The organism is Ruegeria sp. EL01, assembly GCF_900313035.1.
Classification (GTDB): Bacteria; Pseudomonadota; Alphaproteobacteria; order Rhodobacterales; family Rhodobacteraceae; genus Ruegeria.
In genome coordinates, this window is the sequence record NZ_OMPS01000048.1 from 1 (window position 1) to 56269 (window position 56269).

At 56.3% G+C, this 56269-nt stretch carries 59 protein-coding genes, 3 tRNA genes and 2 pseudogenes (1 of these 64 cut by a window edge); 31 read left to right on the forward strand and 33 right to left on the reverse strand.

The window, feature by feature from the left end; all coding sequences use genetic code 11:
• The 4 genes and pseudogenes from D9K61_RS27645 to D9K61_RS24155 all read left to right on the forward strand — a co-directional run.
• Nucleotides 1-94, forward strand: a pseudogene (locus D9K61_RS27645) (amino acid ABC transporter ATP-binding protein); the annotation flags it as partial.
• A gap of 32 nt (nt 95-126) precedes the next feature.
• On the forward strand, nt 127-876 hold the full coding sequence (locus D9K61_RS24145; RefSeq protein ID WP_120635777.1) for a transporter substrate-binding domain-containing protein: 750 nt from the start codon (nt 127-129) through the stop codon (nt 874-876).
• An 83-nt stretch (nt 877-959) separates the two neighbouring features.
• Nucleotides 960-1847 carry an ABC transporter permease gene (locus D9K61_RS24150; RefSeq protein WP_120635778.1) on the forward strand — a complete coding sequence of 296 codons (888 nt, stop codon included), beginning with the start codon at nt 960-962 and terminating at the stop codon, nt 1845-1847.
• 94 nt (nt 1848-1941) lie between these two features.
• Nucleotides 1942-2748 (forward strand): ABC transporter permease, encoded by an 807-nt coding sequence (locus tag D9K61_RS24155; RefSeq protein ID WP_120635779.1) that lies wholly within the window; start codon nt 1942-1944, stop codon nt 2746-2748.
• 75 nt (nt 2749-2823) lie between these two features.
• Here D9K61_RS24155 and D9K61_RS24160 read toward each other — a convergent pair.
• Together D9K61_RS24160 and D9K61_RS24165 are read right to left on the reverse strand one after the other, a co-directional pair.
• Nucleotides 2824-2900, reverse strand: a tRNA-His gene (locus tag D9K61_RS24160).
• Between the two features lie 47 nt (nt 2901-2947).
• A complete protein-coding gene (locus tag D9K61_RS24165) occupies nt 2948-3430 on the reverse strand; it encodes a GNAT family N-acetyltransferase (RefSeq protein ID WP_120635780.1) in 483 nt (160 codons plus the stop codon).
• A gap of 77 nt (nt 3431-3507) precedes the next feature.
• Here D9K61_RS24165 and D9K61_RS24170 point away from each other — a divergent pair, with 77 nt between their 5' ends.
• A complete protein-coding gene (locus tag D9K61_RS24170; RefSeq protein ID WP_120635781.1) occupies nt 3508-3696 on the forward strand; it encodes a DUF6324 family protein in 189 nt (62 codons plus the stop codon).
• Here D9K61_RS24170 and D9K61_RS24175 read toward each other — a convergent pair.
• Nucleotides 3686-4117 (reverse strand): MmcB family DNA repair protein, encoded by a 432-nt coding sequence (locus D9K61_RS24175; protein WP_120635782.1) that lies wholly within the window; start codon nt 4115-4117, stop codon nt 3686-3688. The two genes, D9K61_RS24170 and D9K61_RS24175, sit on opposite strands and share 11 nt — an antisense overlap.
• A gap of 113 nt (nt 4118-4230) precedes the next feature.
• Here D9K61_RS24175 and D9K61_RS24180 point away from each other — a divergent pair, with 113 nt between their 5' ends.
• Both D9K61_RS24180 and D9K61_RS24185 read left to right on the forward strand, forming a co-directional pair.
• Nucleotides 4231-4551 (forward strand): helix-turn-helix transcriptional regulator, encoded by a 321-nt coding sequence (locus D9K61_RS24180; RefSeq protein WP_120636168.1) that lies wholly within the window; start codon nt 4231-4233, stop codon nt 4549-4551.
• Nucleotides 4548-4973, forward strand: a complete 426-nt coding sequence (locus D9K61_RS24185) for an SRPBCC domain-containing protein (RefSeq protein ID WP_120635783.1) — start codon at nt 4548-4550, stop codon at nt 4971-4973. The genes D9K61_RS24180 and D9K61_RS24185 overlap by 4 nt, the downstream gene beginning before the upstream one ends.
• 215 nt (nt 4974-5188) lie before the next feature.
• On the opposite strand, the gene D9K61_RS24190 is transcribed toward D9K61_RS24185, so the two are convergent.
• The 5 genes from D9K61_RS24190 to D9K61_RS24210 form a co-directional block, all read right to left on the reverse strand.
• Nucleotides 5189-5494, reverse strand: coding sequence for a hypothetical protein (locus tag D9K61_RS24190; RefSeq protein ID WP_120635784.1), 306 nt, complete (start codon nt 5492-5494; stop codon nt 5189-5191).
• Between the two features lie 59 nt (nt 5495-5553).
• The gene (gene nusB, locus D9K61_RS24195) at nt 5554-6036 is read right to left on the reverse strand and encodes a transcription antitermination factor NusB (protein WP_120635785.1); all 483 of its coding nucleotides are present in this window, start codon (nt 6034-6036) and stop codon (nt 5554-5556) included.
• Nucleotides 6033-6584, reverse strand: coding sequence for a 6,7-dimethyl-8-ribityllumazine synthase (locus D9K61_RS24200; RefSeq protein WP_120636169.1), 552 nt, complete (start codon nt 6582-6584; stop codon nt 6033-6035). Before D9K61_RS24200 ends, nusB begins: the two co-directional genes overlap by 4 nt.
• A 2-nt stretch (nt 6585-6586) precedes the next feature.
• Nucleotides 6587-7708: a 3,4-dihydroxy-2-butanone-4-phosphate synthase gene (gene ribB / locus D9K61_RS24205; RefSeq protein ID WP_120635786.1), complete on the reverse strand. Its 1122-nt coding sequence runs from the start codon at nt 7706-7708 to the stop codon at nt 6587-6589.
• A gap of 116 nt (nt 7709-7824) precedes the next feature.
• Complete coding sequence (locus tag D9K61_RS24210) at nt 7825-8412, reverse strand: riboflavin synthase (RefSeq protein WP_120635787.1); 588 nt, start codon at nt 8410-8412, stop codon at nt 7825-7827.
• 141 nt (nt 8413-8553) lie between these two features.
• Here D9K61_RS24210 and D9K61_RS24215 point away from each other — a divergent pair, with 141 nt between their 5' ends.
• The 3 genes from D9K61_RS24215 (at nt 8554) to D9K61_RS24225 (ending at nt 13069) form a co-directional block, all read left to right on the forward strand.
• A complete protein-coding gene (locus D9K61_RS24215) occupies nt 8554-9852 on the forward strand; it encodes a capsule biosynthesis protein (RefSeq protein ID WP_120635788.1) in 1299 nt (432 codons plus the stop codon).
• Nucleotides 9853-9955: 103 nt separating this feature from the next.
• Complete coding sequence (locus D9K61_RS24220) at nt 9956-11065, forward strand: polysaccharide biosynthesis/export family protein (RefSeq protein ID WP_174235129.1); 1110 nt, start codon at nt 9956-9958, stop codon at nt 11063-11065.
• 3 nt (nt 11066-11068) lie between these two features.
• Nucleotides 11069-13069: a capsular polysaccharide biosynthesis protein gene (locus D9K61_RS24225; protein WP_120635790.1), complete on the forward strand. Its 2001-nt coding sequence runs from the start codon at nt 11069-11071 to the stop codon at nt 13067-13069.
• Nucleotides 13070-13076: 7 nt separating this feature from the next.
• Here the strand turns inward: D9K61_RS24225 and ribD are convergent, their stop codons facing one another.
• From ribD to D9K61_RS24275, 10 genes are all read right to left on the reverse strand, one after another.
• On the reverse strand, nt 13077-14177 hold the full coding sequence (gene ribD / locus D9K61_RS24230; protein ID WP_256386778.1) for a bifunctional diaminohydroxyphosphoribosylaminopyrimidine deaminase/5-amino-6-(5-phosphoribosylamino)uracil reductase RibD: 1101 nt from the start codon (nt 14175-14177) through the stop codon (nt 13077-13079).
• The gene (nrdR, locus tag D9K61_RS24235) at nt 14174-14644 is read right to left on the reverse strand and encodes a transcriptional regulator NrdR (RefSeq protein WP_120635792.1); all 471 of its coding nucleotides are present in this window, start codon (nt 14642-14644) and stop codon (nt 14174-14176) included. Before nrdR ends, ribD begins: the two co-directional genes overlap by 4 nt.
• 120 nt (nt 14645-14764) lie before the next feature.
• Nucleotides 14765-15178: a secondary thiamine-phosphate synthase enzyme YjbQ gene (locus D9K61_RS24240; RefSeq protein ID WP_120635793.1), complete on the reverse strand. Its 414-nt coding sequence runs from the start codon at nt 15176-15178 to the stop codon at nt 14765-14767.
• Nucleotides 15179-15199: 21 nt separating this feature from the next.
• Nucleotides 15200-15601, reverse strand: a complete 402-nt coding sequence (locus D9K61_RS24245) for a hypothetical protein (protein WP_120635794.1) — start codon at nt 15599-15601, stop codon at nt 15200-15202.
• An 85-nt stretch (nt 15602-15686) separates the two neighbouring features.
• A complete protein-coding gene (locus tag D9K61_RS24250; RefSeq protein ID WP_254055862.1) occupies nt 15687-16226 on the reverse strand; it encodes a DUF4166 domain-containing protein in 540 nt (179 codons plus the stop codon).
• Nucleotides 16219-16737, reverse strand: coding sequence for a thiol-disulfide oxidoreductase DCC family protein (locus tag D9K61_RS24255; protein WP_371688495.1), 519 nt, complete (start codon nt 16735-16737; stop codon nt 16219-16221). The genes D9K61_RS24250 and D9K61_RS24255 overlap by 8 nt, the downstream gene beginning before the upstream one ends.
• 500 nt (nt 16738-17237) lie before the next feature.
• Entirely contained in the window at nt 17238-19226 is a 1989-nt protein-coding gene (gene rpoD / locus D9K61_RS24260; protein ID WP_120635796.1) for an RNA polymerase sigma factor RpoD, read from the reverse strand.
• Nucleotides 19227-19340: 114 nt separating this feature from the next.
• The gene (dnaG, locus tag D9K61_RS24265) at nt 19341-21290 is read right to left on the reverse strand and encodes a DNA primase (protein ID WP_120635797.1); all 1950 of its coding nucleotides are present in this window, start codon (nt 21288-21290) and stop codon (nt 19341-19343) included.
• 80 nt (nt 21291-21370) lie between these two features.
• Complete coding sequence (locus D9K61_RS24270; protein ID WP_120635798.1) at nt 21371-21667, reverse strand: hypothetical protein; 297 nt, start codon at nt 21665-21667, stop codon at nt 21371-21373.
• 141 nt (nt 21668-21808) lie between these two features.
• Entirely contained in the window at nt 21809-23239 is a 1431-nt protein-coding gene (locus D9K61_RS24275) for a Glu/Leu/Phe/Val dehydrogenase (RefSeq protein ID WP_120635799.1), read from the reverse strand.
• Nucleotides 23240-23565: 326 nt separating this feature from the next.
• Between D9K61_RS24275 and D9K61_RS24280 the strand changes: the two genes are divergently transcribed.
• From D9K61_RS24280 to D9K61_RS24290, 3 genes are read left to right on the forward strand one after another with little or no spacing between them, the layout of a single operon-like run.
• A complete protein-coding gene (locus D9K61_RS24280; RefSeq protein WP_120635800.1) occupies nt 23566-25437 on the forward strand; it encodes a pilus assembly protein TadG-related protein in 1872 nt (623 codons plus the stop codon).
• A 20-nt stretch (nt 25438-25457) separates the two neighbouring features.
• The gene (locus tag D9K61_RS24285; protein WP_254055863.1) at nt 25458-26003 is read left to right on the forward strand and encodes a TadE/TadG family type IV pilus assembly protein; all 546 of its coding nucleotides are present in this window, start codon (nt 25458-25460) and stop codon (nt 26001-26003) included.
• On the forward strand, nt 25990-26574 hold the full coding sequence (locus D9K61_RS24290) for a TadE/TadG family type IV pilus assembly protein (RefSeq protein ID WP_254055878.1): 585 nt from the start codon (nt 25990-25992) through the stop codon (nt 26572-26574). Before D9K61_RS24285 ends, D9K61_RS24290 begins: the two co-directional genes overlap by 14 nt.
• Here the strand turns inward: D9K61_RS24290 and D9K61_RS24295 are convergent.
• Nucleotides 26571-27047 (reverse strand): hypothetical protein, encoded by a 477-nt coding sequence (locus D9K61_RS24295; protein WP_120635803.1) that lies wholly within the window; start codon nt 27045-27047, stop codon nt 26571-26573. The genes D9K61_RS24290 and D9K61_RS24295 overlap by 4 nt on opposite strands.
• Before the next feature lie 157 nt (nt 27048-27204).
• Between D9K61_RS24295 and D9K61_RS24300 the strand changes: the two genes are divergently transcribed.
• Nucleotides 27205-28116 carry a pirin family protein gene (locus D9K61_RS24300; RefSeq protein ID WP_120635804.1) on the forward strand — a complete coding sequence of 304 codons (912 nt, stop codon included), beginning with the start codon at nt 27205-27207 and terminating at the stop codon, nt 28114-28116.
• Nucleotides 28117-28143: 27 nt separating this feature from the next.
• Here the strand turns inward: D9K61_RS24300 and D9K61_RS24305 are convergent, their stop codons facing one another.
• Nucleotides 28144-28731, reverse strand: a complete 588-nt coding sequence (locus tag D9K61_RS24305) for a TetR/AcrR family transcriptional regulator (RefSeq protein WP_120635805.1) — start codon at nt 28729-28731, stop codon at nt 28144-28146.
• Between the two features lie 101 nt (nt 28732-28832).
• Here D9K61_RS24305 and D9K61_RS24310 point away from each other — a divergent pair, with 101 nt between their 5' ends.
• From D9K61_RS24310 to D9K61_RS24335, 6 genes are all read left to right on the forward strand, one after another.
• Nucleotides 28833-29081: a hypothetical protein gene (locus D9K61_RS24310; protein ID WP_120635806.1), complete on the forward strand. Its 249-nt coding sequence runs from the start codon at nt 28833-28835 to the stop codon at nt 29079-29081.
• Nucleotides 29082-29207: 126 nt separating this feature from the next.
• A complete protein-coding gene (locus D9K61_RS24315) occupies nt 29208-30494 on the forward strand; it encodes a homoserine dehydrogenase (protein ID WP_120635807.1) in 1287 nt (428 codons plus the stop codon).
• Nucleotides 30495-30565: 71 nt separating this feature from the next.
• Nucleotides 30566-31549 (forward strand): class II fructose-bisphosphatase, encoded by a 984-nt coding sequence (glpX, locus tag D9K61_RS24320; RefSeq protein ID WP_120636171.1) that lies wholly within the window; start codon nt 30566-30568, stop codon nt 31547-31549.
• 92 nt (nt 31550-31641) lie between these two features.
• On the forward strand, nt 31642-33384 hold the full coding sequence (gene recJ, locus D9K61_RS24325) for a single-stranded-DNA-specific exonuclease RecJ (protein WP_120636172.1): 1743 nt from the start codon (nt 31642-31644) through the stop codon (nt 33382-33384).
• Nucleotides 33385-33492: 108 nt separating this feature from the next.
• Nucleotides 33493-33567: transfer RNA gene (locus tag D9K61_RS24330), tRNA-Glu, on the forward strand.
• Between the two features lie 70 nt (nt 33568-33637).
• Nucleotides 33638-33712, forward strand: a tRNA-Glu gene (locus tag D9K61_RS24335).
• Nucleotides 33713-33799: 87 nt separating this feature from the next.
• On the opposite strand, the pseudogene D9K61_RS24340 reads toward D9K61_RS24335, so the two are convergent.
• Nucleotides 33800-34582 (reverse strand): annotated as a pseudogene (locus D9K61_RS24340) (DeoR/GlpR family DNA-binding transcription regulator).
• 647 nt (nt 34583-35229) lie between these two features.
• On the opposite strand from D9K61_RS24340, the gene D9K61_RS24345 reads away from it, so the two are divergent.
• From D9K61_RS24345 to D9K61_RS24380, 8 genes are all read left to right on the forward strand, one after another.
• Nucleotides 35230-36969, forward strand: coding sequence for an ABC transporter substrate-binding protein (locus D9K61_RS24345; protein ID WP_120635808.1), 1740 nt, complete (start codon nt 35230-35232; stop codon nt 36967-36969).
• An 86-nt stretch (nt 36970-37055) separates the two neighbouring features.
• Nucleotides 37056-38105, forward strand: coding sequence for an ABC transporter ATP-binding protein (locus D9K61_RS24350; protein WP_120636173.1), 1050 nt, complete (start codon nt 37056-37058; stop codon nt 38103-38105).
• Nucleotide 38106: 1 nt separating this feature from the next.
• Nucleotides 38107-39183, forward strand: a complete 1077-nt coding sequence (locus tag D9K61_RS24355) for an ABC transporter ATP-binding protein (RefSeq protein ID WP_120635809.1) — start codon at nt 38107-38109, stop codon at nt 39181-39183.
• Complete coding sequence (locus tag D9K61_RS24360) at nt 39180-40043, forward strand: carbohydrate ABC transporter permease (protein WP_085821869.1); 864 nt, start codon at nt 39180-39182, stop codon at nt 40041-40043. The genes D9K61_RS24355 and D9K61_RS24360 overlap by 4 nt, the downstream gene beginning before the upstream one ends.
• Complete coding sequence (locus tag D9K61_RS24365) at nt 40040-40837, forward strand: carbohydrate ABC transporter permease (RefSeq protein ID WP_120635810.1); 798 nt, start codon at nt 40040-40042, stop codon at nt 40835-40837. The genes D9K61_RS24360 and D9K61_RS24365 overlap by 4 nt, the downstream gene beginning before the upstream one ends.
• 8 nt (nt 40838-40845) lie before the next feature.
• The gene (locus D9K61_RS24370; RefSeq protein WP_120635811.1) at nt 40846-41253 is read left to right on the forward strand and encodes a DUF2160 domain-containing protein; all 408 of its coding nucleotides are present in this window, start codon (nt 40846-40848) and stop codon (nt 41251-41253) included.
• 68 nt (nt 41254-41321) lie between these two features.
• Nucleotides 41322-41717 (forward strand): BlaI/MecI/CopY family transcriptional regulator, encoded by a 396-nt coding sequence (locus D9K61_RS24375; protein WP_120636174.1) that lies wholly within the window; start codon nt 41322-41324, stop codon nt 41715-41717.
• Nucleotides 41704-42801, forward strand: a complete 1098-nt coding sequence (locus tag D9K61_RS24380; RefSeq protein WP_120635812.1) for a M56 family metallopeptidase — start codon at nt 41704-41706, stop codon at nt 42799-42801. The genes D9K61_RS24375 and D9K61_RS24380 overlap by 14 nt, the downstream gene beginning before the upstream one ends.
• Before the next feature lie 7 nt (nt 42802-42808).
• On the opposite strand, the gene D9K61_RS24385 is transcribed toward D9K61_RS24380, so the two are convergent.
• The 12 genes from D9K61_RS24385 to D9K61_RS24440 all read right to left on the reverse strand — a co-directional run bounded on the left by D9K61_RS24385 (nt 42809) and on the right by D9K61_RS24440 (nt 53421).
• On the reverse strand, nt 42809-44212 hold the full coding sequence (locus D9K61_RS24385) for an MATE family efflux transporter (protein ID WP_254055864.1): 1404 nt from the start codon (nt 44210-44212) through the stop codon (nt 42809-42811).
• 192 nt (nt 44213-44404) lie between these two features.
• A complete protein-coding gene (locus tag D9K61_RS24390; protein WP_120635813.1) occupies nt 44405-45499 on the reverse strand; it encodes an alpha-hydroxy acid oxidase in 1095 nt (364 codons plus the stop codon).
• Nucleotides 45499-46053, reverse strand: coding sequence for a sulfopyruvate decarboxylase subunit beta (comE, locus tag D9K61_RS24395; RefSeq protein ID WP_120635814.1), 555 nt, complete (start codon nt 46051-46053; stop codon nt 45499-45501). The genes D9K61_RS24390 and comE overlap by 1 nt, the downstream gene beginning before the upstream one ends.
• A complete protein-coding gene (comD, locus tag D9K61_RS24400; RefSeq protein WP_120635815.1) occupies nt 46050-46556 on the reverse strand; it encodes a sulfopyruvate decarboxylase subunit alpha in 507 nt (168 codons plus the stop codon). The genes comE and comD overlap by 4 nt, the downstream gene beginning before the upstream one ends.
• A 47-nt stretch (nt 46557-46603) precedes the next feature.
• Nucleotides 46604-47014, reverse strand: coding sequence for a universal stress protein (locus tag D9K61_RS24405; RefSeq protein ID WP_120635816.1), 411 nt, complete (start codon nt 47012-47014; stop codon nt 46604-46606).
• A gap of 23 nt (nt 47015-47037) precedes the next feature.
• Nucleotides 47038-48018, reverse strand: coding sequence for an alcohol dehydrogenase catalytic domain-containing protein (locus D9K61_RS24410; RefSeq protein ID WP_120635817.1), 981 nt, complete (start codon nt 48016-48018; stop codon nt 47038-47040).
• Nucleotides 48015-48776, reverse strand: a complete 762-nt coding sequence (locus D9K61_RS24415; protein WP_120635818.1) for an SDR family NAD(P)-dependent oxidoreductase — start codon at nt 48774-48776, stop codon at nt 48015-48017. The genes D9K61_RS24410 and D9K61_RS24415 overlap by 4 nt, the downstream gene beginning before the upstream one ends.
• Nucleotides 48769-50076: a histidinol dehydrogenase gene (hisD, locus tag D9K61_RS24420; RefSeq protein ID WP_120635819.1), complete on the reverse strand. Its 1308-nt coding sequence runs from the start codon at nt 50074-50076 to the stop codon at nt 48769-48771. Before hisD ends, D9K61_RS24415 begins: the two co-directional genes overlap by 8 nt.
• A gap of 12 nt (nt 50077-50088) precedes the next feature.
• The gene (locus tag D9K61_RS24425) at nt 50089-51417 is read right to left on the reverse strand and encodes a TRAP transporter large permease (protein WP_120635820.1); all 1329 of its coding nucleotides are present in this window, start codon (nt 51415-51417) and stop codon (nt 50089-50091) included.
• An 11-nt stretch (nt 51418-51428) separates the two neighbouring features.
• Entirely contained in the window at nt 51429-51941 is a 513-nt protein-coding gene (locus D9K61_RS24430; RefSeq protein WP_120635821.1) for a TRAP transporter small permease, read from the reverse strand.
• Nucleotides 51942-52054: 113 nt separating this feature from the next.
• Nucleotides 52055-53200, reverse strand: a complete 1146-nt coding sequence (locus tag D9K61_RS24435; RefSeq protein WP_120635822.1) for a TRAP transporter substrate-binding protein — start codon at nt 53198-53200, stop codon at nt 52055-52057.
• Nucleotides 53201-53223: 23 nt separating this feature from the next.
• Complete coding sequence (locus D9K61_RS24440; RefSeq protein WP_120635823.1) at nt 53224-53421, reverse strand: hypothetical protein; 198 nt, start codon at nt 53419-53421, stop codon at nt 53224-53226.
• A 135-nt stretch (nt 53422-53556) separates the two neighbouring features.
• Here D9K61_RS24440 and D9K61_RS24445 point away from each other — a divergent pair, with 135 nt between their 5' ends.
• The 3 genes from D9K61_RS24445 to D9K61_RS24455 form a co-directional block, all read left to right on the forward strand.
• Entirely contained in the window at nt 53557-54576 is a 1020-nt protein-coding gene (locus D9K61_RS24445; RefSeq protein WP_120635824.1) for a LacI family DNA-binding transcriptional regulator, read from the forward strand.
• Nucleotides 54577-54856: 280 nt separating this feature from the next.
• Nucleotides 54857-55642: a family 16 glycosylhydrolase gene (locus D9K61_RS24450; protein WP_120635825.1), complete on the forward strand. Its 786-nt coding sequence runs from the start codon at nt 54857-54859 to the stop codon at nt 55640-55642.
• A 352-nt stretch (nt 55643-55994) separates the two neighbouring features.
• Nucleotides 55995-56269: the 5' portion of an O-antigen ligase gene (locus D9K61_RS24455; protein ID WP_120635826.1), read on the forward strand. 1021 nt of this gene lie beyond the right edge of the window; the window shows 275 of its 1296 coding nt (coding positions 1-275); its start codon is at nt 55995-55997; its stop codon lies off the right edge, out of view.

Here is a 56269-nt window from a genome sequence, read left to right on the forward strand (position 1 = left end):
CCTGATCGAAGAAGAAGGCACTGCCGAAGATATCTTTACGTCCCCCGAATCCGAACGGCTTCGGGGCTTTCTCTCCGCCACTCAGGCGGCATAATTTTCAGGAAGAAACAAACTGGGGAGTAACCAATGAAAAACCTGATTCTGACCACTGCAGCCCTGGCGCTGACCGCTGGCATGGCCATGGCGGACACCGTCCGCATGGGGACCGAGGGTGCCTATCCTCCGTACAACTTCATCAATGACGCCGGTGAGATCGACGGGTTCGAGCGTGAACTGGGTGATGAGCTGTGCAAACGCGCCGAACTGGACTGCGAATGGGTCAAGAATGACTGGGATTCGATCATTCCGAACCTGGTCTCGGGCAACTACGACACCATCGCAGCCGGGATGTCGATCACCGACGAACGCGACGAGGTCATCGACTTCACTCAGGATTATTTTCCACCGACCGCATCTGCATATGTCGCCACGTCTGACGCGGCCGATGTGACTGGCGGTGTTGTTGCAGCCCAAACCTCGACTATTCAGGCGGGTCATGTGGCAGAATCCGGCGCAACTCTGGTCGAATTCGCAACTCCGGAGGAAACAATCGCAGCCGTGCGTAACGGCGAAGCGGATGCCGTTCTGGCCGACCGCGACTATCTGGCTCCGTTGGTCGAGGAATCGGGTGGCGAACTGCTCTTTATCGGCGATCCGGTTCCGTTGGGCGGTGGTATCGGCATGGGCCTGCGTGAAAGCGACGGCGAGTTGCGCGGCAAGTTTGATGCAGCCATCACCTCGATGAAGGCGGATGGTTCACTGAACGAGATGCTCAAGAAGTGGTTTGGCGAAGAAACCGCCACCTACGGCACAGACGGCACAGTTGTAACCAACTAAGCCTTATGTCTTACGGTTCGGCGCGCCGCTAGCGCCGACCCGACCCCGACCGCGTGTCGGGCACGACGTTCGAAAGACGCCATATGTTCTCCTACTGCGCTGATCCCGATACGCTGGGCACATTCCGCTGGTTCTCGTGCTACCTGACCAACGGCGTGCATTGGTCGTTCTATCTGTCGTTCATCAAGGTTTTGGCCCTGCTGGCCGTCACCGCCCCTGTTGCACTTGGTTTTGGGTTCGCAGGCGCAATGGCGGCCCGGTCGCACGTCCCGCCGCTGAGCTGGCTTGGCAAGGCCTATATCGCCATCGTGCGCGGCGTACCGGACATCGCATTTTTCCTGTTCTTCGTCATCGCTCTGGATCAGGGGTTTGAGTGGATCCGTCACAAGGTCCTGTGTCCCGAGTGGACCGACCCAATCCGCCAGGGCAACGACTTCCTCGTCTGCCAGGCCGCCAAGCTGCCTTTGGGAACGTCACCAGAATGGGTGCATGAAACTTATGGTTTCTTCCTTGCGGTAATCACCTTCTCTATTGTCTTCGGAGCCTTCGCCGCCAACGTCCTGTTCGGCGGTATGCGCGCTGTTCCGCATGCGCAGCTAGAAACCGCCGAGGCTTATGGCATGACCCGCCGCCAGACCTTCTGGCGCGTCCTGGTGCCGCAGATGTGGGTCTATGCCCTGCCCGGCCTGTCGAATCTGTGGATGGTGCTGATCAAGGCCACGCCCTTGCTGTTCCTGCTGGGGATTGAGGACATCGTCTACTGGGCCCGCGAACTGGGCGGCACCAAGACCTCGAAATTCACACAATACCCGCATGGCGACTGGCGCATGTGGTACTTCCTTTTCCTACTGATCTTCTATCTCGGCATGACTCGCGTCTCAGAGCTCGGGCTGGAACGCGTGATGCGCCGCCTCGCCCATGGTCAGGCCACATCCGCCGGAGAGCTTCTGCGCAAGGAGACTACCGCATGACGACCTTGCTTCATCAGAACCTCAACCCCGTCCTCCGCGTGATTGGCGTGCAATCACCGCCACGCGTGCGGCCTCCTTTGCACGGAGCCCGCACATGAGCTGCATTCAGACCATTCAGGATTATGGCCTCCGCTCGATCGGTTTGGGCGAGCGACTGCTGCCCAAGAGTGACTTTACCCTGTGCGAGCAATTCACCCTGATCGGCTCGGGCATGATCTGGAATGTCTATTTTGGTGCCATGGCGCTGGCAACGGGGTTCTTCCTGGCCACCGCATTGGCAGTAAGCAAAGCCTCACCGAACAAATGGCTGCGCAAACCGGCTGAGTGGTTCATCTTCCTGTTCCGGGGCTCGCCGCTGTTTATCCAGTTCTTCTTTGCCTATTTCTTCTTCCTGTCGCTGAAGAAGACCTACCCGATGTTCGACGGCCTCACCTCGGCCTGGCTGGGTGCGCTGATCGTGCTGTTCCTGAACACCGCTGCCTACACCGGCGAGATCTTCTATGGCGCCCTACGCTCAATCCCCAAAGGCGATATCGAGGCGGCGGATGCCTATGGCATGTCCGGCTGGTCCCGGTTCCGTCGGATTGTCTGGCCCACCATGCTACGGCTGGCTTGGCCCGCCTACACTAACGAGGCGATCTTTCTGTTCCACGCCACCACGCTGGTCTTCTTCTCGGCCTTCCCCGCGTGGCAGCAACGGGGTGATGCGTTGTATTATGCCAGCTATTTCGCCGACAAAACGTTCAACCCGTTCGTCCCTTACCCGATCCTGGCGTTCTATTTCATCCTGCTGACGCTGGTGCTTATCTGGGGCTTTGGGTTGGTGAACAAACACCTGAACCGGCACTTGCCAACCGCCAGACGCACTAAAATGAAGCTCCGCCTGAACCTGGCGCGCTGATCAAATGGCGCGCCCGACACCGTCACCACAGAATTCAAGCGTATAGCGCGATATTATCCTGATTTTTTAGAGAGATGGTACCGCCTGCTGGATTCGAACCGGCGACCTCTGGATCCACAATCCAGCGCTCTAACCAACTGAGCTAAGGCGGCACTCGTGAGGGGCGATTTACCGAACGCGCCTCGGGAATGCAAGAGGATTAAAGCTGAATTCTCCAGCTTTGTTCAACAAGGTCGACGCCAAAAGACCGCACAGGTTTGCTATCTAACAACTTCCAGCCGTTTGCCCGGTACAATGCACAAGCCGCCTTATGACTTTCGTGGGTCCAAAGAGCCATTTCGTGATATCCAACGTCGCGTGCGAACCCTGTGCAGGTGGCCAACAGACGTCTCCCCAGCCCCAATCCGCGCGCCTGAGGAACCAAAAGAAACAACCTCAGCTTTGCAGTCTCTTGGGTCAGTGAGACACAGAATATGCTACCTAACCTCTGCCCGCCTTGTTCAGCAATCCAGCCCCGTTCCCGCGATGGGTCATGCTCGGCACTGAAATCGTCCAAAATCTGCGCCACGAGCTGGCCAAAGCTATCGTCAAACCCTTCGGCCTGCGAATACAGCGTCCCGTGCTGTTCGACCAACCAGGGTGCGTCATCGGGGTGAAACGGTCTGAGAACAACGTCTTCCATACCCCACCTGATAGCAAAGGTGACTTGATTCTCAACCCTTCGCGCGCTAGCACGAACGCTCAGTCCCGGAGGCACACATGGGCATTAACACCGAACGCGACATTCAGGCGAACCTTCAGATCGGGCCGACAGATCACGGCATGGTGCGACTGTTCATCGAGGCGGATGGGGTCGAAGTTCCAATGGACTTCGAACCCGAGGAAGCCGAAGAAATCGCAGACGAACTCCGCGCTGCCGCGCAGGCCGCCCGGGCGGTCAAAGCCTAGGGTCACGCAGCATCTGCAAGCGGCGCGCTGCATCCGTAGCAAACTTCTGGATCATCTTCTTGCGTCGGGCCGGAGCAACCTTGTCTTCGGGGGCCATCCGTATGATCTCGGCATCATAGGCGTCTGCTATGATCAGCCCCGTTTCGTCGGGCAGTAGATCGGTTGGAAATTCAGTATCCACAGCCCAGAAAAACCGATCGCACCAGTCCAGATACCCATGCCATTTGGAATCTGACTGAAAATCCGCGCGGCTGGACTTGCACTCAATCACCCAGAGCTCGCCCTTGGGTCCCAACCCCATGACATCCACCCGCAACCCACGTTGCGGCACGAATTCCTCAACAGACACAAAGCCATGCGCGCTCAGGTGGCGCGATACGCCGCGTGCCAGTTTCTGTCCGGGTTGCAGATCCAAAGTCATGTCAGGAATGTGAACAATTAGCGAACAAAAGTAAAGCGGGCCACGGCCTTGACATAATACCATTTGGTATCTTATTTATGTGAAACCAAATGGTATCTCAATTGAGGTTACTGATGAACACCCAAGCCCAAAACGCGTTTCGCGCCCTCGCCGATCCTACCCGTCGGGACATCGTGCAAATCCTTGCCACCCAAGAGATGACGATCGGGCAACTCACTGACCGGTTCGATATGACCCGCGCCGCCGTCAAAAAGCACCTAACCGTGCTCTCGGACGGTGGATTGATTTCGGTCGAAGCGCGCGGAAGAGAACGTATCAACCGCCTTGAACCTCAGGGCATGGCCCCAGTGCTCGACTGGCTCAGCTATTTCGATCAGTTCTGGGATGATCGCCTCAACTCTCTCAAAGAAGCTATTGAAAGGAAAAGGAAATGACTGATGCTGTTCTGCAAAAGACAATCTTTCTACGCGCTGAGCCTGAAACTGTCTGGGCCTATCTGACTGAACCGGACAGGTTGGCAGAATGGTTCCACAAACCCGAACGTCCACTGGCCCAAGGGAAAAAGCTGGAGATGTTTGGAACCACCAGTGGCGATCTGCTGATCTGGGGAGAGGTGCGGGTTGCACAGCCGCCGAAGTATCTGGAATACACGTTCACTGTCAAACCCATGGGGGACGCTGTGAGCGTGGTCAAATGGACTCTGGACCCTGTCGCAGGTGGCACTCGTCTTGGCCTTCAGCACGAAGGCTTGCCGCAAGGCGCCGAAGCCTTTGGTCTGATCCTAGCCCTGGACAACGGATGGGACGAACATTTCGGCAAGATGCGTACTGCGTTGCACGAAACTGTTGACGCCTGACCCCTTGTGCAAGCCCGCCTCACACCCTACTTAGGCGCGTGGCGGGTTCTGCCCTTCTTGTGACAGGTAGCATTCTGGTGGCCTTAAGCAATTCCGAGGGGGCTGGCTCTGTTCAGGTCCTGGCCTGATTACCTGGCGCCCACCTGTACATACAGGTCCTCGGGAATCAAACCACACGGTTGACTGGTGGTCCCGCCACACTTCTTGCCCTGATATCAGCGCCCTGCTTGGGCTTCTTGCCTTGCAACTGCGGGTTCAAAGATGTGCGCCACAGGGGTACCGCGGCGTGGGCCTTGCGGTTTCTCAGCCATGCTCATGATCGCATAGGCAAACTGCACGCCAGCAAAGACAATCCCGTTCATGAACCAGATCATGACAAGGGCAATCAGGCCAATCTCAGAGCTTGTGATCAAGTGGCGCAGGTTGGCGACGTTCAGGGCCAAAAGGACCCCGACAAACACCGCCGAAATAGCAAATCCCCAAGCAACCTGAGTGATGTATAGGCGGATCAGTTTGGGCATGACGAACCTCCTTGCGCTATGACATTCAGTCTAGAGCATGTCGGGTTCGGGTAAACGTGTCAGAACGCCTCGGGCTTGGCCTCGTGGGCCATGTGATCCAGAACGGCGTTGACGAATTTGGGCTCTTTTCCTTCGGGGAAAAAGGCGCGGGCCACGTCGACAAATTCAGTGATCACCACCTTGGGCGGCGTATCGCTTTGTGTCAGTTCGGCCCCCGCTGCGCGAAACAGCGCACGCAATGTTGGATCAATCCGGGAAATCGGCCATTTCGCGACCAGAGCACGGTCCGTCATCTGGTCGATGGGCGCCTGATAGTTCACGGCATCTTCCACCAGCCCGCGAAAGACCGAGATGTCGCCATCTAACATTTCCTCACCCTCATAGACGGCACCAAACCGGTGATCCAGAAACTCAACGACGACCTGCTCGGTCGTCTGGCCTGACTGCTCCATCTGGAACAGCGCCTGCACGGCGTAAAGCCGGGCGGCGGATTTCATCAGGCGTTTCCGGTTGGCCGGTTTTGGCGCGTCTTTCTGGGTCATGCTGTCGTGGATCCGTTGCTGTCGCCCGCCACAAGGATGGACTCGGACGGCGGTTTGAAGCCAACGCCCTTTTTCGAAGCGCCCCACTTACGGCTGAGTGCGATCAGATGCAAGGCCGCAGCGGCTGCACCACCGCCTTTATTCATCTTTTCCGGGTTTGCACGCACTTCGGCCTGATCATCATTCTCGACCGTCAGGATTCCGTTGCCGATGCACAGACCTTGCAGGCCCATCAACTGGATCGCGCGGCTGGAATCGTTGCACACCGTTTCATAATGCGTGGTCTCGCCGCGGATCACGCAACCCAGCGCCACATAGCCATCGAAATTACACTGCCGGTCGGCCATGGCGATGGCGGTTGGGATTTCCAGTGCTCCGGGCACTTCGACGACGTCACATGCGCCACCAACCCCTTCGATCTCGGCCCTGGCACCGGCGACCAGATTGTCCGCGATGGCGCGGTAGAACGGTGCTACCACAATCAGCAGTTTGACCGGGCGGTCGAATGTTGGTGTCGCCAGCACGCCGTGTTTGTCTTGTTCAGCCATGATCATTCCTCCTTGAGAATGGAGCGGCTTCCAACGATGGACAGGCCAAAGGCGTCCAGACCCAGATACTTGGTTTCAGGCGAGTCGGTCAGCAGGATCAATTCCTGTACGCCCATCTTGGACAGGATCTGCGCCCCTAGACCGGTTTGCTTGATAGTCCGCGGCCCCTCGTCTTCGACCGCGTAAAGCGAATTGCGCGGCTGACGGAACAGGCAGACCACGCCGCGTCCTTCAGCGGCGATGATTTCCATCGCGCGGGGCAGTTCCTGTGGTGGTTTGGGACCCAGGCCCAGAATGTCGGGCGCTTCATGTAGTGCATGGGTTCGGGTCAAAACCGGTTCGGGCGTGGTGATGTCACCTTTGATCATGACGACATGTTCGATGCCATGGGTCTGATCGGTGAAAATCCGCATCTCCCAATCGCCGCCATATTCCGAGGTGACCGTTTCACGCGAGGTTTCGACCACCAGATTGTCGTTGCGCGATCGATACGTGATCAGGTCACTGATGGTGCCGATTTTCATGTCGTGTTCTTTGGCAAAAGCCACCAGATCCGGCAGTCTCGCCATTGTGCCATCGGCCTTCATGATCTCACAGATCACGCCGGACGGGTTCAATCCTGCCAGCCGCGAGATATCGACTGCGGCTTCGGTATGTCCTGCACGCACCAGCACACCACCCCGCTTGGCCCGCAGTGGAAAAACATGACCGGGTGTCGCGATATGCGCCATTGTGTTTTGTTCGTTGATTGCGGTCGCCACGGTCAGCGCACGATCCCCGGCTGAAATCCCGGTCGACACGCCCTCGCGCGCCTCGATCGAAACGGTAAATGCCGTTTCGTGGCGCGAGGAGTTGTTCACTGCCATCATTGGTAGACCAAGCAAGTCGATCCGCTCCGCCGTCATCGGCAGACAGATCAGGCCGCGCCCATGGGTGGCCATGAAGTTGACCGCCTCGGCATCCGCAAACTCTGCAGCGATCACCAGATCGCCTTCGTTTTCGCGATCTTCATGATCTACCAGAATGTACATCCGGCCTTTGCGCGCCTCGTCGATGATCTCTTCGATCGGGCTGATCGCGTCACGCAGCTGGGCCTCGACTGGTCCGGGTGTTTCAAAGCTCATGGGGCAGCCTTTCACAAGAGCATATCTGCAGGGCGGGATAGACCACCGCGCGCCCAAAGGCCAGACCGCAAACGGCGCTGGTCGGTCAGGACGCGACGTTGCACGCGCCCATCAGATCAGGTCATTTCGGCCAAACGGGCAACGTAGCGCGCCAGGGTGTCAATCTCTAGGTTGACACGGTCCCCTTTTGATACGTCGCCCCAGGTCGTCACTTCCTTGGTGTGCGGAATGAAATTAATCCCGAAATCGCAGCCATCAACATCGTTTACGGTCAGCGAAGTGCCGTTCAAGGCAACCGATCCTTTGGGCGCGATGAAGCGGGCCAGATCCTTTGGTGCCCGCAAGGTGACACGGGTGCTGTCGCCTTCGTCAGCCACTTCGACCACGTCTGCCACACCATCGACATGCCCCGAGACAATGTGCCCGCCCAGTTCGTCACCAACCTTCAGAGCACGCTCCAGATTGATCCGCTTTCCGACGACCCAGCTTTCCAGATTGGTCTTGGACACGGTCTCGGCACTGATTTGGACGTCATACCAATCGTCACCCAACGCAATCACAGTCAGGCAAACGCCATCGCTGGCGATGGACGCACCGATATCGATACCTGCGGTGTCATAACCAGTCTTGATCCGCGCACGCAGGTCGCCTTGCTGCTCTAACTCGGCGACAGTGCCAACATCTGTGACTATCCCTGTAAACATTCTGTTAACCCTCAGCTCATAACCTGTGCCTGACTATCACCGTCGAGTTACGCGCAGTAACCCGGGCGGGCAAGCCCTGGCGTCTTGGAATTGGGCGAAACGGGCTTAGTTTTGACAATAACTAAGGCTAAAGCAGAATACATGCACCACTCGTTTTCAGGTTCCAAAGGTCGCGTCTTCCTGTTTTTGCAGGGGCCACATGGGCCATTCTTTAATGCGCTGGGGCGCATGCTGCGTGCCTCGGGGGCACAAACCTGGCGGGTAGGTTTCAATGCCGGGGATCGTGCCTTCTGGTCTGAAAAAGCAAGCTACATTCCCTTCCGAGACACGCTGGAACAATGGCCGGATGCATTGGTTAACCTGATTGTTGGCAAAGGTGTGACGGACATCGTACTTTATGGCGATACCCGCCCAAACCACGCGCGTGCGGCAGAAATCGCCAAATCCCGCGGCGTAATGGTTCATGTGTTCGAGGAAGGGTACCTTCGGCCATGGTGGGTGACCTACGAACGCGGCGGCTCGAACGGCAATTCACGCCTGATGTCATTGGACGTCGATCAGATGCAACAAGCGTTGGAGGCATCCGCGTCAAAGACTCCGCCACCGCCGTCCCATTGGGGGGACATGCGGCAGCACATATTCTACGGGGCGCTGTATCACTGGTTTGTTCTGTTCCTGAACGGGGGTTACCGAAACTTCAAGCGCCACCGGGAATTGCCGGTCTCGCGCGAATTCATGCTGTATTTCAAACGGCTGGTCCTTATGCCATTTCACAGGGTGCAGCGTAGATGGGCAACTGCGCGGGTACGATCAGGCGGATTTCCGTATCACCTTGCGTTGCTGCAACTGGGTCATGACAGCTCGGTCCAGGCTCACTCCGACTTTTCCAGCATGAGCGAATTTCTGGAGAAAGTGATCGAAGGTTTCGCCGAAGGCGCGCCCAAGCATCACCGGCTGGTTATTAAAGAGCACCCGTTGGAAAATCACCGCGAGCCGTTGCGTCGCCGTGTCCGGCAATTGTCGAAGGAGTATGGGATTCAGGGCCGAGTTCACTATGTGCCTGGCGGTAAGCTCGCCAAGCTGTTGGATGAGGCAAACTCTGCTGTGACGATCAACTCGACGGCTGGTCAGCAGGTTTTGTGGCGCGATATCCCGCTGCGCATCTTTGGGAAGTCAGTTTACGACAAACCTGAATTCGTCTCACAACAATCCATAGCCGCTTTTTTTGCCGATCCCAGCGCCGCTGACGGCGATGCGTACCGCAGTTACCGCCAATTTCTTTTGGAAACCAGCCAGATACCGGGTGGATTCTACTCCCGTCGCGGTCGCCGACAGCTGTTGCGGCGCATGGTGGACATGATGCTTAAGGTTCATGATCCTTACCAATCGGTCCTGAAAAGCAACGAGGCGATAACGCCACAGTTGAGAATCGTTGAGTAGTTCCAGCGATCTGCGACTAGAAGTTGCGATTCTAAAGCGGTACCCTGCCGAAAACTAAGAAACTTGAGGATATTCGGCAGTGCAGAGCTTTCCAATCCGATGGATGCGAGGGATTTCCCTTGTCGCGGCGTTTGGCCTTCTGGCCGCCTGCCAGCTTCCCAAGTCCGGGCCAAACAAAAACGAGATCCTGGCCGGCTCTGTCGAGAACGGCGGCAATGCGTTTGTTGTTGAGGTGGATGACCGCGTGGCCAAGGCCACGTCCTCTGTCCCGCGATATGGGTTTTCTTCCTCGTTCAGCACCGCGCAGACTCTGACGGCAGATACAGTGCGACCGGGTGATGTCCTTGGCTTGACCATCTGGGAAAACGTCGACGATGGCCTTTTGTCCGGGGAAACCGGTGCGGCCACCGCACTGGACGAAGTTCAAGTGGACAGCGAAGGATTTATTTTCGTCCCCTATGCAGGTCGCATGCGCGCTGCAGGCAATACGCCAGAGCAACTGCGTGTTTTGATTACAAACAAGCTTCAGGAACAAACACCTGACCCTCAGGTCGAAGTACGCCGTGTTGCTGGGGATGGTTCAACCGTCTCCCTGACGGGAACCGTTGCGGCACCTGGTATCTATCCGATTGAACGGCCTACCCGTTCTTTGCTGGGTATGTTGTCTCAGGCCGGCGGCGTGTCTGTCGCCTCGGATATTGCGCTCGTGACCCTGATCCGCGGCGATCAGAAAGGGACAATCTGGTACGAGGACTTGTTCCGCAATCCCAGACTTGATGTGGCCTTGCGCGGCGGGGATCGCATTCTGGTGGAAGAAGACAGCCGATCCTACATCGCATTGGGTGCCACGGGCGGGCAATCTAGGGTCGCGTTTGAAAGTCAGGATCTTTCCGCGCTTGAGGCCTTGGCGCAGGTTGGCGGATTGCTGACCCTGTCATCGGATCCTACTGGCATCTTTATTCTTCGCAACGAACGGCAGGATGTCGCTCGTAAAGTGATGGGGCGCGCGGATCTGCAAGGCAATCAACGCTTGATTTACCTGCTGAACCTAACAGCACCAAACGGCCTGTTCGTTGCGCGGGATTTTGTTATCCGGGACGATGACACAATCTATGTGACCGAAGCCCCCTACGCCCAGTGGAGCAAATCGATCTCGCTGATTGCGGGCGGTCTGACCCCGGTTGCAAACATAGCCACCCTGACAGGTAACTGATGAATGGTCCTGGACCGGGACACCGCAGCCGGGGCTGAGCGCACCCGGCTGTTTGTCTACAACGGTGGTTTTCTCACAAACCGACGCATCAGGCGCATTCTTTCCCTGTCCGGGTATGACATACGTCTAGGCCTGCCCCAGCAAGGCGATGTTGTTGGTGTCTGGGGAAACAGCCCAACCGCCCATCGCGGGATGCGGATCGCCAGCAAACATGATGCTCCGATCCTGCGCGTTGAAGATGCCTTCCTCAGATCGCTTCACCCTGGTCGGGGGGGCGAAGCACCGGTGGGTCTGTTGTTGGATCAAACCGGCGTGCATTTTGACCCGGAAATCCCGTCGGGCCTTGAAACCCTTTTGTCTACGCATCCGCTTGATGACACCGCCTTGCTGGATCGGGCACGTGGCGCAATTGAGCGGCTGAAGGAACTACATCTCAGCAAATACTCGGCTTTTGACTTGGATGTTCCACCACCAGAACCCGGTTATGTTCTTGTTGTCGATCAAACTCAAGGCGATGCGGCTGTGACGGCCAGTGGTGGCGACCACGCCCGATTCCGGGAAATGCTGGTGATCGCTCAGGAAGAAAACCCCGGTATGCGTGTTCTCATCAAAACGCATCCGGAAACGCTTGCCGGTCACCGCGACGGGTATTTCTCGGATCTGGACCAGTCAGATCGGGTGTCTGTTCTGCGCAAGCCAATCAGCCCGTGGTCATTGCTGGATGGCGCTGTCGGCGTTTACACACTGTCTTCGCAAATGGGGTTCGAGGCGATCTTGGCGGGCCACAAACCGCGCGTTTTCGGTCAGCCATTTTATGCTGGGTGGGGCCTAACGCAGGACGAGAACCCAATCCCACGCCGCCAACGCAACCTGACCCGGGCCCAGTTGTTTGCTGCAGCCATGCTGCTCTACCCGACTTGGTACAACCCTTATCGGGATCAGCTTTGTGAACTGGAAACCGTATTGGACACGCTAGAGGCGCACACGCGGGCGTGGCGTCAGGATCATATGGGCTGGACCGCCTCGGGGATGCGTCTGTGGAAGCGTAAGCACCTGCAGCAAATGTTTGGGCGACACCAAAAGGTCTGGTTTTCTTCGACAACGCCTACCGTATCGAAACGTCCGCATATGGTTTGGGCAAATCAAGCCCGGGGCATCGAAGACGTCATACGGGTCGAGGACGGTTTCCTGCGCTCGCGTGGATTAGGGGCCGAACTTGTGCCCCCGATCTCGCTGGTGACGGATGATCTGGGGATTTACTACGATCCAACACGACCCAGCAGGTTGGAAGACCTGATCGCAAAACGTGAAACCCTGCGCCCCGATCAGGAACGGCGGGCCGAGCGTTTGGTGGGACAACTGCTCTCCAAAGGTTTGAGCAAGTACAATACGGGCAGCACCAAGCTCTCACTGCCCGAAGGCCATCGGGTCTTGGTCCCGGGGCAAGTTGAAGATGATGCGTCCATCTTGTTTGGAACCAGTGAGGTACGTACGAATATGGATCTGCTGCGTGCCGCGCGGGATGCGCATCCAAACGCAGTATTGATCTACAAACCCCATCCTGACGTTGAAGCTGGTCTGCGGAAAGGAAAGATTGAAGCCCACGACCTGGCAGATGTGGTTGCCGAAGACACGGACCCAGCTGCTTTGTTGGCGCATGTCAATGAGGTCTGGACCATGACCTCACTAACTGGATTCGAGGCGCTTTTGCGCGGAATAAAGGTCACAACGCAGGGGGCACCTTTTTATGCGGGCTGGGGGCTGACCACCGACCTGGGCACGGTTCCGGCTCGCCGGGGCGCGCGACCTTCTCTGATGGGTTTGGTTCATGCGACGTTGATCGACTACCCACGATATATCGACCCCGTCACGGGACAGCCCTGCCCCGTCGAAATCGCCGTTGAACGCTTGTCCAACAGTCACACGATGCAAACCGGTCCGCTGAACCGTATCATATCTAAATTGCAGGGCGTCTTCGCAACCTATGCCCATCTGTGGCGCTAAGCCCTACCTACAGCGTAGATCGCCGCCATCGGTGCAGAACATCGCCTCCCAAAGCGCGCGTTTCGGCGAGTTCGAACCGAGGAGCGGCATCCAGTTTCTCGAGACCCAGCGTTCCAACAGCAGCAAGGCCTTCTGCCCCAATTGCCAACCCGGCAGTGAAGCCGACCAACTCGTCAACCAGATCTTCGGCGAGTAGTGAGGCAGCCAGCGCCGCGCCGCCTTCGCAGAAGACGCTTGTCAAACCTGCTTGTCCCAATTGCAGCAGCACATCGGCCGCATCAATATGATGATCCTGCAAGGCGCAGGGGATCAAACGTGCGTTCAACCCCTCCCACGCCCGCGCCCGATCTGCATCCGGGTGTGGTCCATGGCACAACCAGACCGGAATTTCGGACGCCGTGCGCGCCAGCTGACCCATCAACGGTAAATCCATATGCCGCGACACGACAACACGCACCGGCTGATGGAGTACGCCAAGATCTCGCACCGTCAAAGACGGATCATCTGCGCGGGCCGTACCTGCGCCGACCATCACCGCATCATGACGCGCACGCATTGCGTGAACCGCGCGCCGCGACGTTGGGCTGGTGATCCATTGGCTGTGGCCTGTCGCGGTCGCGATCCGTCCATCAAAGCTGCTGGCCAGTTTCAGCGTTACAAAAGGGCGGACCTGTTCCGTTTTCAGAAAGAAGCCAGCCAGATCCTGCGCCGCCTGATCGGCCAAAACACCGGTTTCAACTTCGATCCCCGCATCGCGTAGCATTGCAAAGCCCTGCCCCGCAACGCGCGGATCACTGTCTTCAATCGCAGCAACGACCCGACTTATGCCGGCAGCAATCAAAGCTTCGGCGCAAGGAGGTGTTTTGCCATGATGAGCACAGGGTTCCAGTGAAACATAGGCCGTCGCGCCACGCGCTGCCGAACCGGCCTGCGTCAATGCTTCGGTCTCGGCATGGGGTCGCCCACCGGGCTGTGTCCACCCCCGGCCAACAATCCGCCCGTCCTGCACGATAACGCACCCGACAGCCGGGTTAGGCCAACATCTGCCTTGGCCGCGTTGGCCCAAAGACAAGGCCAGCGCCATAAATCGCCTATCTGTGTCGCTCACTCGTCCGTCGAAGGCTGCGGCGGACGCAGTTCGTGGACAAACTCCTCGAAATCATCGGCCGCCTGGAAATTCTTATATACGCTCGCAAAGCGAACATAGGCGACGGTATCGATCCGCGCCAGAGCTTCCATGACGATTTCCCCGATCTTGCTGGACGGGATATCCGTATCGCCCATGCTTTCCAAACGGCGCACAATGCCCGAGATCATCTGATCAATCCGTTCAGGATCAACCGGGCGTTTTTGCATCGAGATGCGGATCGAGCGTTCCAGCTTGTCCCGATCAAAATCTTCCCGTTTACCGTTGGTTTTAATGACGACCAGATCGCGCAGTTGAACGCGCTCATATGTCGTGAACCGACCCCCACAGGCCGGGCAGAATCTACGCCTGCGGATCGCGACGTGATCCTCTGCCGGGCGTGAATCCTTGACCTGAGTATCGATGTTTCCGCAAAACGGGCAGCGCATCCGCCGTCTCCTCGTCCCTTGTTCGGCCTCTTTTTGTAAGCGCTACGGCTTACTTATCCACAACTATAGGGCAGCCGCTAGGATTTGGGTAGTCGGAATTTTGCACCGCTAAATAAAGTGTCAGCCAAGATGGGCTGCGACCAACCGTGTATGGGGCGATGTGCGATGTTCGACCAGGTAAACACCCTGCCATGTGCCAAGAAGCGGGCGCCCCTGAGACACAGGAATCGACAACGACACCGGCATCAAAGCGGCTTTGATGTGCGCGGGCATATCGTCTGGTCCTTCATAGGTGTGCCGCAGATACGCCATAGACGGGTGGTCTGACGGAGGAACGAGCCGGTCGAAAAACGCGCGCAGATCTGTTTGCACTTCCGGGTCGGCATTCTCTTGGATCAACAAAGAACAGGAGGTGTGGCGAACGAACAGGGTCAACACCCCATCCTTCGCCGCCAGATCTGACCACCGAACTATCTCATCGGTGAATTCATAGAGACCCGGCCCCTGTGTTTGAATGGTGAATTCTGCCAGCAATTCGAGCCCCCCATACGCACCTTAGCGGAGAAACGGACGAATGTTGCAGCGGCCATTGGCCCCTTGAACCGACATGCTGTAGCCCGGAGGAAAACCGACTGTTATGAAGCTGCTTTGCTGAGGAACGCCCCCAGCGGGAGGATTAAGTGAAAACTGCACTGCAGTTCTGCGGCCAGTCGTTTCGCTAGGGCCGTACCCCCGCAACACATAGATACGCTGATGCCACCCTGCCCCCAACTTGCGTCGCGCAAAATCCGCCGCGGCGCACCAATACCCATCTGTATCCTGACGCGCCCTGGGGATGACTTCGAAAGAAGTGCCGTTTATCGGTTCGGTCTGATACCCGTTTGGTGCCGCATCGGATGTCCCAGGAACGCTCAAGGCAAAGGCGGCCAAAGTGGCGCATACAATAATCTGTTTCATAGCTAACATCTTTCCTAATTGCGTGTGCCTAATACGTTAGGTCACGGCTTAACCCTGCATAGTGGGGATCACAATCAATTCAGCCCTAACCCGATACGCTGTGAACCGGTGTGAGCCAGCCTTGATACCGGATCAACAAACCCAAACCGGGCGCCTCGGCCGCCACATCGAACTTAAAACACCCTTGTTCATCCTGCCACTCGGTTGTGGTGGAGCGGGGCAACAAAAACGGCGGTATCGGAACTCCTAGTATGGTTAGTCGGTGAATGGAAATCCCAAGTCTGCGTCCGTCAAAACTGGGCTGCAACCAAATGGACATTGCGCCGAAATCTTCACGGACGCAGCCTGTGTCGTGATCGTATGTCAGGCTGGATTGCGTCTTGTGGTCATTGAAATCGCGCTCCCAAGACCATCTCTGCCCGTCTCTACTGATCGTTACCTGAACGGGGATGTTGCTGCCCGCTGGCGGAAATCGTCCCAAGCGCAACGCCATGGCAACCAGCCTTCCTTGACCGCGTTCGATCCAACAACGTCCCGCGAAGCGCCCTTCAGAACTGTGCAATGTCCGCACGGCCTCCGGCAGTTCAGCCTCGGCTGGCAGAGCCCTGAGAAATGGATCACTCACTCTGAAACCCCAACGGCGCAAAACGCGATCGTAGATCTTCATCAGGTACGAAACAGACCTGTGATCGTCCCCAAATTGCATATCTGTTTCGGGCGATGAAGCCGTAGAACGGATCCTTCAACATGGCAGGCAGAAACCGGCAAAGTGACAGCATGGGCCAAACCCCCGGCAATTGTCCCATAGCGGCGGCGAAAGCGTCCAGCCGTTCGTAAACCCTGCCATCCACCACGACCAAGTTGGTTTCAAAATCTTGCGTCGGCAATCCAAGCTGTCGAAAAAGGCCTTGGCCCAGTGGCGACTGCGCCGTCGCAAACTGAAACCGCCGAGATTGGTCCCGCTTGAGCATGAACTGAAAAAAACTCGAACACAGAACGCATTCGCCATCGAAAACAATCAGGTTTTTGCCGTCGAACATCTCTGTGTTCATAACGCTCTGCATGACCTCAACACCTTTGCCGTGAACGCTTTTTTGTAAGAGTGTCACGCTGGCCAGTATGTCGCAATGCGACATGAATGAATGTTCTGATTGAGACAAAGCGTGTCGGGGAGCCTCAGGTCCGGACTAACATCCACACCGAGGTTCTGATCCCATCCCCAAGAAAGACCTAAACCCGACAACACGGTAAACATATGAGATGCTGCTGCATGAGTATTGTTAAATTCAGCCAATTCCGTTCGAATTCTTGCCAAACTGATTGTGTGATTGATCCGGAACCCGAGGCCCAATGCTACGCCGACGGTTTTCACATTGGCTGGTCAAAACGGTTGTTTGCGCCCTACGCACGTGAAGTGGCAAGTGCGTTCTGAACCAGCGTGGAACCTCCAATCCAGAGCTGAAACCGGGGGTCATCAGCAATTCCTGCCTCGCCCCGGCCCGTCCCATGAGTGGACAAGCCGAATATAGAAACTGTGCAATTCAGGTTCTTTTGATTTCTTGCCAAGGTTTTTGGCGATGCCGCCAAATTGCCGTTTCCTACAATAAAAAAAGCGCCTCAATCCGAGGCGCCTCTTTTATTGATCCAGGAACGACCGCAGTTTGCGCGATCTGCTGGGATGTTTCAGTTTTCGCAGCGCTTTCGCTTCGATCTGACGGATCCGTTCACGGGTGACGCTGAACTGTTGACCCACCTCTTCCAGCGTGTGGTCGGTGTTCATACCGATGCCAAAGCGCATCCGCAGAACCCGCTCCTCTCGCGGGGTAAGCGAGGCCAGAACCCGCGTGGTTGTTTCCTTGAGGTTTTCCTGAATGGCGCTGTCCAGCGGCAGCACGGCATTCTTGTCCTCGATGAAATCGCCCAGTTGGCTGTCCTCTTCGTCACCGATGGGCGTTTCGAGGCTGATCGGCTCCTTGGCGATTTTCATCACCTTGCGAACCTTTTCCAGCGGCATTTGCAACTTTTCAGCCAGCTCTTCTGGCGTCGGCTCACGACCAATCTCGTGCAGCATCTGGCGACCGGTCCGAACCAGCTTGTTGATCGTTTCGATCATATGCACCGGAATACGGATGGTGCGCGCCTGATCTGCGATAGAGCGTGTGATCGCCTGACGGATCCACCAAGTTGCGTAGGTCGAGAACTTGTACCCGCGGCGGTATTCGAATTTGTCCACCGCCTTCATCAGGCCGATGTTGCCTTCCTGAATAAGATCAAGGAATTGCAGGCCACGATTCGTGTACTTTTTGGCAATCGAGATCACCAGACGCAGGTTCGCCTCGACCATTTCCTTCTTGGCCTGACGCGCCTCTTTCTCACCCTTTTGAACCTGCTGCACGATGCGGCGGAATTCAGGGATGTCCAGACCGATATACTGACCGACCTGCGCCATATCATTGCGCAGCTCTTCCACCTTATCGGTCGAGCGTTCAATGAACATCTGCCAGCCCCGGCCCGGCTTTTCAGCCATCTCAGAAAGCCAGTTGGGGTCAAGCTCGCGCCCGCGATAGGCGTCAATGAACTCACGGCGGTTGATGCGGGCCTGATCCGCCAGCTTCACCATCGAACTGTCCAAGGACATGATGCGGCGGTTGATACCATAAAGCTGGTCAATCAGCGCTTCGATCCGGTTGTTGTGCAGGTGCAACCCGTTCACCAGTTCAACGATTTCAGCGCGCAGTTTTTGGTAGGTTTCTTCGTCTTTTGCGCTGAAGGTGTCGTCTTCGTTCAGGGTGGCCGAAATCCGGCTGTCCTGCATCTCGGACAGCATCGCAAAATCGGTTGAGATGCGTTCCAGCGTCGTCAGCACCTGATCCTTCAGCGCGGCTTCCATCGCGGCGAGGGACATGTTGGCCTGATCGTCTTCGTCATCATCGTCGTCCTGGGCGATCGGATTTCCATCCGCATCCAGCTCGGGTCCGGTGTCCTTTTCAGGCTTCGCAGCCGAGACAGCCGATGTGTCGACAACCGGCGCTTCGACGTCGCCGTCTTCGTCCATCTGGTTGCCGAACGTGGTTTCCAAATCGATAACATCACGCAGCAAAATGTCTTCGGACAACAATTCGTCGTGCCAGATCGTAATGGCCTGGAAGGTCAGCGGGCTTTCGCACAGCCCCAGAATCATGGTGTTCCGACCTGCTTCGATCCGCTTGGCGATGGCAATCTCGCCTTCGCGGCTCAGCAGTTCGACGCTGCCCATCTCACGCAGATACATGCGGACGGGGTCATCTGTGCGATCCAGCTTTTCGGTCTGCGAACCGGCCAATGTTACTTCGCGGTTCGTATCGGTCGTAACCAGATCGGTCGAACCTTTGTTCTCTTCCTCTTCGGCCTCTTCATCTTCGATGATGTTGATGCCCATCTCGGACAGCATCGACATTACGTCTTCGATCTGTTCCGAGCTGACCTGATCAGGCGGCAGAACCTGATTGAGCTGGTCGTAGGTTATGTAACCTTTCTCGCGGGCCTCGGCGATCATCTTCTTGACGTTGGCCTGGCTCATGTCCAGCGAGATTTCCTGTTCCTGCTCGTCGGATTTGCGGTCTTCGTTCGTATCCTTGGCGGCCATTCAATGCTCCTGCAGGGATGGGTGATTCGTTTGATCCGAATCATTAGCGCGTGAAACTGATTCGGCCACCCGTTTACCTGTTTTTCTTTTCCAGTGCCTTACGAAAACACCACTTTAGCGACGTTTCCGCTCGAAATTGATACCTGACGTGATCGCCTTGAACGCGTCTTTCTCGTCGCGGTTGATTCGCGCACCGTTATCCGCGATGTCGAAAACGGCCTTGTCCTCATTCTGGCTGCGGCTCGTTCGGTTGCGCTCTTCGGCGGCCTGGGCCAACCGATAGGTCAACGCTTCGTCTGCCAGATCGGACAGTTCCTCTTCGGCTTCGGCAATCTCGGCATCCAACCCCCGGAGCGCTTTGATTTTCGCGAGTTCTTCGGCCAGCGTCATCTCGGCCTTTTCGACGTCGCCTGGTTTGAACACACAGGGGATGATTGCCACATGGCGAAGGCTCAGCAGGTTTTCAAGGGCTTCGGCCCCCAAAGTTTCGACAATGTGGTCTTTGAGGTTTTCGGGATCATCAATCGCATGCCTCAGGATCGCTTGCCGCAGAGCCGCATGATCTGGATCATGGCAGTCCATATCCTCAAGCTGATGTTCAAATTGCACAACGACCTGAGGATTCAGGATCGAGATCGCCAGAATTGCTGCCTCCCGCATCTGAATATCCGCATTCTCAGAAGATGCCAGGAAAGACGCGCGTGCGCCGGGCGTCGCCGGCTGTTTCGGCGGTTGCCACTTCCCGCGCGGCTGCCACGGTTTGTTCTGCGACTGCCGTTGGGGGCGGAACAGTTGCCAGCGCAGGTCTTTGATTTCCTGCCCATAATGGGATCGGATTGACGGGTCGCGGATCAGTTTGATCTTGTCACGCAAAGCCTTATCCAAAGCCGCCTTGCGTTCAGGGCTGTCAAACACCCTGTCTTCAGTCTCTCGCTGCCACAAAAGTTTGACCATGGGAACAGCATTGTCCAACACCGTTTGGACGGCCTTCGCGCCTTCGGCGCGCAGCAGATCATCAGGATCTTTGCCCTCCGGCATCAGCGCAAAGCGCAGCGATTTACCGGCTTCAATCAAAGGTAAAGCAAGATCAACGGCGCGCATCGCCGCGCGCAGACCCGCCGTATCACCATCCAGCGCAATGATCGGCTCGTCTGAAATACGCCACAACAATTGCAACTGATGCTCGGTGATTGCGGTTCCCAAGGGGGCGACAGACGCACCAAACCCGGCCTCGGCCAACGCGATCACGTCCATATACCCTTCGGCCACGATCAGCGGTTGCCCCTTGCCTGCCGCCTGCCGGGCCGGTCCCTGATTATAAAGACTACGTCCTTTGTCGAACAATTCGGTTTCTGGCGAGTTCAGATACTTTGCATTATCATTGGGGTCCATCGCCCGGCCGCCAAAGGCGATGCACCGGCCACGTGGATCGCGGATCGGGTAGATGATCCGATTTCGGAACGTGTCATAGGGTTTCTTGCCCTTGTTCGAAGGCTTGGCCAGCCCTGCCCCAAGGATCAAGTCCTCTTCGACGTTTTTGCCGCGCAAATGATCCCACAGACTTTGCCAGCCATCTGGTGCGAAGCCGATTTCCCAACGATCCAGAGCCTTCTCATCCAGGCCCCGCCGCGTCAGATAATCCCGCGCTTCCGCCCCCGCTCCGGTTTTGAGTTGAAGGCGGAAAAACTGCACCGCTTGCTCCATTACCTCGGCAAGCTGCGTTCGATGGTCTTGTTTTTCTTGTGCCTTGGGATCACGTGCAGGCATGGGCATGCCGGCCTCGCGCGCCAGAATCTCAACCGCTTCGATGAACGAGACGTTCTCGGTCTCTTTCACAAAGCTGATCGCATCCCCTTTGGCGTGGCATCCAAAGCAGTAGTAAAAACCCTTTTGGTCATCCACGTGGAACGACGCGGTCTTTTCATGGTGGAACGGGCAAGGCGCCCACATGTCACCTTTGCCCTGGTTCGATTTCCGCGCATCCCACATGACTTTGCGCCCAACGACCTGAGACAGGCTGAGCCGGGTGCGCAATTCATCCAGAAATCCAGGGGGCAGTGACATGGGTCAAACCTGACAGAAACGGAAACGCGCGCCAAGGGGATGACACGCGGTTGTCCACAAAGAAATGACGTCGCTGTGGATTATTGCAGCAGACACAGCTCCAACCAGGCCGCACCCAGATCTTTTTTGCGCACATCGCGCATCTTCTGTTCGTAGACCCACGGGGTGATCAGCGGAACGGCAGCGTTGTAGTTTTCAGGCCATGTTGGCGTAGTGTCAGAAACCGCCTTTGGCACATCCCGCTCTTTGACTCTGTCCAGCCGGGCTTGCTGGATCGCGGCAACCACTTCAGCCTGATACTGACAGCTTTGTTGCTTGGTTTCGGCAGCGGACAGAGGGGTAGCCAGCACAGCGGCGGCAATGGCAATACGCAACATTGGGATCTCCCGGAATCGTTTCTTGGTACAGCTTACCCGGGCACCGCGTCGCCTTCCATCTCCCTTTTGACCGACTGCGCAAGCAGGGGGGCTGGGAAAGGCTGGGCAATCCGGCACAGCCAGACTGCCCAGCCCTTAAGATCAGAGACCTTTGGCGCGGTAGCTGCTTGAGACCCGATCAATGGCCACGATATAGGCCGCTGTCCGCAGATCCTCGACATCATCGCGGCTGTGCCAGACTTCGCGCATGGACTGATAGGCAATGCGCATCGTGTCATCGAGACCCGAGCGCACCAATTCAAGCTCATCAGCACCTCTGAGGTACTTTGACTTGAAGTTTGGTGACATTGTCCAGGCATCGCCTAGGTAACGGTCCAACCGCTCCAATTCACTGACGATCAGTTCGTGCCGGGCTTCTTCCTGGCGGCGCTGCATGCGGCCAAACCGGATATGGCTCAGGTTTTTGACCCATTCAAAGTAGGACACGGTCACACCGCCGGCATTGGCATACATATCCGGAATGATCACTGTGCCTTTCTTCCGAAGAACTTCATCGGCACCCGCTGTAACCGGGCCGTTCGCTGCCTCAATAATCAACGGTGCCTTGATGCGATCCGCGTTATCCAGGTTGATGACGCCCTCCAAAGCAGCTGGGATCAAGATGTCGCATTCTTCTTCCAACACCGCAGCACCTTCGGCGGAATGCGTCGCGTCCGGGTAGTCGCTGACGCCGCCATGTTTGACGATCCACTGCCGCACCGCTTCGACATCAATGCCTTCGGGATTGTACAGCGCACCATCCCATTCGATGATGCCTACGATGATCGAGCCGTCTTCTTCGCTCAGGAATTTGGCTGCGTGATACCCCACGTTGCCAAGCCCCTGAACAATAACGCGCTTGCCATCCAGCTTACCGGACAGGCCAGCCTTGGCGATATCTTCCGGGTGACGGAAGAACTCGCGCAGCGCATATTGGACCCCACGCCCGGTTGCCTCGACCCGCCCTGCGATGCCACCCGCATTCAATGGCTTGCCCGTTACGCAAGCACGGGCGTTGATATCGGTCGTGTTCATCCTTGCGTATTGGTCGGCCATCCAGGCCATCTCACGCTCGCCCGTTCCCATGTCAGGGGCCGGGACGTTTTGCGACGGGTTGATCAGGTCACGCTTGGCGAGTTCATAGGCAAAGCGACGTGTGATCTGTTCCAGTTCATGTTCTTCATATTGACGAGGGTCAATGCAAAGCCCGCCTTTCGATCCCCCGAACGGAGTTTCAACCAAAGCGCATTTATAAGTCATCAACGCCGCAAGCGCTTCGACTTCGTCCTGGTTTACAGCCATTGCATAGCGAATACCGCCCTTAACCGGCTCCATATGTTCGGAATGCACAGATCGATAACCGGTGAACGTGTGGATCTCACCGCGCAGGCGGACCCCAAAACGAACGGTGTAAGTGGCGTTACAGACTCGGATTTTTTGTTCCAGGCCAGGCGGCAAATCCATCAAGGACGCCGCCCTGTTGAACATCAGATCAACACTTTCACGAAAGCTAGGTTCTTTGGTGCCGGTCATAAAATCCTCCGTACCGGTAACTGACAAATGTCATGACGTTTTGTCGCACCGCTGAGCGAATGCTGCAATCTTCAAATGTACATTTTTTAATCATTTTGAGAACGAGGACTTCCCGAGACCGCCCCTGAGTCGCTTTTTACCCGATCAACAGGTATTGTCCCCAGCGGCGAAACAAACCCAACAGCCCATGGATGACTGCGGCCAATTTTCATTCAATAATAGCACCATAGTGGCGACCCTGCCCAAATCTTGCCACGATCAAAGTCTAAATAGTTAAACTTGCCAAGAACTGGGATCAGTGTGCCTGACCGGTAGAAGGACAAGTTATGAAAAATTTCGTTTGTAAGTTAAAATTGACAAAAGAAAAGCAAGCGGACAGCCGTCGGCCAACATCAGATTCCTTCGTGAAATCTGAAGATGGCCTTATGACCATTTTCGGCCTTTTCCTAATCCTGATCATCTTCACTGTAGGTGGTTTTGCCGTTGATATTATGCGTTTTGACCATGAGCGAGCCAGACTTCAGTATTCTCTCGACCGCGCCGTTCTGGCAGCTGCTGACCTAGAACAGGACCTTTGCCCCAAAGTTGTGATAAAGGACTACTTGGAGAAAGAAGGCCTGTCGCAGTATCTGGTTGGGGATCCAATCGTTACCCCGGACCTTTGCGGCTCGCAGGCTGTTACTGTCCAGGGTTACCGTCGCGTTGAAGCAAGCGCCAAAATGGACGTGAAGATGCACTTCATGCAGTGGTGGGAAGTCGACTCGATCGCAACTTCGGTGGTCAGCGTTGCGGAAGAAGCTATTGGTAACGTTGAGATTTCAATGGTTCTCGACGTGTCCGGTTCGATGAATAGCAATAACCGCCTGACCACACTCAAATTGGCAGCGCAGAATTTCGTACAAGAGATGGTCGACAAAACCGAAGACGGCAAGCTATCGATCTCGATCGTCCCCTACGCCACCCAGGTGTCTTTGCCAGATTCACTGATGGCCGAATTGCAAACCACAGGCACCAACACGCACGCAAACTGCATCAACTTCGAGAACACCGAGTTCTCGACAAGCAGTTTTGATCGAAACCTCATCCGCAAACGGACGCTGCATTTCACCCATTGGGGCAACTATGATCGACGTTCGAACAACACATTAGTCTATAGTGAGATTTGCGAGAGTGACACGAACCGTGAGATCATGGTTCACCAAAAAGACGCCGACACTCTGAAGCAAAAGATTGCAGATTTCAAAGCGGGCGGAAACACCTCGATCGATTTGGGCGTAAAGTGGGGTCTCACCCTGCTGGACGAAAGCTTTAGACCTGTCGTTGCCTCGCTCGCCGCAAAAGGCGATGTTCCCGCCGAATTCGCGGCACGGCCGGCCAACGTTGCGAGTGGTGACACCATGAAAGTCATGGTTCTTATGACGGACGGCGCCAACACCTCGCAGTATTGGGTAAATGATCCTCACCGTGCCGGTAAGTCCGGTATCTGGTGGAATGAAGACGTTGAAGCGTATGTCTCATACGCCAAGCTTGTCGAAGGCAAAATCTACACTGGAGATAACGCCAGGTATTACTGGCCCAATGTCGATATCTGGGAGTGGGATAGCGATCGCAACTTCTATTGGGCGCGTGAACAACTTCAACCGGCCGGATATGGCAGCACTTTTGTTGATGCAAACACTATGACTGTTATCGAAGACGCAGATACTGAAGGATCGACGGACGGTTATGACAGGGCATACATTCAGTACCGTTGTCTTTCTTTTTCCGGTGGGCTTTGCAGCACATTCGACTACAGCACGTCCCGGCTGGTAAAATATGCGGACATGACACCACCGGTTACGCCTTCCGAGCATCTTACATGGCCGACCCTGTGGGAAAGTACGACACGATACGCAATCTACAACGATTTCCGCGACTACTACGGTTCGACCTTCGCATATGACTGGTACTACGATGCCGTGTCCTCGAGTAGTCGCTCGACCAAAGACCCTCGCGTTACCGCCATGTGCAGTTATGCAAAAAATGAGAAAAAGATCGTAATTTTTACGATTGCCCTGGAAGCTCCGAGCGCAGGCAAAGCAATCCTAAAAAGCTGCCAAAGTGATGATGGTGCTTATTACGAGGCGACGGTAGGCAACCTTCCGGATGTCTTTGCCTCAATCGGTTCAAGCATCCGTAACCTGAGGCTGACTCAATGATGAAGCGTTTGACCAAAAAATTGCGTCTGTTTCGTCGCGACGAAGAAGGCATGGCAACCATTGAGTTCATAATGTGGTTCCCGATTTTCATGATGGCCACATACTCGGGCGTTGAGCTGGGGATCGTTGCCTACAACCACGCAAACCTGGAACGCGCGCTCGATGAGACGATCCAGGACGTTCGGATGAACCACATAGCGAAATATGACGCGAGCCCCGGCGCAGCATGGACACACACGCTGCTCAAGCAGATCATCTGCGACAAAGCTGGTGCACTTCCAGACTGCACTGGCAATCTTGCTTTGGAAATGAAGTCGATTGACCCCCGGTCTACCAATCCTGTTCTGGACGCCAACCCATTTTGCGTCGACACCCCCGAAGAAGTGCGGGGGAAGGACGATCAGGTGTTCACGCCCGGGAGCTCTAACGAATTGATGATCATCCGAGCCTGCATTGAAATTTATCCGCTTTTCAACGGCACTACGCTCGGGAAACTGGCCGCCAGGGATCCCGATGGCCAGTACGAATTGCATGCAACAACGGTGTTTGTCCATGAACCGGCTTAAGCGCATACCTTTCAAATCTGTTTCAGGTTTTTTCGGTCGATTTTTCCGAAAACAAGACGGGGTAGTGAGCATCGAAGCCATTATGGTGTTTCCGTTGCTCTTCTGGTCCATGTGGACCTCATATACATATTTTGACGGCTATCGTCAGAGTGCACGAAACCTGAAGGCGGCGTATGCCATCGCAGATATTCTGTCCCGCGAAAAAAGCACAGTAACTGCCCAATATGTTACGACCATGTACGACCTGCAAAAATTCATGATTGCGGATCGATCGGCTGTTTCTATGCGAATTTCTTTCATTCGGTACGACAAGCCGGATGACCGCCATTATGTTTTGTGGTCATGTGTCCGTGGCGATAGCTTCGAAAAGTGGAATAACGGAACGATTGACCAAATCTGGGATCGCATTCCAGTGATGGCGGACAATGCGTCAATGATCGTGGTAGAAACAAAGGATCACTACAAGCGACCTTTCAAAATTGGCTTTGGTGACAATGATTTTGCAATCGACAAGTTCATCTTCACCCAACCTCGCGGCTATCACAACATCAACGTATCGGGTGATTGCTAGTTCCCCGACCGCTCGACCAGCATTGCTGTCAACATCTCTGACATAAACTTGGCTTCCGAGGCGGCTGTCACGCCGCCGACGCCAACGCGGTGGCCCATTCGCCACCACAAGCCCGGAGCCCAGCCATTTGGGCCTTTTGTGCGGGTGCGAACCAGAAACCCATTTGACGGTTTGAAAGCGAAAACACCGCGATCCACGGATTCAATATCCGCAACCTCGGCGATTATGCGTCCAGTCGTGGTGCGTAGTTCCGAACGTGTAAGCTCAATACGATCAAGCGTCGATTGCCACATACGATGCGCCAACCACAGCGTTGCAACACCAACGCCCAACAGGAAAACTTGCCAAACCAGTTCGGGCGGTGAAGCAAGTGCGACATAAATCACCAAGGCACCAACAGTGGTCAACATCCCGACACCGGCCCATCGTCTGGGGGATGACGCCTGGATCGTCGCCAGCACTTCGTCCTGCATTGATATCTCCTGTTTATCTGGGCTTCACCTAACTGCTTTTTGTCATGAACAACAGGCCCGATACCCTCTGACAATTTTGCACAGGCAAGGTGTGTCTCCGCAAATTGACTGCGATGGCGTAAAGAATAAATGCTGGTCAAACACATAGGAGGTCGACATGTCCCTAAGACCCACATTGGAAACCCGGCAGGCCGTACCCACGATGGAAGGGGCTGGGGTAAAACTACATCGCGCATTCGGGTTTCAGGATCCGTCGGAACTTGATCCATTTCTTCTGTTTGATGACTTCCGCAATGAGCGGCCACAAGACTACCAAGCCGGTTTTCCCTGGCATCCACACCGGGGGATCGAGACGATCACCTATGTGTTGTCCGGCACAGTCGAACATTCAGATTCGCTGGGCAACAGCGGCACGCTGGGTGCAGGAGATGTGCAATGGATGACAGCCGGATCAGGCATCCTGCATCAGGAAATGCCACATGGAAATACATCCGGCCAGATGCATGGGTTTCAGTTGTGGGGCAACCTGCCCTCGGATCAGAAAATGACGGCGCCACGGTATCAGGATGTGCAAGGTAGCGACATCCCGGAGATCACCGATGACGATGGAACAACCGTGCGGGTGATTGTGGGCGAGTTTTGGGGAAAAATCGGGCCGGTTGATGGTATCGCTGCTGACCCTCAGTATCTGGACATTCACATCCCGGCGGGCGTCAAAAAGACGTTTCGCATCGACACCTACCGCCGCGCCTTTGCTTACATATTCCAGGGTCAGGCGGCATTCGCAGACGCCTCGCAACCCTCTGGGATACTGTTGGAAAAAGAGGTTGCCGGGCAAGAGGTCAACATCCGCGACATGTCAGGGGACAGAACGCTGGTTCGCTTTGGCACCGGGGATGAGATCGCCGTTCAGGCTGGACCAGAGGGTGCGCGATTTCTCTTGATCTCCGGCGCTCCGATTGATGAGCCGGTTGCCTGGCATGGCCCAATCGTCATGAACACGCAGGCAGAACTGGAACGGGCGTTTCGGGAACTTCGGAATGGATCTTTCATTCGGCCTGCGCATTGACGAAACGGCGGCCTGATCCGGGATGGGTCAAGCCGTTACCGACCGGCGCACCATATCCCAATAAACCTGCTCCACCTCGTCCAGCGACAATCGTCCACCGGACCGGTACCAGGTCATTACACCGTTCAGCATGGCAATCACCGCCAAGGTCGCGATCTTGGTATCTGAAATCGCAAACAATCCGGATTGCTGCCCTTGGTGGAGAATGCCCTCAAGCGCGTTTTCGTATTTTCGGCGTAAATCCTCGATCTCGACAAAATTGTCCGGCGTCAGATTGCGAAGCTCCATATAGGCGATGAAAACCTCGTCCGGGCGTTCCAGATGAAAACGTATGTGAAACCCGACAAAGCGACGCAGCGTATCCTGTGCATCACCGCCCTGATCCATGGCTTCATAGGCCTCCAACAGTTCCTGCATGTGGTCGCGCATCAGCCGGTACAACAGGCTTTGTTTGTCGGGAGTATAATTGTAAAGTGCACCGGCCTGCACACCGACGTCCTTCGCAATCTGGCGCATTGAGACCGCAGCATAGCCATGGCGCGCAAAAAGCCTGATAGCGGCTTCGCGAATTCGCGGGCCTGTTATGTCGGAATGTGAACCTTGTGTACGCGCCATTCCGTGACCGTATCTGAACAAATGTTCAAATAGAACCCTGCTTGAACCAGCCTGGCAAAACGTGCATCACAGGCGAACGATGGACTTTGAAAGGTTTCACCATGAAGCCCCTGCCCCTGCTGACCCTGTTGCTGATCTGCGCCGGATGCGCTGACATACCCGAGCTTGATGGCAGCGAACCAAAATCTGTGAAATCTGCTGATTATCCTCACCTAATCCCTTTGCATGACATTCTTGGTGCCCCCGCTGATCCAGTCAGCGAAGCCGCCGAAGTCGAACAGGACCTGACAGCCCGCAGCGAAGCCTTGGCGAAAAAGGCGCAAGCGCTGCAGAACGCGCAAATCAACTAACGATAAGGGTTTCGACGCCCAACCGACCGGTGACGGATTGAACCCTCGTCCCGAACCAGCTAAGGCAACGCTGAACGGACAACGCGTCCGAATTCAGACAATGTCGAGCGGAAAGGAACCCACGGAATGGCACAGGCACTGCGGCTGGGAATTGCGGGCTTGGGAACTGTCGGCGTGGGTGTCGTCAGGATCGTTCGACGCCAAGCGGAGCTGCTGCAGGCGCGCACCGGTCGCCCAATTGAGATCGTGGCCATTTCCGCGCGCGACCCGAAAAAAGATCGCGGTGTCAGCCTGTCCGAATATGCGTGGGAAACCGACCCAGTTGCTTTGGCAAAACGCGATGATATCGACGTATTTGTTGAATTGATGGGGGGTGAAAACGGCCCCGCCAAAACATCGGTCGAAGCGGCGCTGTCCAGTGGCAAGGATGTGGTCACCGCAAACAAGGCTTTGCTAGCGATCCACGGCCAGGATCTGGCGGAAAAGGCCGAAGCTTCAGGCCGCGTTATCCGGTTCGAAGCCGCAGTGGCCGGTGGTATTCCCGTGATCAAGGCGCTGACCGAAGGGTTGGCCGGAAACGACATCACCCGCGTCATGGGCGTTATGAACGGCACGTGCAACTACATCCTGACACGGATGCAATCGCAAGAGCTGGGGTATAACTCCCTGTTTGAAGAATGCGCGCAGCTAGGGTATCTGGAAGCGGATCCAAACCTTGATGTGGGCGGCATCGATGCTGCTCATAAGCTGGCGCTTTTGTCGTCCATCGCCTTTGGCACAAAACCCAATTTCGACGGGATCGAGATCGAAGGCATTCAGCAGATCAGCCTGGACGATATCCACCAAGCGTCTGATATGGGTTATCGGATCAAGCTGTTGGGTGTTGCGCAGCGCACAGCGCGTGGCCTGGAACAACGGATGCAACCGTGCCTGGTGCCCAGTGACTCACCTTTGGGTCAGCTTGAGGGTGGCACGAACATGGTTGTGATCGAAGGCGACGCGGTCGAACAGGTGGTTCTGCGCGGCCCGGGCGCTGGCGAAGGCCCAACTGCAAGCGCCGTTATGGGCGACGTGTGTGATCTGGCGCGTGGTTTGCAAATTCCAATATTCGGACGCCCTGCAACGTCATTGGAAGAGGCCACCCCGGCCCGCACAGGCCTACCGGCCCCTTACTACCTGCGCCTCGCGTTGTTGGACAAGCCCGGGGCGTTGGCCAAGGTTGCCGCGATTCTGGGCGATGCCGGAGTGTCGATTGATCGAATGCGCCAATACGCACATTCCGAAAACACCGCCCCGGTGTTGATTGTGACTCACAAGACCACCCGAACCACGCTGGACCACGCGCTTGAAGGCCTGCGCGCCACCGATGTGGTGTCGGGCGAGCCTGTTGCACTTCGGATCGAACAGGTCTGACCCCTTGCAGCCTGCGCCATGAGCAGGCTATTCCAGACATGACGTCTTTGCTGACCAAAGGATTACATCGTATGACCGCTGCCAAAATTGATTTCAACGACCGCCTGCTGTCTCTGGGCCTAGCCCGGGTCGCAGAACAGGCAGCGCTTGCCTCAGCCTCGCTGGTCGGGCGCGGCGACGAAAAAGCTGCCGATCAGGCCGCAGTGAACGCGATGCGTGAACAATTGAACCTGTTGGATATTGCGGGCGTCGTTGTCATCGGTGAAGGCGAACGGGACGAAGCGCCGATGCTGTTTATTGGTGAAGAAGTTGGAACGGGCAATGGCCCCGGCGTGGACATCGCGCTGGACCCGCTTGAAGGCACGACGCTGACAGCCAAGGACATGCCCAACGCGTTGACCGTGATTGCCATGGGTCCCCGCGGTTCAATGTTGCACGCTCCGGACGTTTATATGGACAAACTGGCAGTTGGTCCGGGCTATCCGGACGGCGTCGTCAATCTCGACATGAGCCCGCGTGAGCGGGTCGAGGCGCTGGCCAAAGTCAAAAACTGCACCCCTGCGGACATCACTGTCTGCATTCTGGAACGCCCGCGCCACGAAGCGATGATCGCCGAAGTGCGCGAAACGGGCGCGGCAATCCGACTGATCACAGACGGCGACGTCGCCGGAGTGATGCATTGCGCCGAAAGCGAAGAAACCGGGATCGACATGTACATGGGTCAGGGTGGCGCACCCGAAGGTGTCCTGGCCGCAGCCGCGCTGAAATGCATGGGCGGGCAGATCTTTGGTCGTCTGCTGTTCCGCAACGATGACGAACGTGGCCGTGCCGCCAAGGCTGGCATCACAGATCTGGACCGCATTTATACGCGGGATGAGATGGTAACCGCTGACGTGATCTTTGCCGCCACAGGCGTCACGGGTGGGTCGCTTCTGCCGCGCATCAAACGAGAGCCGGGCTGGGTCGAAACCACCACGCTGCTCATGCGTTCGAAAACCGGATCAGTGCGCCGCATGTCGTATCGCACGCCTACCTGGCCTCATGCCGAAGCGTAGAACTATGTGCCTTTGCCTTAGGCAAGCGTATCTGTGTTGAATTGACAGGCCGGGTCCGTAAGGGTCCGGCCTTGCTGTCAAAGGGGAACGGATTGAGCTTTTTGGGGGTCGAACAATCGCTAACTGGCCGGCGTTGGATTGGACCCACGCCCGAAGTTGAACGCGCGGCGGAAATGCTGGCGCAACAGACTGATCTGCACCGGGCGGTCTGCCAGGTGCTTGCCCGGCGCGGAGTGCCTCCTATGGAGGCGCAGAGCTTTCTGGACCCCAAGCTCAAAGAACTCTTGCCCGATCCGCGCACCCTGAAAGACATGGAAATCGCGGCTACCCGGTTTCTGCAGGCCGCTCACCAAAAGCAGCGTATCGCTGTGTTTGCTGATTACGACGTGGATGGCGGCAGTTCTGCAGCGTTACTGTTGGTCTGGTTGCGCCAGATGGGTGTGCAGGCGACCTTTTATGTGCCTGACCGGATCGACGAAGGTTATGGCCCGAATGTACCAGCCATGCAAACGCTGGCGAAGTCGCATGACCTGATCATTTGTGTGGATTGCGGCACACTCAGTCATGAGCCCATCGCGGCTGCCAAGGGTGCCGATGTCATCGTTCTGGACCACCATCTTGGCGGCGAAACCCTGCCCGAGTGTGTGGCGGTCGTGAACCCGAACCGGCAAGACGAAAGCGGCGATCTGGGGTATCTGTGCGCAGCAGGCGTGGTCTTTCTGATGTTGGTCGAAGCTGGCCGTCAGATGCGGGGCACGGGGACCAAAGGTCCTGATTTGATGTCTTTGCTGGATCTCGTTGCCCTAGCAACGGTTGCGGATGTGGCGCCTTTGATCAGCGCCAATCGAGCGCTGGTACGACAGGGCCTGAAGGTTATGGCCGCGCGCAAAAGACCGGGTCTGGTGGCCCTGTCGGATGTGGCAAGGATGGATTCTGCTCCAAACAGTTATCATCTGGGATTTCTTCTGGGGCCGAGAGTCAACGCAGGTGGCCGGATTGGTCAGGCTGATCTTGGCGCGCGATTGCTAAGCACCGAGTCGATGACCGAGGCCGAAGCCCTGTCCGAGCGTCTGGACGCGTTGAACTCCGAACGGCGGGAGATCGAAAACGCGGTCCGAGCCGCCGCGCTGGACCAAGCCGAGGATCGGGGCTTGGACGCACCACTGGTCTGGGCCGCCGGTGAGGGTTGGCACCCCGGAGTCGTCGGGATTGTCGCCTCGCGTTTGAAAGAAACGGCAAATCGTCCCGCCATCGTCATCGGACTTGATGGGGATGAGGGCAAAGGCTCGGGACGGTCTGTATCGGGCGTCGATTTGGGTGCGTCGATCCAAAGGTTGGCCGCGGAAGGTTTGCTGGTGAAAGGCGGTGGCCACAAAATGGCGGCTGGTCTGACGGTAAAGCGCGATCAGTTGGAACCGGCCATGGAACGATTGAGCGAGCTGTTGGCCAAACAAGGGGCCGGACAAGGCGGACCAGCGGATTTGAAGCTGGACGGTACGCTGATGCCCAGCGCGGCGACGGTTGATCTGATCGAACAGATTGAAAAGGCAGGTCCTTTTGGCGCCAGCGCCCCTGCCCCACGTTACGTTTTGCCTGATCTTCAGGTGCGCTTTGCCAAACGCGTGGGCGAGTCCCATTTGAAACTGTCCCTGTCGGACGGCATGAGCAGTGGGCTTGATGCGATAGCCTTTGGTGCGTTTGATGGACCGATCGGAGAACGGCTGTCAAATCACGGCGGTGCACGGTTCCATTTTGCCGGTCGGCTCGAGATCAATTCATGGGGCGGTCGACAAAATGTGCAACTGCGCCTCGAGGACGTGGCGGAGGCCAATTGAGCCCGGTTTCTGGCCCTGCGCCGCACGCCAAAAAACTTTCACATCCCTGCACTTTTCGGCTTGCGGGGGTCCGAGTGAAACCGTAAAAGGCCCTCCACAAGCCAGCGTGGCCCGTTCGTCTATCGGTTAGGACGCCAGGTTTTCAACCTGGAAAGAGGGGTTCGATTCCCCTACGGGCTACCAACTTGTGTTTTTATATATTTTCCAGCGGGTTAGTGATAGCTAGCCAACCGTCTTGCTGGTTAGCCAACGTGGCCCGTTCGTCTATCGGTTAGGACGCCAGGTTTTCAACCTGGAAAGAGGGGTTCGATTCCCCTACGGGCTACCATCAAACCTCAAAAAAACTATAAAGTGCTTTTAGGCCAGACACTTCCCAAGCGTCTGATGCGTCCGGACACCATGGTTTGAACAACGTCTATTCTGGTGCTGCGACCTGCACGTCTATACCCCACTCTGCAAATGAACTTGCCAGGGGTTCTTCAGGTGACTTGTCCGTCACCACTGTCCGCACCATGCGCGGATCTGGGCCGACATAAGGGGCAGTTTCGCCGAACTTATAGTGTGATGCTGCCATAACGACATTATCGGCATTGCCAATAGCCACGGAGGCGAGGTCAACCTCGGCCAGGCTTTGATACAGAAATCCTTTTCGCGCTGAAATCGCATCGGTGCTCAGGACAGCAAGGTCGAACGCATAGCGCTGCAATTGTCTATGGGTCACATGACCAAATGTTCCTCGCTCGTCGCTTTGCATTTCTCCGCCAAGCAGATGCACCCTGATGCCGCGTGTCCCCACCAGCGTCTGAGCAACAGCGACTGAGTTGGTCACGATCGTAAGATCTCAGACCTGACGCAGTTCTTCCGCGACAAACGCTGTAGTGGACCCAACATCCATAAATACAGTCATTTGATCCTGCACAAGTTTGGCGACATGAGCGGCAATCCGACGTTTTTCATCGGCATGTTGAGAAATGCGGTGAAAGAAACTCGGGTCACCCTGCGCACCGGCCAGATAGGCCCCGCCGTGAACACGCTCAACCGTGCCCGCCTTTGAAAGGGCCTTGATCGTGCGGCGCACCGTTTCCTCGGATACATCCAGCGTCTTTGCGAGATCCGAATTCCGCGCAGTTCCGCCCAGACGGCGCAACACATCGAGCAGTTCCAGTTCACGATGGGTATTAGGTGCGTGTTTTTTCACAAAGCGCTCCGCAGCTTTCAGAACCTCCGCGAAAATACACCAAATCAGACTGCCATCAAGCCGGGCATTCGCAACGAATGTTCGCGCTTTGCAGCGTATTTTGGTTCGGCACGCCCTTTAACCCAACAGTCTAAAATTCACCCGGCACAAAAGTTGATTCTGCTGTCAGGGCAAATTGTGTTCTATCGCGTTGGCTGAGGCGTTGTGGATACTCTCCGTCACCCCGTCAGCGATGCAAATGCTGGCCGGACATCTGCCCTTTCTGATTACCCAGCATGGAATTGCGTGACCTCGCAAAAAAGCCGGACGAGGACTTTTTCCCGCTCCAGAAGCACCGTTACGTCGAACCTCTCCACGCACGTTATCGCTGTTGGACCACTTCCGACAACGAAGCTCTTTGATCGGCGAAAAGTGGTCAATCGAAACGCCATTCTCCCCTGTTGCGCGCATCAAGTACTCCGAAAAAATTACTTCTTTTTTAATAACTTAGAACCGATCGTTGAATGGAAAATAAGGTCAAATTTAGCCGCCAAACGCCTGCGGAATTTCATTTACTAAATTTTTAGTTTGACAGGCAGGCTGAAAATCGCTGATGCTGTCCGGCATCCGGTCTGCGCCGGGTAACCACAATTTTTGGGAGGAAACAGATGCGGAGACATCTACTTTCCGCAGTGGCGGCGGCTGCCGTCATTGCGGGGCATGGTCCTGTTTGGGCCGACGAAGCCGCAGCGCAACGCTGGATCGACGACGAGTTCCAGCCATCGACCCTGTCGAAAGACGAACAGATGGGTGAAATGCAGTGGTTCATAGAAGCTGCACAGCCTTACTCTGGCATGGAAATCAACGTTCTGTCCGAAGGCATTCCAACGCATTCTTACGAATCCGAGGTTCTGACCAAGGCGTTCGAGGAAATCACGGGTATCAAAGTCAATCACCAGATCCTCGGTGAAGGTGAAGTGGTTCAGGCTGTGCAGACTCAGCTTCAGACAGGTCGCAACCTGTATGACGGCTATGTCAATGACAGCGACCTTATCGGTACCCACTCGCGCCTGCAGCTGGCCTATCCGCTGACGGACATGATGGGTGGTGATTGGGCGGCGTCAACTTCGCCGACGCTGGATCTGGATGACTTCATGGGCATTCAGTTCACCACTGGCCCGGACGGTAAGCTGTATCAGCTTCCTGATCAGCAGTTCGCCAACCTCTACTGGTTCCGCAAGGACTGGTTCGATGATGAAGCCAACAAGGCCGCGTTCAAAGAGAAGTACGGCTATGATCTGGGTGTTCCGGTCAACTGGTCTGCTTACGAAGACATCGCCGATTTCTTCACCAACGACGTGAAAGAAGTCGACGGCACCACGATCTATGGTCACATGGATTACGGCAAGCGCGCGCCTGACCTGGGCTGGCGTATGACGGACGCCTGGCTGTCGATGGCTGGCGCCGGCGATGTGGGCGAGCCCAATGGTATCCCGGTCGACGAATGGGGCATCCGCATGGAAGCGGGCACCTGTAACCCGGTCGGTGCTTCGGTGTCGCGCGGTGGTGCCGCCAATGGTCCAGCTGCGGTCTATGCGATCCGCAAGTGGGACGAATGGCTGCGAAACTACGCCCCTCCGGGCGCGGCGTCTTATGACTTCTACCAGTCGCTGCCGGCACTCAGCCAAGGCAACGTGGCCCAGCAGATCTTCTGGTACACTGCCTTTACCGCCGACATGGTGAAGCCGAAGTCTGAAGGCAACAACACCGTAGATGACGAAGGCACGCCGCTGTGGCGGATGGCACCCAGCCCGCACGGCCCCTATTGGGAAGACGGTCAGAAGGTTGGGTATCAGGACGTGGGGTCCTGGACCTTCCTGAAATCGACCCCTGCGGATCGCGCTCAGGCGGCGTGGCTCTACGCTCAGTTCGTGACGTCCAAGACTGTCGATGTGAAGAAGTCCCATGTGGGTCTGACCTTCATCCGCGACAGCTCGGTCAATCACGAGTCGTTCACCGAACGCGCACCCAAGCTGGGTGGACTGGTCGAGTTTTACCGCTCACCTGACCGCGTGGCATGGTCACCGACCGGCATCAACGTGCCGGACTATCCCAAGCTGGCCCAGATCTGGTGGCAGCAAATTGGAGACGTGAACTCGGGCGCCTTCACCCCGCAAGAGGCGATGGACCGTTTGGCTGAAGAGATGGACATCACCATGGCCCGCATGCAGGCCGCGGATGAAAGCGCCGGTGTCTACGGTGGCTGTGGCCCCCGCCTGAACGAGCCACAGGATGCGTCCTTCTGGCTGGAAAAGGCGGGCTCGCCCAAGGCCAAGCTGGAGAACGAAAAGCCGCAAGGCCAGACCGTCAACTATGACGAGCTGGTTCAGCGCTGGCAGTCCCAGTAAGCCTTTGAGAACCGGGGATGCCGCGACAGGCATCCCCACCCAAGACGAAAACAGCGCATAGCGCTGCGGGATCGGAACCCACGGACATGATCGAACTTCAAGACGCGACCAAACGGGTCGGCAACGTCATCCATATCAAACCTACATCTCTGACCCTGCAGACAGGCCACTTCAATGTGCTGCTTGGGGCCACCGGGTCAGGCAAGACCTCTCTGATCAAGATGATGGCCGGGCTTGACCCGATTGCCTCGGGCAAGGTCCTGATGGACGGGCAGGATGTGACCCGGCTGAACACGCAAAAGCGTAAAATCAGCCTCGTGCACCAGTTCTTTGTGAACTACCCACATATGAGTGTTTTCGACAACATCGCCTCGCCATTGCGCGTGGCTGGCATGGCGCAAAGCGAAGTAGAGGGGCGCGTCGAAGAGGCGGCCGACCTGCTGCAACTGCGCCCGATGCTGCAACGTCGCCCGCATGAGTTATCCGGCGGACAACAACAACGCACCGCTTTGGCACGTGCGATTGCCAAGGAAAGCCGCGCAGTGTTCCTGGACGAACCGCTGGCCAACTTGGATTACAAGCTGCGCGAAGAACTGCGCGAGCAACTGCCCGATCTATTCGCAGGACGCGGCGCCGTCGTGGTCTACGCAACGTCAGAACCCGAAGAAGCGCTTCTGCTCGGTGGTCAAACCGCACTGATGGAAGATGGTCGTGTGACCCAGTTCGGCCCAACCGCCGACATCTACCGCAACCCCGAAAATATCGCTGCCGCGCGGGTATTTTCCGACCCGCCCATCAATCTGGCGCGCATCACCGTCTCAGGCACCGATGCCCAACTGGAGGGCGGTGGCAACTGGACCGTCGGTGACATGGCGGACGGGGAATACACCGTTGCCGTGCGCCCTCACCGGGTAACGCCGTTCCGCACATCGGATGCGGATATCGAGCTGACAGGCCGCGTGATAGTCACTGAACTCTCGGGCTCGGATTCCAGCGCCCATTTCCAACATGGCGAAGACGCGTGGGTATCACTTGCTGTCGGCGTGCACCCTTATGAAGTGGGCGAAGATCACAGTTTCTATATGAACCCGGCCCATTGCCGATATTTCAGCCAAGACGGCAAAAGGGTGGCCTGACATGGCACAGATCAAGCTTTCAAACCTCCGCCACAGCTATATGCCGTCGCCGAAAGGCCCAGACGACTATGCCTTGAAGGAAATCGATGTCACTTGGCGTGATGGTGGCGCTTATGCACTGCTGGGGCCGTCGGGCTGTGGGAAGTCCACTTTGCTGAACATCATCTCGGGCCTGCTGACCCCGTCCGAGGGGCAGATTCTGTTCGATGATCGCGACGTAACCGCCCTGCCCCCGGATCAGCGCAACATTGCACAGGTGTTCCAGTTTCCAGTGATCTACGACACGATGACCGTGGGTGAGAATCTGGCATTTCCTCTCAAAAACCGGGGCGTCGATGTCGCCACGATCAAGCGTCGCGTCGATGAGATCGCCGAGATGCTGGATGTCACGGATATGCTGCGTACCAAGGCCTCCGGTCTCAGCCCTGACAACAAGCAAAAAATCTCGATGGGCCGCGGTTTGGTCCGCGACGACGTGAACGCGGTGATGTTTGACGAGCCGCTGACCGTGATCGACCCGCATCTGAAATGGAAGCTGCGATCCAAGCTGAAAGAGCTGCACCAGCGCGTCAAAGCCACGATGATTTACGTGACCCACGACCAGACCGAGGCGCTGACCTTCGCGGATGAGGTTGTGGTGATGCAGGACGGCGAAGTGGTTCAGATCGGCACGCCGGTCGAGCTGTTCGAACGCCCTCAGCACACATTCGTCGGTCATTTCATCGGCTCGCCTGGTATGAACGTCCTGCCCTGCGAGGCCAAAGGCGACCGCGCGGTGTTCGAAGGGCACGAAGTTGCGCTGGAAGGCCCGGCGCATGGCGACGGAGGCCGGACTGATCTGGGCATTCGGCCAGAATATGTGGGCTTTGGTGATACCGGAATTCCAGCGCATGTGACCAAAGTCTCGGACATTGGCCGCCACTATGTGGTCAGCGCCATGGTCGGAAATACGGCCCTGAAGGCCGTGACCGAACGCAGCGTGCCCGAACCGGGATCACAGGTCTTCCTGCAATTCAAACCTGAACAATCGCGCGTCTACCGTGACGGCTGGATCGCGACCAAGGAGCGGGCCCAATGAGAACGGAAAATCAAAGAGCCTGGTTCTTTGTCCTGCCAGTTCTGGCGCTGGTGGCGTTCAATGCGCTGGTTCCGATGATGACGGTGGTCAATTATTCGGTGCAAGAAACCTTTGGCAACAACCAGTTCTTCTGGGAAGGACTGGGCTGGTTCGAACAAATCCTGCGCTCTGACCGGTTTCAGGCCGCTTTGGGACGGCAATTCCTGTTTACCTTCATGATCCTGATCATCGAGGTGCCCTTGGGTATCATCGTCGCCCTGTCCATGCCGCGCAAAGGTTTTTGGGTGCCGGTTTGTCTGGTGCTGATGGCGCTGCCGATGCTGATCCCTTGGAATGTTGTGGGCTCGATGTGGAACATCTTCACCCTGCCCAAGATCGGCCTGCTGGGATACTTCCTGAATGACGTTCTGGGCATCAACTATGACATGACCCAACAGCCGCTGTCGGCCTGGATTACAGTCATTGTGATGGATGTTTGGCACTGGACGTCGCTGGTGGTACTGCTGTGTTATGCGGGCCTCGTGTCGATCCCGGATGCCTATTATCAGGCGGCCAAGATCGACGGCGCCAGCCCATGGTCGGTGTTCCGTTACATCCAGTTGCCCAAGATGAAGACGGTTCTGACGATCGCAATCCTGCTGCGGTTCATGGACAGCTTCAATATCTATACCGAGCCGTTTGTTCTGACCGGAGGTGGCCCCGGCAACTCGACCACCTTGCTGTCGATCGACCTTGTGAAGATCGCGCTGGGACAGTTCGACCTAGGCCCTGCGGCGGCGATGAGCCTGATCTATTTCGCCATCACGCTGCTTGTGTCGTGGCTCTTCTACACTCTGATGACAAAGGATGACGCAGAATGAAAAAGCGTTCCCTCATCCCGATCCTGTACATCGCGTTCCTAATGCTGCCAATCTATTGGCTGGTGGCGATGTCCTTCAAGACTACGAACGAGATCCTGTCGGGCTTTTCCCTGTTTCCCCAAACCTTTACGCTGGAGAATTACACCACGATTTTCACCGATCCGACATGGTACTGGGGCTACATCAACTCGATCACCTATGTGACTTTGAACACGATACTTTCCGTGTGCGTCGCGCTACCTGCCGCCTATGCGTTCTCGCGATACAGGTTTCTGGGGGACAAGCAGCTTTTCTTTTGGCTGCTGACCAACCGAATGGCCCCTGCGGCGGTTTTCGCCCTGCCGTTCTTCCAGCTGTACTCGTCCATCGGTTTGTTCGACACCTATCTGGCCGTGGCACTGGCACATACGCTGTTCAACGTGCCGCTGGCTGTGTGGATTCTCGAAGGCTTCATGCGCGGCATCCCGAAGGAACTGGATGAGACGGCTTACGTAGACGGCTATTCCTTCCCGCGGTTCTTCGTGACGATCTTCTTACCGAACATCAAAGCGGGCGTGGGCGTCGCGGCCTTTTTCTGCTTCATGTTCTCATGGGTGGAAATGTTGCTTGCGAAAACCCTGACTGCGGTTGAGGCCAAGCCTATCGCCGCCGTGATGACCCGCACCGCGTCAAGCGCAGGGTATGAGTTGGGCTTGCTGGCCGCCGCCGGCACCCTGACCATCATCCCCGGTGCCATCGTCATCTGGTTTGTTCGTAATTACATCGCGCGTGGTTTCGCGATGGGACGCGTGTGAGGTTCGATATGCGCAAACTTCTATTCACCCTCCCGCTTCTCCTCCCTACCTCTGCTTTGGCGCAGGCCGCAGCCGGATGGGGCAGTGTCGGCCAGCAAGAAGAAAAAGCGTTCTCCTGGACGGCCCCGCTGTGGCCCGATTTCTGGATGGCTTGGACACCCGCAACACTCGCCGTGTTTGTTGGTATCTTTTCGGCTATCGCCTTGATTGGCATTCTGGAAGTCACCCGATTTCGGGACGGGATTGAACGACGCGGTGTCCTTGGCCTGACCACAACCTTAGGAGACCGGTTGTTCATTACGCTGCTTGGATCGGTCTACATCTTCCTGGCATGGCTTGGCTTTGTGGGGCAGCCGGTCTGGGTACCGCTTTTCCTGTCTATTGGTTGGGGCGTTTTTGTTTTCTCGAAAGTTTAGGCTTTGCGTAACCGCGAAAGGATGCTTGTTTAGCGGGCATACTAAATAAAATGGCGACACCGAAACCGATGCGTAAGAAAAAGACGACAAATCTGCTGACCGAGGTTGAACTTGAGTTCATGAACGAACTCTGGGCCCTCGGACAAGGCTCGGTTCGTGACGTTCTTGACCGCCTGCCGCCAGAGCGCAATCTGGCCTATACATCAGGTGCGACGATCCTGCGCATTCTCGACGAAAAAGGTTTTGTCGAAAGTCGTAAGGACGGCAAAACACTGATCTACAGGCCCCTTCTGGAAAAAGACAGGTATCAGGCACGATCGCTTCAAAACCTGTCCCGTACATTGTTCGATGACACGCCCGCCACACTGGTGGCGCGATTGGTAGACGACGCGGGGCTGAGTGAAGATGATCTTGAGGAAATTCGAGCACTGGTAGAGAGGAGACTGCAAAATGACAGCGGTTAAACCGGTTCTCGATGCGTATCTCGAATTGAATATCGTGCTGGGGTTTTCAGCCGTAATCTGGCTGGCGGCGCGCGCCGCGCTGGCCCGCACATCGCTGCGATACGGGTTTGTGGCGCAACTTCGCACGCTCAAAGCCCTGTGTATCTGTGTGCTGCTCAGTCCGCTATTGGCCCTTGGTGTCTCTGCGCTTGCTGCGTCTGCATGGCCCGGCCAAGCTGTTGGTTTGGGTGATATTGCGGTGGCAGCTTATTTGCGGGGCGAGATTTCGATGCCTGCAACTCAGTTCGAGGCGCTGTTGAACACCCGCGAACGATGGGTCGATCTTGTCCTGTCTGGACAAAATACAGCGCTGACGATCACCCTGGCACTGCTGGCTGCAATCGCCAGCTTGTTTACTGTTCGCGCCATCCGCGACGCGCTGGCGATCCGAAATGCGGTTGCCAACAGTTTTCTTTGGCGTCGGTCCACCAAGGTGGACATTCGCCTGTCAGATCGCATCACCATCCCCTTCGCTGTGCGCGGATTGCGCCGTCGCCATGTGGTGTTGCCCAGTCATCTTCTGGACACCCCGCGCGAGCTGCGGTTCGCCTTGGCGCATGAGTTTCAGCATATCCGCGCTGGCGACGTGGAGTGGGAGCTGGGTTTTGAAATCCTGCGCCCCCTACTGTTCTGGAACCCGGCCTACCTGATGCTCAAGTATCAATTCGGTCGATTGCGCGAATTGGCCTGTGACCAGTCAGTGGTTGCCCGCAAACGGATTGATGCTCGCGAATACACGACGTGCCTGCTGGACTATTGCGCCCGCACTGTCACGATGGGTCGCCCACGTGTGTTGAACGTGGCCTTGGTCACCGGAGGCAAAGCCAAGCGGGTGCTACGGCAGCGGGTCATTGCGCTGACGGACGCCCCGTCAGTTTCGGCACCTTTACCGGCTGTGTTTTTGGGCCTGACGCTGAGTTTTGCCACCCTTCTTGCGCTGGGTGCCGCATCGCTGCAACAGACGCAAGACTGGAGCCATGATCGTTTGATGTTGTCCACGGTTGTAAACCTGGAACGGTTGGAAGCCCGTAATCAAGGCAATTGACACCTGGTCACCAGCCTCGACGGCCGAACAGGGACAGAATGCGCTTTTGGTCCGCAAACGGGTCGATGTCCTGCGGCCGTGTCAGGCGTGACACCACGCGCGCGACAAATACCCAACTGATGGCAGCGAATATGACACCTCCGAAGGCTTGCCCCAGTAGGACACCTGACGCCCCTGCCAGGTACGACCCAATGGTCGCGAACACCCAGGTTCCGATCGTGTGGCGACCCCAGTTTATCCATGTCGAATAAACGGGATGCCCCAGATTGTTAAAGCTGGCATTCGCCACAAATATGACCCCGTTGAAAAAGGCCGCAAGCGCCAGCGGACCGCAGAACAGATAGATCAATATCCGGGTTTCACCTTGCGCGGCGAACAGATCCGCGATTGGGCCACGCAACAGGAACAGGATTGCGGCCATGCCAAGCACATAGATGGCCGTAAATTTGATCCCGGCAAAAAAGGCCTCGCGGACCCGGTCAAATTTCTCGGCGCCGAAGTTCTGACCGATCATTGGTCCGATTGCGCCCGACAGGGCAAAAATGACCGAAAACGCCACTGGCAGTAGACGCCCGATGACAGCCATTCCAGCCACAGCATCCGTGCCATACTGAGCAATCTCACGCACCACGATGGCGTTTCCAATGGGGGTGGCCACATTTGTCAGAACAGCCGGTATCGCAATAGCCCGGACTGGTCGCAGGTCAGTTGCGACCTGTTTCAGAGACGGACGAGCGAATCCGTGGTGGACCCGTAATGCAGGCCATAATGCTGCCGCCAACATGCAAATCCGAGCAAGAACCGACGCGATGGCGGCACCATCCAATCCCAATCCAACAGCAAAGATCAAGATGGGGTCCAGCACCGCGTTCACTACACCACCATAGATGGTCGCCATCATTGATCGGCGCGCATCTCCATGGGCGCGCAACACAGCCATGGACACCATCGCAAGCGACATCACCCACATGGTCGGCAGGATAATCGACACATACCGCGTGCCCAGTCTAAGCACCTCGCCTTCGGCACCCAGAAGAGACAGCAAGAAACTGATGTTCATCAAGACCAGAGCCGACGTAATCACCCCGACAATCAGCCCCAAAACGGCGACGCTCGACGCGTAGTGACCCGCCTGCCCCGACCTGCCAGCCCCAAGTTCGCGCGCGACAAGCGCCCCGGCGGAAATAGACAGGCCAATGTTGATAGCGTTCGTAAAGAACAACAGCGTCCCGGCGTAACCCACGGCTGCCGCCAGCGCGTCATTCCCCAACATCGAGATAAAGACCATGTCCACGAAGTCGACGGCGAAAATAGCCATCAGGCCAATACTGGTGGTCAGCGACATGCGCGTCACGTGGCGCATCAGGCTGCCACTTAGAAACACGGCCTGATGTTTTGACTGGTCTGCCATGGCTTAGGCCGCTCCTTCCAACACTCTGCAACGGCACATTAACAACCATCGCAGCATCCGAAGCACCCTGTGACTAATCCCTCATGCGGACATCAGATCGTTCAGGGCGCAACCGCATATCCCCATATGTCAGTAATCTTCGTACGAACGCGACTGATTTTTGTTGGCTTTGAAGTGGTTGTTGCCGTCGGATCAAACAGCCTCAACAGATGTCACACCGATCTGCGCCATTGCGATGCTCATCTCGTCGCTGAGCACGTCCCACAGCTGTTGAAGTCCTGCCTCTCCTTCTGCCGCTATCGCGAATTGCAGAACACGGCCAAAGAAAACAAAATTTGCGCCCTGAGCAATCGACTTGAGCACGTCTTCACCGGATCGCAGACCACTGTCGTAAAAAACTGGAAAGTCATCGCCCACGGAATTTCGGATATCCGAAAGGGCCGAAAACGGTGCCGGTGCGCTGTCCAATTGTCTTGAGCCGTGGCTGGAGACCTGAATTGCATCCACGCCCACAGTTTTCAGGGCACCTGCGTCCTCAGCATCCAGAACACCTTTGACAACCAGCTTCCCCGACCACTTATCTCTCAGCCGTGCCAGCGTTTCCCAATCGGCCTTGGCGCGACTTTCGGTTCGATCGAACTCGTAGCCGTCCATCAGGAAATTGGCCATCTGAGGCTTACCATGTAGCAAAGTACTCAGGGACCAACGGGGATGCAGCGCGAAATCCAGAAATTGCTTTGGGCCCAATCGGAAAGGCATTCGAAACCCATGGCGCAGCTCTCGCGGGCGGCGCCCAACTTCGGGAACATCCACCGTCAGCACAAGCGTCTCATAACCAGCAGCCTTGGCACGATCCACAAGCTTGAATGTGCCCGCTCCATCGCCGCTGAAGTACAACTGGAACCACGCATTGCCCTGCGCAGTCTCGATCATCTCGTCCATCGGGGTTGAAGCAACGGTGGACACACCCAGCGGCACTGAATACCGCGCAGCCAAACGCGCCAACATCAGATCTGCCCCTGGTGCTGACAGGTTGCACATACCCATGGGGGCTATGCCAAAAGGAAGCTTGGTGGCTTTCCCAAATACGGTGCTACCTAGCGACCTTTTGCTGACATCTCGCAGGATGCGCGGGCGCAGGGTCATAGCGTCCAGCGCGGCGCGATTACGCGCCGCGCCCATTTCTGCACCGGCAGACCCATCGATATAGTCGAACACCATCCACGGCAGACGCCGCCGGGCCAGACAGCGGGCGTCTTCCGCGCAGTGGATAGCGCTCTGCGGCATTAAGCCTGAACGGCCTTCATGAACCGGTCACGGATCACGACCGGGTCCATAGTTATGACGGGCATCTTGGCATTGCCGCTTTCACATTTGCTTACGATGATGGTCATCTGCTTGGCCTCCAACGCTTCTTGAAGCACGCGGCCGGTATCTTCGGCAGCGCATTCGATCACGCGCTCGCAGCCTGCAGCCTCGGCCATTTTGGTCAGCGAGGTTTTCTGTCCGGCATAGGTCGGCTGGTCGCCGGTCGAGCCGTAGGAGCCATTGTCGATGATCAGCAGGACGTAATTGTCGGCCACGTTGTTAGCGATAGTGGGCAGTGTGCCGAGGTTGGTCAGGATCGAGCCATCGCCGTCGATAACAATAACCGGTTTCGGTTGTGACAGGGCAAGACCCAGACCGATGCTCGACGCCAGTCCCATGGTGCCCAACATGTAGAAGTTGGTCGGTTGATCATCGATGGCGTGCAATTCCTGGCTGGGAATGCCGATGTTACAGACAACCAGTTGATCACGCAGGATCGGGGCGATTTCCTTCAGGATTTCAGAACGGATCATTGGTCGCCATAGCCTCCCCAGAAATTTGCATCGGTCAGAATTGCGACCGGTTTGTTGCACATGAACGTGTATTTCAGGATCGCGTCCAGTTCTTCGACATCCGCCTGATGATGAAAGTGGTAGGTTGGGATGTTCATCTGTGCCAGCAGTGCCTTGGTATGCACCGCCATTTCGACCTGGCAGGCCACTGGTTCACGTAGTTCGCCGCGATAGGAGATCAGCATTGGCAAAGGCATACGGTAGTATTGAATCAAGGTTGCGATTGTGTTGATGGTCACGCCGATGGCGGTGTTCTGCATGATGATCGCCGGACGTTTACCGCCCATCCACGCGCCTGCACATAGGCCCATCCCCTCGTCTTCCTTGTTGGACGGAATGTGAAAAATTTTATCATGCGCATCGATTTCTTCGATCACACCGGCCAGCTGTTTACACGGTACGGTGGTGACGAACGAGATATCATTCGCAACCAGATCGTCGGTGATCTTTTTGTCTATGTTCATTTCCGATCAGTCAGTCCTGTTTGGGGCGCCGAAGCGCGATTAAGAATTCAGGCCCTGCGGTGCACATGTACGGCGCAGGTTGCGTGGCGGACGACCCGCGACGCGGTCGAGCCCAGAAAATAGTCGCTGAGACCCGGCTTATGCGAGCCGATGACAATGCAATCAACACCATTGGTATCTGCATAATCGATGATCGTGCGCGCGGTGTGACCTTTCACAATTTCCGAGTTCACACCTTCGAGACCTTCAACCTTAGTCAGCAATTGCCGGCGCGCGCGTTCAAAACCTTCGGCGACGGCTGATTTGTCAAGATAGGCGCTGACCGATCCCTGTGGCATTTCGTATACATGCAAAGCCATGATCTGGGCCCGGTCTTCAGACAGGGCACGGGCAACTTCCAGTGTATGCTGCGAAATACCATGGTCCAGCGCCATCGGAACAAGGACTTTTTTGTACATGACTGCCTCCAATTCTGCAGGGATTATTCCCAGGGGTTCAGGATTACTTTCGGTGCGGCAACGGCACCTGAGCGCAGATCGCGAAAAGCTTGCGCTCCTTCTGACAAACCACGCATTTCAGTCCAATTCAGCGCCCCAAGTCGACCGTCAAAGATGGCCTGTGCGGTGTCGCGGAAGTCTTGGGACGTATAGGTATAGGTACCGATAAACGTAATCTCTTGCAGGGTCATCCGTCGAATGTCCAAACCACCAGTGTCCTCGCCCAGACCGACATGTGCGATGACACCACCAGGTTTGACGTGGGCAGAAGCCACAACACGGGTGGCCACATATCCCACCGCGTCAATCACCAGCGAAAACTCTCCGGTCGGGATTTCCACCACGTTGAACGACCCCAGCGCGCGAAGATAGTCGCGGCGCAGCGCATTCGGTTCAACAAGCGTCACATCCTCGACATCCATTGCCCCAAGGGCCAGTGCGGCGGCCAACCCTATCGCACCACCGCCGATCACCAGCGCGCGTCGATTGGTGGCAGGGTGCTGGGCTTCGATTGCCAACCGCACGGCATGCCAACTGACAGCCAACGGTTCAGCCAGCGCGGCTTTGGTCAGCGGGACACTCTCGGGTACCTCGACCAGATTGCTGTCCGGGATTGAAACGAACTGTGCAAAAGCGCCTTCTCTGGGTGGCATCGAGATAATCTGACGATTGGAACAGAGGTTTTCGCGTTCTGCCACACATGCAGAGCATGTGCCGCAGGTGACCAACGGGTTGATTGTCACGCGCGTGCCGTCCCGAGGGCCACCGGCGACAACACCAGCTGCTTCGTGACCCAGGATCAGCGGCGCTGGTCGCCGGGCATCATGCCCAAGATAGGCGTGCATGTCTGATCCACAGATACCGGATGCCTCAATACGGATCAGGCATTCTCCGATACCGGGGACAGCATCAGGGACGTCCGCAAACGACAATTGTTCGACACCGTTGTAAACCAGCGCTTTCATTTCGCCGTGAACCCCCCGTCGACCATCAGGACCTGCCCCGTCACATAATCCGATGCTTTTGAACATAAAAACAAGATCGGACCGTCGATATCCTCCAGGCGCCCGTTTCGCTGCATACACGTCTGGTCGGCGTTACGGGTGGCGCGTTCGGTGTCGTCAAACACGGCCTGCGTCAACTCGGTCGGAAAGAACCCCGGTCCGATTGCATTCGCGGTGATCCCATGCGGCGACCACGCTTCGGCCATCGCACGGGTCAATTGCCCAATGCCAGCCTTTGTTGCGCCATACGCTATTCCGTTGGGAAAGGCGCGCGTGGTCTGCAAGGATGCAAAATTGACAATCCGCCCCCACCCTCGGGTTTTCATCGAAGGCACCATGGCCCGGCTTAGAAAGAACGGAGCACTGAGGTTGAGCGCCATCGTGGCATCCCATCCCGCATCCGAGACATCGTCTGCCGCTTCCCGGGTATTCACCCCCGCCGCGTGGACGATAATGTCCGGTGGTCCGAATTTGGCTGAAACCTCAGCGACGATTGCATCCGTTTTCGACCGATCCGCCACATCGCCCATCGTAAAGGCGGCGTTACCGCCAATTTCGTCGCACAGCTGTTCAAGCGCGTCGGCCCGACGCGCCACACCAACGACTTGCGCCCCGGCGGCGGCCAAAACTTTCGCCACGCGCCGCCCCAGGCCCGAGCTTGCCCCAGTTACGCAGGCAACCCGGCCTGTCAGATCAAATAACGCACGTGGGTCATCCATCGGCGGTCAGGTCAAACTGTTCGTCTGGGAAATACTTGGCAAGACGGACATCCGCCGCGCGTGCGTGCCCCTCCATCCCTTCAAGGCGCGAGATACGCGCCGTGGCCACAGCAATGGACTTTGATCCTTCGCGCGTTGCGCGCTGCCAGGTGACAATTTTCATGTATTTATGAACACTCAGACCACCAGTATAGCTGGCCGCACCTGATGTCGGCAGCACGTGGTTGGTGCCTGTGGCCTTGTCGCCGTAAGATACGGTGGTTTCTTCACCCAGAAACAGCGATCCATAGCAGGTAAGCCGACCAAGCCACCAATCCAGATCTTCGGCCTGTACGGTCAGGTGTTCAGGCGCGTATTCATCAGAACACGCCGCCATTTCTTCGCGATCCGAACAAACAATAACCTCGGCATAGTCGCGCCACGCGGCAAATGCGTTTTCGCGGTTCAATTCAGGCAAGTCGTCGATCAGGGTCGGAACCAAGGACATGACTTTTTCAGCCAAGCCACGATCATCCGTCACCAGCCAGACTGGCGAGTTGTAGCCGTGTTCGGCCTGACTGACCAAATCCGTAGCCACCACATGCGCATCAGACGAGGAATCTGCGAGGATCAGACTGTCGGTCGGACCCGCAATCATGTCGATCCCAACCGTGCCATAGAGAATGCGCTTGGCCTCGGCCACGAACTGGTTGCCTGGTCCTACAAGGATATTGGCACGCGGCAGGCCAAACAGCCCGTAGGTCATCGCAGCCACGCCCTGTACGCCGCCCATGGCCAGAATGCTGTCCGCACCACAGATATGCGCTGCATACACAATCGCCGGCGCGACGCCTTCACCGGGTCGTGGCGGAGAACAAGCCGTGATGTGGCGACATCCGGCCACCTTGGCCGTTGTCACAGTCATGATCGCACTTGCGATGTGGCTATAGCGACCGCCCGGAACGTAACACCCTGCCGCGTCGACCGGGATGGCTTTTTGGCCAGCCACAAAGCCCGGAACGATTTCCATCTCAACATCGGACACTGTTGCTTTCTGCGTCTCTGCAAACCGGCGCACATTGTCGTGGGCAAAGCGGATATCAGCCTTCAGCTTTTCCGGAACCAACGCACAAGCGGCTTCGATTTCTTCCGCGGTCATCAAAACATTGCCGTCGAATTTGTCGAACTTGACCGCATATTCAAGGGCTTTGGCATCCCCCTCTGCTTCGATGTCAGCAAGGATGGTCTTGACCGTCTCATGCACCTCTGAAGCGTGGGTTTGCGGGGTAAGAGTTGCCTTTTTAAGGTAGTCACGCGGCATATTCAGCAAGTCCTATTGATAGATTTCAGGGAGAAATGTTGTCGAAACCGCAGGAACATACGCAATCAGCAGGACAACAAAAAACATGGTCAAAACAAAGGGTACCGCCCGAGCGGCGATCTTCAAGATGGATTCGCCGGTGATCCCGGACACCACGAAGAGGTTCAATCCCAGTGGAGGCGTGATAAACCCAACGCCCAGAGCAGTGATCATCATGATGCAGAACTGAATTTCGTTCATACCGATATTATCCGCCAAAGGCTTCAGGATCGGCGCAAGGATCACGATGTTTGGTGTCGTCTCCATCACACAGCCAGCAGCAATCAGGATACCGATCATCAGTAGGATCAAGACATAGGGATCATCCGTCAGAGCCGTGATCGAAGCGACAAACCCCTGGGGCACACCCATGATCGCAAGCGCCTCGGCCAATGGGGCCGAGAAGGCGATAATCGGCAGGATTACACCATTCACCTTGGCCGAGCTGACCAACATCGAGGGGAAGTCGGCCAGGGTTAGCGTGCGCAGGATGAACCCCATGATAATCGTCACGACCACAGCCGTGGCACCAGCCTCGGTCGGGGTCAGACGCCCCGAGAAGATGCCATAGAAGATTATGCCGGGAACGATGAACGCGTACCAGCCGGATTTGAGCGCCTTCCCAAGATTGCTCAGCCACTCCCCAAAGGTCATCACACCGCCGCCTTCGTACAGGTAGATGCGGTTCACGATCAGGTTGGTGATCAGGATCGATATCAGAATGGCCAAGCCGGGAATGAGGGCTGCCAGGAACAATGTCGAGGCGGATATACCCAGCACCAAACCGATGATGATATACGCGATGGATGGCGGGATCAGAATACCGGTACATGCCCCTGCCGCCACCAAGGCGCAGGCATATGGGCGCGGATAGCCGCTTTCGACGAGCCGGTTGATGGTCATGCGACCCACAGCTGCGGCACCAGCAGCATCCGAGCCGGAAATCGCAGCGAACATACCGCAAACCAGAACAGTGGCCGAACCAAAGCCGCCCTTGGTGAAGCACGTCAACGCTTCGGCCACGTCAAGGAATTTTCGCGATAAGCCCGTTCGAACCAGCACGTCTCCGGTCAGGATGAACAGTGGGACGGCCGTCAGGGCAAAGGCGTCGATGCCGGTAAACAGGCTTTCGCCAACCAGGCTCAGCGGCAGATCGCCAGACATGACCAGCATGACGATCGCGGCGGTGCCAATTGCCGCCCAAACCGGAACTGCCAGTGCGATCAGACCAACAAAGAAAATGACAGGCAGGTAAAAATCCCAGCCCAATTCGACGGATTGATTGAGGGAACCCCAGAGCATTCTGTTTCTCCTCAGTCAAACAGCTTGTCGCCTTCGAAAACGGGCGTGCCGTCGCGAAGGGATTTCAAGTCACGTAGGAAGGATTGAATCAGCCGCCAGATCATCAGCGCAAAACCGGTGGGCACAGCCATCAGGAACCAGACCTTGGACACACGCAGCCCGTCCGTCACAGATCCGAACTTGGCCGAGACATGCACCGCCTCGTAGGACCAATAAAGCGCGATGATCGCCACCCCGAACATCACCAGATCACCGAAGATGTACAGCAGCGCCTTGGGGCGTGGCCCGAGGTAATGCATCAAGACGTCGATACGGATATGGGCGCGTTCCTTAACGGCCGCTGCCGCCCCGATCCATGCTAGGTAGATGAAGGAATAGCGGACGATTTCCTCACCCCAGATCGACGAAAACGCGAATATCTCTCGTCTCAGAACCTCGACGGCCATCGTGATGACGAGCATCACGTAGAACACCAGCAGCAGCCAGCGTTCAGCATTGCGATCTACTTTTTGAAGAATGGTCATCTTATCCCTCGGCGATAGAGCAGCCAGGCCGAAACCTTCTGTTTACGGGCCTTTGCGGCCTGGCTAACTGTGGTAAATTCGGACGCCTTCATGAGGCGTCCGCCAATAAGGCGTTAGGCGTCGTGGACGTAATACTTACCCTGAGTTCCAGCCGCTTCGACCAGCTTCTCAAAGTTGTCCATCGATCCAGCCAGTTCCATTTTGAACGGATCCCAATCAGCATTCTGATACCCGCCGGCATCCTGCCATTCGGCCAGTTGATCGCTGCTAAGCGAATGGAATTCGACCCCTGCCTTGTTCAACTCGGCCATCGCATAAGCACGTGCTGACGGAACCTTGGACAGGTTCTGATGGCTGGTCATCTCGGCGCCCCACATGATACCTTCCTGAACATCAGCAGGCATCGAGTTGAACCATTCAAGATTACAGGAATAGACTTGGCTATCCGGCACCGCCTGCGTGAAGGTCACGTGGCTGAGGATGTCCTTGAAGCCGAACACATACAGCGCACCAACAGACGGATCGAGCGCATCTGCGACACCTTGTTTAATCGCTGAAGGCGTTTCGCCCCAGGCGACTGGTGTCGGGTTTGCACCGGCCATCCGGTAGTATTGCTGCAGCATCTTGGAACCCGGCACGCGGAACTTCACGCCGCTCATGTCGGAAGGGGTAATGATTGCGTTGCCACCTTGACGGACCGCGACAACACGGGGGTCGATCACCACATAGAACAACGCCTTGAACCCGGCGGCTTCGACCTTGGGGTGAACTTCGTTCTTCCAGGTGTCCGAATGAACCAGGTTGGTGAACCGCTGGTTTGATCCACACAGGTACGGCATGTTGATCAGGTCGACCGTCGACGCAAATGGCGCAAAGTTCGACAGTGAATGCTGCGCCGCCTGGATCGTGCCACCTTGCACTTTTTGCACCAGCGATCCGCCCGCACCCAACTGACCGCCCGGGGCCAGTTTAACGTAGACCTTGCCATTCGTTGCGTTCTGGATGTTTTCTTTCAGATCCAGCTGCATGATCGGATAACTGCGCGATGCGCCCAGCACATAGGCCGTCGCAATGGTCATCACGTGGTCAGCGGCCTTCTCTCTCTCACTCTCTTCCTTAGCGGTTTGCGCTGCGGCTTCTGATGACCACAAAACGCCCCCCGCCACGGCGACGAGCGCAGCGGTAAATGCCCCGCCGGCACTGAGTTTTAGGAAATTGCGGCGCTCTGCGGACGCAAGTTCTTTTCTGTCATTGTTCATGTATTGCCCTCCCATAGGAAAATTCAGCGCTCGTCTGAACCGCCTTTTGCGGCTTTGCGATCCGCCTCCTTTTTCAGAATTGCGACAACGAACAAGATCGAGGCCGCGAACAGAACCAACATTTCCCCTACGTCTCCAAGAAACGCGCTGCTTGCAAAGGCACCCAAAGCCACATTCGCAAAATAGATGACAAATACGATTATGGATGCAGCAAGGAACACGCTCTGATCTCCCAGTAGAATCGGCTCTACCCCATTTGTAAGCGCTTACATTTGAATTGCAAGCGCTTACATTGCTGCTTTCATATGACCCATGAAACAGCTAGACTTAAGTGAAAACGAATTGTGAGTTCGGTAATGTCAAATCTTCGGTCAGCTCCGACATTGGATGACGTGGCCCGAAAAGCCGGTGTTTCGACGGCAACGGTGTCGAGGTGCCTCAACGATCCAGAGCGCGTTGTCGCAGCAACGCGCGAACGTGTGATGTCTGCTGTATCCGCTTTGGGTTACACGCCGAATTTTGCCGCGCGCGTGATGGCTGCAAAACGCTCATTCACGATTGGCGCTATCATTCCAACTATGGAAAATGCGATTTTTGCCAGAGGCTTACAGGCCTTTCAGGAAGAAATTCACCGGCAAGGTTACACTCTGCTTGTATCCAGTTCAGCCTACCGATCCGAAGATGAAGAAGAACAAATTCGCACACTGGTGGCGCGCGGCGCCGATGGACTTTTGTTGATTGGTCACGATCGCGCGCCCCGCATTTTCGATTTCCTTGAACAGCGCAAGATGCCCACCGTTGTGGCGTGGTCGTTTATCCCGGACAAAGACACGCCTTCGATCGGATTCAACAACAGGCAGGCAATGAAAGCCTTAGCGAACCAGGTGATAGAACTTGGACATACGCGCCTGGCGGCGATTTCGGGCATCAGACAGGGAAACGATCGGGCCCGGCTTAGAATCGAAGGCTTAAAGGACGCCATGAAGATGAATGGTCTGCCGTCCGAGAGCCTGCCGATCATAGAGACATCATATGAAATCGAAAATGGCGCCGAGGCATTTGCCAAGCTTATGTCCCAAACAGAACGACCGACGGCCGTCCTATGCGGTAACGACGTTTTGGCGGTTGGCGCGGTCCGGCAAGCTCAGGACATGGGAATTCGGGTTCCGGATGACGTCTCGGTAACCGGGTTCGACGATATCGAACTTGCCAGGATCATCAGCCCGCCATTGACCACCGTGCATGTTCCGCACCGCGAAATGGGTCGAAAAGCGGCACTGGCGTTGATTGAAATGATCGAAACGGGGTCAGTGGGGCATTCTATCGAACTGCCAACCGAAATCGTGAACCGACAATCGCTTGATCGAGCGAATTGACCTGAATTTTGTGCCAGCTTGCGTATTCCTCGCTGCAATCTTCCGAATTCACCCCACCAAAGGCTGACGCGTAAGAGACTGGTTGGTCGCTGCCCTGCCCTCTTTGGACACCGCGACAGCCGAAGCTTCTAAACTTTGATCTGGCAGCGCTGGTCGGCTGCTCAATCCGGGTATTCTCGGCGGATCGTCGCGTATCGGTTGAATGCTGTTGGTCTGTTTTCCCGCAAGGAACTAGCCTTGGGGCGAAGACTCATTTCCTTAGATAGGAAAAGGACCAGTCATGTCGTCAAATTGCTCAAATCGGTGGTTTTCAGCTTTAGCCTTAACTGCATCTGTTGCTGCTCCCACCGGTGCCCTCTCACAGAATGGTGGCTCGTTCTTCGAGCCATTCAACAACCTGTCTCAGGACCGGTGGTTTGTCTCAAGCGGTTGGGCAAACGGCGACCACCAAAGCTGCCTTTGGCACAGGAACCGGGTCAAAATAAAGGACGGCAAACTTTTGTTGTCCCTGACGGATCATGCCAAAGAGGACCGCGATTTCAGTTGCGGTGAAATACAATCACAAGACCGGTTGGGATACGGCACGTTTGAGGCACGCATGAAGGTTCCCTACGCGCGCGGTATGAACGCCAACATGTTCACGTTCATAGGGTCTCCGCAGGATCGGCCCCATAACGAGATCGACTTTGAATTTATTGCGCGCGACGCGCCAACGCTGCAGACGAACTTCCATTTCAAGGGGGATAGCAACAACACCGAACTGCACTCCATGCCGGACGACGATGTATTTCGAACCTATTCGTTCATCTGGGAACCCGGCCGGATACGTTGGTACATCGACGGTGAGCTACAGCGAGACCTAAGCGGAGACGCTTTGCCGAACGAGCCTCAAAAAATGTACCTCAGCATTTGGTCAACCGACACTCTGGTCAGTTGGATGGGCGCATTTTCGGCGTCTTCTGCGCCGCAGGTTCTTGAAGTCGACTGGGCGGCCTACACCAAACTGGGTGAAAGATGCGCGTTCGAACAGTCTGTACTTTGTGACAGCAGGGTCAATGCGCTTTGATCACGAACCCTGCACAATACAGGCGATCAGAAGTGCGCTGGAAAGATGTGTGCTTGTCTTTGAAACCGATTTTCAAAACGACTCTCATAGATTCTGAGCCGGGAAACCAAGGCAAAGTAGTTCATTGCTCTTGCCCAAATCTTGGTCGATTCCCGCATGGGCACCCTAGCCTGGGTCGGTATCACTTGTTTTCGAGGGGCCACATGCGGCATTCTGGGAGGCAAGACAGCACCATTTGGTGCCGCAGGTTTCGTCCCGTGAAAGACCGTCGTGTTGCAACCACGACGAGCGGTGCGCTTGTTTGTCTGACCGTCGGCACCGTCGATAAGGACAACCGAAGGGCTTCAATCGAATGAACGTGAAACTGGCTTCGATCATCGATCCTGAACAAAACACGGCCTATGTTGTGCCTGCTGTTGCGCTGTCGATGATCGTTTTTGCCTATTCGGTGAATTTCGGACCACTTTCGATCCTTGCCTTTTATGCTGTTTGGCTTTTTCCTTTTGCTCTCGCTCCGCGAGTTTTGTTGGCGCGCCCCGGCGCGGTTGTTCTGCTTCTGATGCTACCGTCTTTCTTTTTGCTATCCACTTTATGGAGCGATGCGCCGTCCGCCACGTTGCGCGCATC

Coding starts and splice junctions, on each gene's coding strand:
- D9K61_RS24275 (WP_120635799.1), bottom strand. CDS start 23,239: ATGACCGGCACCAAAGAACCTAGCTTTCGTGAAAGTGTTGATCTGATG.
- D9K61_RS24315 (WP_120635807.1), top strand. CDS start 29,208: ATGGCACAGGCACTGCGGCTGGGAATTGCGGGCTTGGGAACTGTCGGC.
- comE (WP_120635814.1), bottom strand. CDS start 46,053: ATGATCCGTTCTGAAATCCTGAAGGAAATCGCCCCGATCCTGCGTGAT.
- D9K61_RS24435 (WP_120635822.1), bottom strand. CDS start 53,200: ATGAACAATGACAGAAAAGAACTTGCGTCCGCAGAGCGCCGCAATTTC.
- D9K61_RS24410 (WP_120635817.1), bottom strand. CDS start 48,018: ATGAAAGCGCTGGTTTACAACGGTGTCGAACAATTGTCGTTTGCGGAC.
- D9K61_RS24175 (WP_120635782.1), bottom strand. CDS start 4,117: ATGACTTTGGATCTGCAACCCGGACAGAAACTGGCACGCGGCGTATCG.
- D9K61_RS24305 (WP_120635805.1), bottom strand. CDS start 28,731: ATGGCGCGTACACAAGGTTCACATTCCGACATAACAGGCCCGCGAATT.
- D9K61_RS24255 (WP_371688495.1), bottom strand. CDS start 16,737: ATGTCGCATTGCGACATACTGGCCAGCGTGACACTCTTACAAAAAAGC.
- D9K61_RS24280 (WP_120635800.1), top strand. CDS start 23,566: ATGAAAAATTTCGTTTGTAAGTTAAAATTGACAAAAGAAAAGCAAGCG.
- D9K61_RS24290 (WP_254055878.1), top strand. CDS start 25,990: ATGAACCGGCTTAAGCGCATACCTTTCAAATCTGTTTCAGGTTTTTTC.
- D9K61_RS24345 (WP_120635808.1), top strand. CDS start 35,230: ATGCGGAGACATCTACTTTCCGCAGTGGCGGCGGCTGCCGTCATTGCG.
- nusB (WP_120635785.1), bottom strand. CDS start 6,036: ATGACCCAGAAAGACGCGCCAAAACCGGCCAACCGGAAACGCCTGATG.
- D9K61_RS24370 (WP_120635811.1), top strand. CDS start 40,846: ATGCGCAAACTTCTATTCACCCTCCCGCTTCTCCTCCCTACCTCTGCT.
- D9K61_RS24430 (WP_120635821.1), bottom strand. CDS start 51,941: ATGACCATTCTTCAAAAAGTAGATCGCAATGCTGAACGCTGGCTGCTG.
- D9K61_RS24390 (WP_120635813.1), bottom strand. CDS start 45,499: ATGCCGCAGAGCGCTATCCACTGCGCGGAAGACGCCCGCTGTCTGGCC.
- D9K61_RS24155 (WP_120635779.1), top strand. CDS start 1,942: ATGAGCTGCATTCAGACCATTCAGGATTATGGCCTCCGCTCGATCGGT.
- rpoD (WP_120635796.1), bottom strand. CDS start 19,226: ATGGCCGCCAAGGATACGAACGAAGACCGCAAATCCGACGAGCAGGAA.
- ribB (WP_120635786.1), bottom strand. CDS start 7,708: ATGAGCTTTGAAACACCCGGACCAGTCGAGGCCCAGCTGCGTGACGCG.
- D9K61_RS24380 (WP_120635812.1), top strand. CDS start 41,704: ATGACAGCGGTTAAACCGGTTCTCGATGCGTATCTCGAATTGAATATC.
- glpX (WP_120636171.1), top strand. CDS start 30,566: ATGACCGCTGCCAAAATTGATTTCAACGACCGCCTGCTGTCTCTGGGC.
- comD (WP_120635815.1), bottom strand. CDS start 46,556: ATGAACATAGACAAAAAGATCACCGACGATCTGGTTGCGAATGATATC.
- D9K61_RS24365 (WP_120635810.1), top strand. CDS start 40,040: ATGAAAAAGCGTTCCCTCATCCCGATCCTGTACATCGCGTTCCTAATG.
- D9K61_RS24190 (WP_120635784.1), bottom strand. CDS start 5,494: ATGCCCAAACTGATCCGCCTATACATCACTCAGGTTGCTTGGGGATTT.
- D9K61_RS24450 (WP_120635825.1), top strand. CDS start 54,857: ATGTCGTCAAATTGCTCAAATCGGTGGTTTTCAGCTTTAGCCTTAACT.
- dnaG (WP_120635797.1), bottom strand. CDS start 21,290: ATGTCACTGCCCCCTGGATTTCTGGATGAATTGCGCACCCGGCTCAGC.
- D9K61_RS24245 (WP_120635794.1), bottom strand. CDS start 15,601: ATGAAACAGATTATTGTATGCGCCACTTTGGCCGCCTTTGCCTTGAGC.
- D9K61_RS24170 (WP_120635781.1), top strand. CDS start 3,508: ATGGGCATTAACACCGAACGCGACATTCAGGCGAACCTTCAGATCGGG.
- D9K61_RS24210 (WP_120635787.1), bottom strand. CDS start 8,412: ATGTTTACAGGGATAGTCACAGATGTTGGCACTGTCGCCGAGTTAGAG.
- D9K61_RS24355 (WP_120635809.1), top strand. CDS start 38,107: ATGGCACAGATCAAGCTTTCAAACCTCCGCCACAGCTATATGCCGTCG.
- D9K61_RS24425 (WP_120635820.1), bottom strand. CDS start 51,417: ATGCTCTGGGGTTCCCTCAATCAATCCGTCGAATTGGGCTGGGATTTT.
- D9K61_RS24270 (WP_120635798.1), bottom strand. CDS start 21,667: ATGTTGCGTATTGCCATTGCCGCCGCTGTGCTGGCTACCCCTCTGTCC.
- D9K61_RS24385 (WP_254055864.1), bottom strand. CDS start 44,212: ATGGCAGACCAGTCAAAACATCAGGCCGTGTTTCTAAGTGGCAGCCTG.
- nrdR (WP_120635792.1), bottom strand. CDS start 14,644: ATGCGCTGCCCGTTTTGCGGAAACATCGATACTCAGGTCAAGGATTCA.
- D9K61_RS24165 (WP_120635780.1), bottom strand. CDS start 3,430: ATGGAAGACGTTGTTCTCAGACCGTTTCACCCCGATGACGCACCCTGG.
- hisD (WP_120635819.1), bottom strand. CDS start 50,076: ATGCCGCGTGACTACCTTAAAAAGGCAACTCTTACCCCGCAAACCCAC.
- D9K61_RS24215 (WP_120635788.1), top strand. CDS start 8,554: ATGCACCACTCGTTTTCAGGTTCCAAAGGTCGCGTCTTCCTGTTTTTG.
- D9K61_RS24180 (WP_120636168.1), top strand. CDS start 4,231: ATGAACACCCAAGCCCAAAACGCGTTTCGCGCCCTCGCCGATCCTACC.
- D9K61_RS24225 (WP_120635790.1), top strand. CDS start 11,069: ATGGTCCTGGACCGGGACACCGCAGCCGGGGCTGAGCGCACCCGGCTG.
- D9K61_RS24360 (WP_085821869.1), top strand. CDS start 39,180: ATGAGAACGGAAAATCAAAGAGCCTGGTTCTTTGTCCTGCCAGTTCTG.
- D9K61_RS24145 (WP_120635777.1), top strand. CDS start 127: ATGAAAAACCTGATTCTGACCACTGCAGCCCTGGCGCTGACCGCTGGC.
- D9K61_RS24185 (WP_120635783.1), top strand. CDS start 4,548: ATGACTGATGCTGTTCTGCAAAAGACAATCTTTCTACGCGCTGAGCCT.
- D9K61_RS24295 (WP_120635803.1), bottom strand. CDS start 27,047: ATGCAGGACGAAGTGCTGGCGACGATCCAGGCGTCATCCCCCAGACGA.
- D9K61_RS24375 (WP_120636174.1), top strand. CDS start 41,322: ATGCGTAAGAAAAAGACGACAAATCTGCTGACCGAGGTTGAACTTGAG.
- D9K61_RS24220 (WP_174235129.1), top strand. CDS start 9,956: ATGCGAGGGATTTCCCTTGTCGCGGCGTTTGGCCTTCTGGCCGCCTGC.
- D9K61_RS24150 (WP_120635778.1), top strand. CDS start 960: ATGTTCTCCTACTGCGCTGATCCCGATACGCTGGGCACATTCCGCTGG.
- D9K61_RS24405 (WP_120635816.1), bottom strand. CDS start 47,014: ATGTACAAAAAAGTCCTTGTTCCGATGGCGCTGGACCATGGTATTTCG.
- D9K61_RS24300 (WP_120635804.1), top strand. CDS start 27,205: ATGTCCCTAAGACCCACATTGGAAACCCGGCAGGCCGTACCCACGATG.
- D9K61_RS24310 (WP_120635806.1), top strand. CDS start 28,833: ATGAAGCCCCTGCCCCTGCTGACCCTGTTGCTGATCTGCGCCGGATGC.
- D9K61_RS24445 (WP_120635824.1), top strand. CDS start 53,557: ATGTCAAATCTTCGGTCAGCTCCGACATTGGATGACGTGGCCCGAAAA.
- D9K61_RS24200 (WP_120636169.1), bottom strand. CDS start 6,584: ATGGCTGAACAAGACAAACACGGCGTGCTGGCGACACCAACATTCGAC.
- D9K61_RS24350 (WP_120636173.1), top strand. CDS start 37,056: ATGATCGAACTTCAAGACGCGACCAAACGGGTCGGCAACGTCATCCAT.
- D9K61_RS24415 (WP_120635818.1), bottom strand. CDS start 48,776: ATGGATGACCCACGTGCGTTATTTGATCTGACAGGCCGGGTTGCCTGC.